This is a genomic window from Pseudoalteromonas obscura (assembly GCF_030135505.1).
Taxonomy (GTDB): domain Bacteria; phylum Pseudomonadota; class Gammaproteobacteria; order Enterobacterales; family Alteromonadaceae; genus Pseudoalteromonas; species Pseudoalteromonas obscura.
In genome coordinates this window covers 173015-227761 of the sequence record NZ_JASJUT010000002.1, presented here as the reverse complement: position 1 = coordinate 227761, position 54747 = coordinate 173015, and the positions used below count along the sequence as shown (strand labels likewise).

The following is a 54747-nucleotide window of genomic DNA, read 5'->3' as shown; positions in this document are numbered from 1 at the left end:
ATTCGCACCAAATAAAACACTTAAAAAACAAAGTGTTAAAGAAAAAGCCGTGCGCCTTATGGGTCCACGGTTTTTTGCTTTTTAAGGTACAAAAACACATAATGGTAGACACGGATGGTACTACTGACATACTCTAAAAATGCATGAGTATGGCGAAGGAATATGATTCATGGCTAAAATCAATTTATCCGTTAGCGCAATAGCTAATCTCAAAATCCCGAATAATAAAAATTATCTCACAGCAACATTTTCTGGCTTCCCAGGTCTTCAGCTTTATCTGAGGTGGGAGTCAAAACACGTCCAGCCCGAGGGCTTAGATTCTGTCGAGAGGCAATCAAAAACTGTCTACAACTGGCGATATCGTTATCAAAAACCAAACTCTACGCAACGTACGGCTGTTTCTCTAGGTTACTACCCAGAGGTGAGCATTGACAAGGCTAAAGCTGAGCATGGCCGTTTAATGGCCCTCGTCAAAGCGGGAACGGATCCGCAAATAGAAGTGTTACAAGACAAGTTGCGCCAAAAAATGTTAGCGTCCATGGTTGATGGTTTCACTAAAAAGTCCTCTGTAAATCATGTTTTTATGGAGTTTAAAAAAGACTGGGAGCTGACCGGCGGTACTGAACGTGCTTTAAGAAATTACGAGCTTTCGTATGAAAAGTACATCCTACCGCATTGGAATGGGCGTGATATGAAGTCGATTTCGCCACGAGAATGGGATGAGTTTGTTTTAAACATTGCTAATATTCAAGGTAAAAAAGGCGCTGCAGAGGCTGTGCATAAAGCTATGCGCAGGATCTTTAGCTATGCAGTTGAAAAAGATATCGTTGCGTCAAACCCTTTATTTGGCCGCAAAGCGGTTCTACCCAGCATTATGGGTACACCGGACGAAACGTACCTAGAAAGCCATGAGGTGCATAAGTTACTGACTGAGCTTGGCGACCAGCCATGTGAGCCAATGCTTAAAGTGTTGATCACTTTGATGTTAAGAGTTGGCGTGCGATCTGAAGAGTGGACGCGCGTAAAGCTAGGTTGGATCAACTTCCAAAAAATGCGAATTGAACACCCACCCGAGTCTATGAAAAATAGGAAAAAAGCTTGGACACATTTGCCAGAGAATGTGATCACTTTACTGATTGATTACATCGGTACATTGAAAGACAGGTATAGTGAACTAGATAAAGAGATGTATCTTTTTCACGAGTATGATCCTCACACCCAATTAGAAAGAGACTATTTTTCTCGGAAAGTTAGCGAGCTTAGTGGTTGGCTAAAATTTACGCCTAAAATCTTCCGTAAAACCGTATCTACTCATTTACAAGAAAGAGGCTGCCCTAGCGAAGTACTTAGGGCAATTCGAAACCAAACCCTTGCAAAAGGCACTGGCAAAAATTACGAGTTTGGTGATTTGTTTCAATTGAAAAAAGAATGGATTGACCGTTGGCAATTGATATTGGAAGAAGTAAAACATGATCCGGATGCGCTCGTAGGCGAAAAGGAATCTCAATTGAATGATGCGCTGACATCTAAAGTAAATGATTTGTTTAGCTAAGGAACTTGAATGACTGAAAGCGAGTTATATACATATTATACAGCCATAGCTGCCGCTATAGCAGCAGCTTTTAGCGCTGGCGCAGCTATTTATCAAGCGTATGCAAATAAGAAGCATCAGAACGCTTCTGTGATGCCTTTACTCGTTGATTATATAGACTTACATGGCTTAAGTACTGGGGGTAATTTAAAGTTATTAATTAAAAATCAAGGCTTAGGACCTGCGATTATTAGTCGTTATTCGTTCTTTTGGAAGGATAAGCAGGTGCTCCATAATGAGCTCTTGGATGTTTCTCATGAGCTTTTAGGAAGCCGCTTTGCTGTATCTTTATCTGAATATCAAGCTGGCTATGCATTTAGCGCAGGTGATGTAGTTACTATTTTTGAGATTGAATTTTTAAATCAAAAAGGCAAATTCAACGAAGATGACAGGCTTGTTATTGAAAACTTTGTTGCTGAAGCTGTGAAAAACTTTAGGTTAGAAGTAGATTATCACTCGTTATTGAGTAAAAAGAGGTATAAATACACGACGATGCCAAATTTAAAAATGCTTCAAGTGTATTGATAGGTTTCATTGTTAATAATATCGAGATCTGAAATTGAATTGGTAATTTTTACTAGCCCATACCCAATCTTTAAGATGAAAAGTAAGCTAACTCTTCGAACTGTAAGATTGGGCATGAAACACTCAAATTACATTATAGAAACTTTTCCGCTAGCGCGCGCTTTCCGTGTGGCTCATCAACTTGCAACTGTTTTGATTCGGTGTAGTACCAGCCTGACACGCAAAGGTCGTCCTTACCAATTGTTACGTTTATGCGCAACTCGTGGCCATCATCAAATGTATCCCTTATATGCGCTTTACACAGTTCATCCCTCAACTCAAACGTGAATGGCTCCGCATCTCCATCCCAAGAGGATATTGCTGCTTTAATGAGTGTTTCACTGATAGTGTTTCGTCTTTTTTGTGAAAACATCTCTAAAGACCATTCTTTTATAGGTCCATACATCCCGCTATTATTAAGCGTTTCAAGTATCTTTCTCATGTGTCCACCAGTATGTTGGTTTACAATTAGAGATGAGCGTGATCCGTGCGGTGAACCTAGAATTTCTGATTTCATATTCCACCAGGTTTCAGCTACCTGTGCATTTCTGGCATTCCTCACAAGCTCTTGGGCACACCATGCAAGAGCATCTCTGCTACGAATGGTTCCATCAGCCTCTAACTCTATGTCTACTGATTTTACTAAAACTGGGTAGGCACTGTCTGAATACAAAGGAAAGTCTAATTTCCAAGCAGCAAGGCCCTGTATGCTATTGACTCTTTCTATGAGATTTTTAGCCGTTTCTTCGCCGTAGGGGCATGTTATGAAGCCTTTGACAAACAAAACGGTGTGGTCCACGCCCTTGTAAGCCTTCAAGTCAGATATCAAGTGAAAAGGTTCTTCTTGCTCTCGTGCTGGATAAGTCAAGATAGGGTGCCATTCAGGGTAACTTTCAATTGAATTACCTAGCTCTTCAAAAACGTGGCGGCAATTGTCTTTTGCAGCTTCGGGATCTGCTAAATTTTTTGTTAAATACCTTAATGCAGCCGAATTTGTCTCTGCAGCTGCTGTGGGAAATCTAAATTCCATAGTTCACCTATTACAAAAAGCGATTACATAAAATAAATACTTTACGTATACAGCTCAATTTACGTAAAGTGTGTTGTTTACGTAAATTGTGCGTGTTGCGTATTGAGGTGTCAATGTTTTAGTGTGAAAAATGTACTTTTACTTAAGGCTTGGTTTGTTTTGCTTTTATATTTTTGCCTATATATTGCTCTTTCTAATAGATTTTTCACCAACATGTATGGTTAATTGCGGCTTAGGTAGAGAAACATTTTTTTGTGATATTATCTTCCTTGTGAATTGATTAGTATCAATTACAAATAAATAAAGTGCGTAACAGGTGAACTATGAGAAGATTTTATAAAAAAATAGGAGTTAGCTTATGGCTAATGAGACAACCTCGACAGAGGTTTCAAGCATCAACAGCTCTTCGAAGGAAGGTCTTGAGGTAAACGATAGCAAAAAACAGTGCCAATGTTGCTGGCAAAGTTTTAAGCTTTCGTTTTCGACTAATTTCGGGCAGTGCTTAGGTAAATATTTAGGTCAAAGCCTAGCAAAGCTTATAGTCGTGTGCATCGGCTTAATAGTATTAGCTCTGTGTGGTGTAGAGTACTTTTAGTCGATTATTGTACTTTTTAAGCGCTTGTGGCTTGCAATCACGCGCGCTTTTAAACAAATAGTGCACTTTTTTATCTTACAGCAATCAATATACTTGGTGGTCATACCAGTGGTTGTTTAAATTCCCTGGTTACCTTGGGGTATTCAGCACATTTTCGATCCCTTGCTGCACACCTTCAATGACCAACAACTTCATAAATCTAGCTAAGTTTGGTGGTATTTCATCAAACTTGAGTTCTTGACCCTGTGATTTGCCAACATATTTATATATGTCGGACTTTCTCCATTGTTTGGTTCTAGACTCACTGGGAATCGGTTTAGGTATTTCACCTCTGGCCATTTTGGTTTGCAGTGTGGCGTTCGTGTTTCCAGTAATCTTCATCACTTCTTGCGCTGTTAGTACTTCACATTCTACGTTCTCTTGAACATCTGATTTTTTCGCCATGTCAGCTTCCCTCATGCGTAGTAAGTGGAATTGCAAACCAAGCTACCGGCCCGCTATCTGTCTCATGAATTGAAATGAGAAAAGCGCTTTGTACATGACATTCCGGCTCCCAAGATGAAATGTTGTTTTCACCTTTGTTGTAATAGCTTTGATACAAATCACTACCTTCTTGCAAGTAATCTTTGTACAGCATTAGACCTTGGTTCATTAACCAACAATCAATTTCGTCCGCGGTTGAGCTTTCCCAAAATGGTAGGTCGTCATGTGTCCAATAGCCATTGCTGTCTTTTTCGACCTGTACTTGCTCGAGCTTGACGACACTAGGCAGGGCGCGTACCAAGATATCTTTTGCAGCCAGCGGATCATGATTTATCTTTTCTAATGCGCTTTTTATTAGCGTGTCCATGCTTGCAATTGTTGTTGCAAGTTGCCCTGTTGCCTGCATAACCCAATTGTGAGGTTTAAAATTCTCTGCCTCTTCTTTTGTTGTGGGTAGGTAGCTTTGCTCGCTTCGCATGCCTGCATTCAGCGCATGGTCTCTTAGTACTTTTTGAATATAATTTGGTGTCATGCTGCTTCTCCTTTAGCGTCAAACTTGCTTGTTTCATTACCCCAGACTGACCACCCAGATGACACGGTGCGTGCAAATAGCTCGATTGTCGGTTTGTCACCTGCAAGCTCTTTACACTTTTGTCTGAATTCGTCAGGCTTACGACTATGTTCAAGGATTTGGTAGTTACCAGTGAAGTTTATGAACTGAAATATTTCACTGGCGTCTAAAAGTTCGTGGTTTCCAACAGCTCTCACGGATCTTGATGCGACTTTTGGCTTTCCTTTTGTAGCAATAATTGCGCACTCTAAACCAGCTCTGGTATAAGCGCCCATACCGAAAGCAGGCTTTCCATTAACAGTTAACTTGTTCCAGTTAAAGCCATTCATGTTTTTGAGAGTGAACCCCCACGCTTTGACAACTGCAATAGCTTCCTCAGGCATCGCTCCCACGTACCACATTACCAATATGCAGTCATCTGCAGCGAGTCTTTCTACGGGCATTGCTTTCAACTCATCTACGCACATTGTGTCGTAATGTTGGGCTGCACCGGATTTCATAGAGCCGCCAGTTTTTTTACTGTTAAACTGCCATGCAGGATCTGCGTAAATCAGTCCGAATTTTTGGCCTTTAAATTCATCAAACATGCGCAACCTCGTAAGATGTAGTTGTTTCTATCAATACTGAAACATTTAACCTGGTGAATGCCCCCTCATGATGCCAGTCATCAAGAGTTTGCATTTCAGTTTTACCTTTGAAGAGGTATACACCAGCTGTCTCGGGCAGGTCGATCTTGTGGAAAAGATCTTCCATATCACAAGCGTACTCTTGCAAATCAGTATTAAATTGTATGTTAGTTTTAAATACCTCGGTTACCGCGCCGTCTATGCCAGTTGAGCCAATAGCAACAACCGCTTCAATGTCGCTCAATGTCAATTCTGCTTTTTCATAAAGTTCGTTACACATAATTGTCCTTAGTTATGCCAAAAGTTCTCTAAGACCATTGTTGCCAGGGGCAGATACGACACCTTTCTTCTCTAGCTCTGTCAGCAAGTGCGAAGCATTGCTGTATCCAATCCGCAACGACCTTTGTAAGTTGGAGATTGAGGTGTTTTTAGTTTCTATAATTATTTTCTCAGCAGCATCAATATTTGGGGTTGCTATATCACTCTTCTGCGTGCAGTCTTCGTAGCCTTGGTCGATTTTTTCCCTTATTGCTTGGTAAATGGAGTTAAACAATTCGGTTAGTTCAGCTACAACTAAGATAAAGTCAGCACCTAGTCTATGCGCTATTTCTTCTGATGCTATATCGTTGTTTGTCTCTTTGATGACGTCTGAATATTTGATTCGCTTGATGCTGCCATCGCTGTGAATCGTAAAGGTAAGGCGGTCCTTGTATTTCATTTCTAATTTACTTACCAGCATGCTTGTCATTAACTCAGGAATTTCATCACCGTAAAGATCCCTGTCTTTGAGCGTTATTTCAGATGTTTTTTCGGCTGAATCAACAAGTGTTGCCAAACCTCCAAAATCAAAGTTTTTAGGGGGAACTTGCTCGCTCACATATTCAGTTAAGGCAGTGTCAATAAAGAGGTCTGCAAAAGCTGGTGCGACTGGTAAAGTTCCAAGTGACTTTCTCAATAATGCTAGAGTTTCTTCTGCTTTAGTGTGGTTGGCTGACTCGACAAATATCAATTTGGAAATTGTGTCAATTAGCACGTAGTGAGTTGCCGCTTTCTCGAATGCCTGTGGTGTAATTGTTGTAAGGATATCGTCTTTAATTTGCTCCCTTTCTTTTTTCTTAACTGAACGATTCTCTTCTAGCTCAACCTTTTTAACTTGTTCATGGACCATGTCATTCAATACGCTTGCAGGGATTACACGTTCAAATCGTTTTGCGCAAAGTAAAATTTTACCTTGGCTGAAATAAGCAAGAGTATTCCCATGGTCACCAAGAGCGTTAGTCCAACCAAAAGTTGAAAGCTCTTGAGCGCCACAGTTGCGTGCTTTATCTTGTTGTAATGACTCTTCGAAGTCATCGAAATGATAAATTACGTCACTTTTGAATTTATATACTTGTACATTAGATAAATACATTTTCACTTTCCTTATTTGCGATTGAATCTTTGTAATCTAGCTCTAATGGCACCCATTCATATTTGATGCGTTTTGCTTTGGTAACAATTTGGTTGCCTGATTTGTCAAGGGCAGGGCGTCTTCTCATGGCTTTTAAATCCCGATATTCACCTTTATGCTTTTTAGCTTGCTCTATAAATTCAAACGCAGTGCTTGGTATCTGAAACTCGCCACTTACACTCGCCGGTTTGGACTTAAGAAACAATTGCATTTGCATTTCGGCTACTTTTGCCTCCCACTCTTCAGGTGTCTTTGGCGCATTGGTGCCAAAAAGCTCATTCACTTTTTTAACTGCGTTTGCTCGGCATTTACTTAAGCTAACTCCATGAACAGAAAACATAACCCTTCCCCTTATGCCTTTGGTTAAAATGGAATATCGTCATCAAAGTCGATAGGTGGCTCCATTGGGTTGTTCGGACCGCCTAAATTACTCTGCTCAGTAGGCAAGCTTGCCGCCTGACTATTATTTTGCTGGCCATGCCCTTGTTGCTGTTGCTGAGGGTTAAAGCCACCGCGCTGGCTTTGATTATTTTGACGCGCGTTGCCGTATTGCGCATTTTGCTGCGGGTAGTTTTGTGGTCCATAGTGCTGATCGTTGCGGCTACCCATCATTTGCATCTGGCCGGTCATATCGACAACTACTTCTGTTGTGTACTTGTCTTGTCCGCTTTGATCAGTCCATTTACGGGTTTGTAATTTACCCTCGATGTAAACTTGCGAACCTTTGCGCAAGTATTCGCCTGCAACTTCTGCCAACTTTCCGAAGATCACAACGCGATGCCATTCCGTGCGCTCTTGTTGTTGTCCGCTATTTCTATCTTTCCAAGACTCTGATGTGGCAATACTTAAGCTAGCAACGGCGTTACCATTTGGCATATAGCGAACTTCTGGATCTTGCCCAAGGTTCCCAACGATAATTACTTTGTTTACACCTCTAGCCATGCTTAACCCCTGCTTGTAATGTACTTAGATGGTTTTGGGAAATACGAACTACTTTTTTGCAGGTTTCCACGTCAAACATTCCGATGTGGCAATCTTTACCGTTAATCCCTAGTTTTTTAGCAAGCCATTTGTATGCGCCTTGGCGCTTCATGTGACCATTTCTCCATATCTTGTCAAAAGCACTGTGGGCGTTACTTTTTTCGGCTCTTAATTGAGCGTTTGCTAATCTTCCCATGGGCTTGTCAGTTCCTTTGTGGCATCCGACATATGCATCGCAACTTCGGCAGCTATAAAAAGTCTTTTTAAACAAATCGGGTCTATGAGGATAAATCTCTCGACCTGATACTTTTTTCGAAAACTGGCCGCAGTAACCGCAAATTGGTGTAATTCCTTCCATTCTGTTAATACCTTTTTTGACCGTAGAAGAGGGCGCTAGGCGCACCTCATTGGTTGGTTATGCTGCTTGTTGGCAAAGCATTTCTTCTAGAAATTCAATGTGCTTTTCTGCTTCTTCGAGCTTGCAGCAAACTGTTTCTAACTCGTGGCTTTGTGTCCTGCTTGCATGGCTCGGCCAACTAGTAAAACGTTCGTATTTAATATCAAAGCTTTCGCTTGTATCTTCATCAGCCGCCAGTTCCGGTTGGTCATCGTTTGCTGCTTTAGTCGTTGGAGGCTGTGCTGCTTCACGCGCTTTAGCCATGTCTAAAAGTTGGTTTAATTGAGATGTTGCGTTATGAACAGCCTGTTTTGCTGCACTAATATCGCCATATGTGTCTTCGTTAATAACAGTTGCATCTAGTGCGGCTATAGCTGCTTTAATTTCATCACTTGATGAATTAAACAAGGCCATAGGGGTGTTTGATATTCGACTTAGAGCATCTCGTTGATCTGCTTCTTTTTGCTGTTCAGCTAGGCGTTCACGTTTTAGAGCATCTTCACGTAAGTTGTATAGTGCTGTAGTCACATCGTCTTTTACTTTGAGAGCTTCATGTATTAGCTCAGGATCAAAGTGATCAACTTCGATAGTGCTGACAGCTTCTATACAGTCGGCGATAACGCCTGATGGCTTGTTGGCACAGTCAGGAACAAAGTTTCTAATTGCTTGTATTTCGTCCCTTTGTGAATTAAGAAAAGCTTCTCTTTCCGCAGCTACACGATCTGCTTCTTTTTTTCGAGCTGCGTCTTCTGCTTCAAAAGGTTTAACGATAACTGCGTATATCTTTTCTACTCTAGCAATTAAGTCATCACCTTTGCTTTTTACATCCTTACCAACTTCAATTCGACGCTTATTGATTGCTTCAGTAAGCTTGTTTCTTTCAGTCCTTATTTTCCTAGCTTCTTTGAACTGTTCGTCATCTTTCATGTTGTAGACAATGTCAGCAGGGTACTTTTCCTCAAGCTCTTTAAGTTTCTCTTCAGTGATCTGATTTTGAAAAATAATGCTTAAAACATCTGTATTTACTAGATTATTCGACGACATATTTACGCTCCTTGGATTTTTGCAATTGTTGCCGCTTTTTCGGCTTGTAATTGATTTTGATATTCAGACATTTCTACCCCTAACGACATGCATTGACCTTTAAGTTCTTGCAGTAACTGCGTGTAAGTCATGTCTAAAACGGCTTCGTTAGGCTCTTTTTTCAACTGCTCTAACTTCTTAGCGAACCATTTTTCAAACCTATCAAAAGACTCTTTTTGTGATTGTTGTTTGGCTTGTTTGATTTCAGACATGCGTTGCTCTTTAGTTGCTTTTATTTCATGTCTGAATACATCACTACTCTGTGCTTCGGCACATCTGATAGCTGTAGAGAATGCTTTCTTTAGTTCCGTTTCTGTTTTCGCTGCATTTATACTTTCAATAAATGGGCTAATATCTTTCACTGGTAAAGCCCATGCTGGCAATAAAGGAGAGGGCCACTGTGCGCTTAAAATTGTGTATTGATTGTCACTTTCTGCGTGTTTGAAAGTGACATAGTTTTCTGTGCATTCGTTTCTATCACTTATGCGTTGGCACTCGATAAAAACTGGCTTAACAAGGTGTAGATACCTTCCAATTCCAAATTGAACAGAAGCACGTTTCATGGAACTTGATAACGCTCCTTTCAATGGCTCAAAGTCTGTGTAGGATGCACCATCCCATTTTGTCACCCATGAGTCGCCCACTTTGATGCTCAATCCACAAATTTGACCTCCATGACCGTCTTTAAACTCGTTTTTCCAGCCATCTATGCCTAATACTTCATCAAGCCGATGTTGAACTGCTCGGTTTGTAATGAAAGGGACAACTTCAACCCAAAGAGCATCTTGATTCATGCCTTTTCTGTTTACCATCCATTCGACTTCGTGATCATGGAATGGGGCGGAGAGCTTTTCTTTTATTTGTTGTGCAGTCATTTTAAATTCCTTCACTACTAAGCCGCTGTTGCTGAAAGGTGACTATTTACATCAGCAATCAGTTTCTTAAGCTGGTTTTCTGCATCTAATGAATCTAAATACACGGTAGACATATCAATTACATTTGCATCGGGCTTTCCTTCATTGGTCGCCGTATGGTCATAAGTAACAACGTCGATCATGTGATTACGAGGGTATGTGTTGATTGAAATTGACACTTTCTCGTGGCGTTGGAAGCTTGCTAAAAGCAATTCAGCTAATTTGTGTATCAATACAGTATTCATGATGTACAATCCTATATCGCAAATTACCGCACAAAAATAATTGTGTAATTTGTTGTTAATTTGTTTTCGCTATTAATAATACAAATAAATTTGTTGTTTTCAAGTTTAAAATACAAATTTCTGTGATACATTGTTTGTAATTGAAAGGAGATGTTATGAAAACTAGTAAGAAAAAGCTTTGTAATGCATACGTATTAGAGGCTCAAGCTTCCATGTCTGTTGCAGGTGGTACCAATGGAAATGGATGGGAGCCAAAAGCTAAAGCTAGTAATAAATTTTACGATTTGAAAATAGTTAAACCCTAAAGGAATCAAATAGGTATTGGTATGGCGGATTTGTTATTCAAGATTGGTGAAATAGTTGTTTACGTAAACGGTTTTGCATTAGTGCTTTATGTATGCATAGGAGGAAGAAATCAAAGTTTGCTTTGGTCATTGGTTACTCTTTGTTTCTTTAATTTCTGCATGCAATCGATAGGTGTTTACTTAAAAGAAAATCACAACTCTTTCGACTCGGAAATCTTTAAGCATGTATGGTATTTAACATTTGTGTTTATTGATTTAGTAGCTGTGCTCTTTATCTTTCTCATACATAGAAATTATGATATAGATAGTAGCAAATTCGCTGTATTTATAGCCGCTAGCTTTGCGCTGCTTTCGGCCATAAACACCATTCGGTACATTTCATATGTTCTGTTTAACTTAGATTATTTATTGATCAAAGAAATCTACACCTACAGTATACCTTACATTAACATTTGTGTTGCCTTAACAACTTTATTTGTTACAATGAAAAGCGTTGTACATAAACGGAGTTTAGAATGACCACTACTATTTTGGCATTTGTTTCTTTAACAATGCTTTTTTGTAGCTTTTATGGAGTCTATAAACTTTATTATCTTACTGTAAGGAAATCTGAGAATAGCTTCGAATTAAAACAAAGCGAACAGGAGATAGTAAGCGCTAATGTGTATAGTGCACCTTTTGCAGAGCAGTCATTATTAAAAGATTGCTTAGCTGTTATTCAGGAGTCTCATGATATAGATGAGATGATCCTTAATGGCGAAGATGTAACTGCTAAAAGTGCAATTCACTTACATAAGCGGGATGGGCTTCTGGCAAGAGCTGGTAGGTGTTCTGGGTCAAACCAGCAGCGCCAATTTTATTAATTCATAGTTGCTAGTATTAATTTTTTAATAAGAAAAGGAGTTGTTAGATGAAAACAATACCTCTAAGCGTACTAAAGAAAGTCGCTGGTGGAGTAGGAGGCGGCGGTGGTGATGATGGAAATCCCCGCGTAAGTCGTTTTTATTTATCTGGAAGTGGGGGCGGTACAGAGCCACCTGTTAAGTAATCGAGAAGGATGGGCGCATTTGCGCTCGTTTTTTATTAGAAGAATTTCTTTTAGTTATTGCGGGAAAGGTAGTTCACTCACCTTGCGCCAAGTTCAACTCATTGTAAACAGCACTAATCAACTCATAATCACCTGACAGCTCCGAAAGCACTATAGATGTAAGCAACTTTGATATTGCAGTCCTGTCCTGTATCAGGTCTAGTTCACGTCCTTTCCTCGCTTTAACTTGTTTGTTAAGCGAAATTATCGTTCTATCTAGAGCTTTAGGGATAATGGCTTGCAGCTCCTCTAAGCTATAACTTTCAAGTTGAAGGCTATCATTTTTCTCAGTGCTTTTTTTGCATTCAGATATGCCAGTTCTAAGATAGTCGATACTAACACCGAGCGCCTCTGCAAATTCAACTATTTTTTTAGGTACGGAATCTTTCTTTTCAACAGAAGCCACGCCCTGCTGAGTCAAGCCTACAAGCTTACCAAGATCGCCTTGACTAAGGTTTTTTTCCTTCCTCAGGTTCTCAATTCGAGCCCCAACAGAATTAGCCATGACAACACCCCAAAAGTTTGTTTTAAACATCAAATCCACCCCGTTAATCTACAAGTTTTTTTGTATGGTAGCAAACAAATAAAGTTGTGGCAAAGTAACAAATAAACTTGTATTTTATTTGTTGTGGTTGTATTTTTGTTGTGGGAGGTGATTATGTCAGGAAAAGCACTAAAGGCAGCGATCAGTATCGCTGGTAGCCAATCAAAACTTGCTGGACAGTTGCCAGGAGTTGCACAGCAAAATATTTCGTACTGGCTCAAAAGGGGGGGTACTGTCCCCGCTGAACATGTGATTGAAATCGAAAAAGTCACAGGTGTTAGTAGGGCTGAGCTAAGGCCAGACCTTTTTGGAGATTTAGAAAGTGTTAGTTAAGGAAAATTTCATAAACGCGTTACTTAATAGAGATTTTATTTTGTTTTTCAAAAATCTGAATGGTGGATTCGATCCAACGGAATACCCAGTACTTTCAGAGGATAAGATCCACCATCTATGGGTTTGCTCTGACAATGAGTTCTTAGAGTTTCAGCTGGACCATTGTACAGAAGGTGAAAGAGCAGAAATGCTTCTTGAACAAAGAAACATGGCTCGAGTGAAGTTGTGGCGCTTTTTTATTGCTTACACAAATACAAAACAACCAGGCTCAATAGTAGCCCGAAGTCTTGCAGAACAAATTAAACCGTGGGCTGCTAGTTCGAAAGAACTGTCCCAAGTTTTTTATAAAGGCGTTGAATGTTTGGATCCTTCTTGCCTAGCAGTAGGGAGCAGCAATGAATAGCATTGTTTTTGAAAGCGCGCTTCGCAATGAGAGTTTTGTCAATTATTTCAAAAAAACAGGCGGAGGTTTTGAACCTCTTGACTGCGAGCATAATACATTGGAAGAGCGCATCGCATCATGGCTCATGTCAGACGATGAATACATGTCATCAAATCACTATTTCGCGCCTTTGGACGGTGAACAGCCAAAGCAACGACTTATTCCTAAAAACATTGTCGCTACATGCCTCAAATCAAGAAATATTGGGATCGCAAAAATGTGGCGATTTTTTATCGGTTTCACTCTTCAGAAGCCGCCTATGTGCAACGAGGTTAGCAAACTATATGAGGCTTTAGGGTCTCAGGATATTCAGTGGACTATGACCTGCGAACAAATTCAACAATATCAAAATAAAAGGACTAACGATGAACTCAGTATTTATTAACCCATTGAATTGGCGAACGCCAGATCCTAAAGCGGTAGTTGGCCTAGTGACTTACTTCGTTGAGGGCGGAGTTACAGTAACACAGTCATTAACACGTAATGAGTTAAAGCTGCTCAATGCTTCAAGAGAAGAAGAGTATCAAGCGGAGCAGTTGGAGAAAGAACGTTTAAAAAGTGAGTGTTCTGTCTACGGCTATGAAAGTCATAAAGCGCAGTCCCCATTGTGTGAAAACTGGGTTAGATCAATAGCAAGGTCTTTGAAGCGTGGTGATGAAGATATAGAGCAACTTATATCTGAGCTGGTGGCACCGATACAAATCCCTACAAAAAGCGGTGTACTGGAAGAAATCGACGACTGGTTGTGCTGGGCAAACAAGATAAAGGATCCTCAGCAAAGAATTGCTGTTATGAGATACATCGCAAGTGCTAAGGATTACATTCTCAAAGCTGAGCGTTTGATGCAAGGCGCGAGAATAACAGTTAGTTAAAGCGGTTTTTAATAAAAGAAACTTGTTAAGGAAAGAAACAATGCGGTACTTGAGTTTATTTTCGGGAGTGGAGGCGGCTACTCTAGCATGGGAAGAGCTAGGGTGGGAGGCAGTGGCATTTGCACAGTTCGATCCAGACCATGATTATTCAAGAGGGCCAGACTTTGCGTCTGCTGTTTTGGACTTCCATTGGCCAAATGTGCCAAATCTTGGTGATGTTACAAAAATTACAACTAGAACATTAAAACAGCTAGGTCAGATAGATTTGGTTGTTTTCGGAAGCCCTTGTCAGGGACTCTCAATTGCAGGTAAAGGAGATGGATTAAATGACGAACGAAGTGGCCTATTTAAAGAAGCAATCAGAATTGTCAATTTGTGCAAGAAACACAGCGGGACAAGATTTGCCTTGTGGGAAAATGTGCCCGGGTCATTTTCAACCAACGGAGGGAGTGATTTTTCAGAAGTTATCAAATTACTCTCAGGTTCTAAGTTTGATTGCGAAAAATGGCAAACCAGCGGTCTTGCAATCGGCGAAAAAGGGCTTGTCGAGTGGGCTACTCTTAATGCGCAACACTTCGGAGTCCCGCAACGCCGCAGGCGCGTGTTCGCTTTCGCAGATTTTGGAGACTGGGAAAATAGAAGAGAAGTACTTTTTAACAGCCAAAGCGTGCCAAGGGATCTTGAATCGAGCCGAGCGGCGCAACAAAAAACTTCCAGAGGAATTGCAAATGGCATTGGAAACCCAAGCCATTGGGACAATCGATTAGCACCGCACCCAACACTAAGCCAAAGTCATAGCACAGGCGGAATTGCACAAAGCAATCAGGAACTGTTTTCTCAAAGAGGGGCTGGCCTTGTTATGTCTCTTCACCAAAATAATCGAGGAGAAGTTCGGTTATCAAAAGTAGCTTCAACTCTCCAAACTTCAGGTGGGACAGTAGGACAAGGCTACCAAGCAGTTACTTTCAAAAAGCTGGATTCGGATAATAGCTCTATATACAACGAGAGCGGATTTGGACTGTGGAAGGAAGGAATAGGTCCGCTTCGCAGTAGTGGTGGGCTATGGGGGGGAGGAAGTGAAAATCTGACTATAAACAAGCCTGCTTGCTTTGGTGAGTTCGCATACTGCTTGCAAACCACCTGCAATGATTACTCCCGAGCTGACGGATTTAATATGGTAATTCATGGAACACAGGATCCCATCGTATCTAGTTCTGCACATTGCTTAGGTCGAAACTCGGGTCAGGAAAGTGCACTGCTCAATTTAAACGGGCGGGTTAGAAAGCTTACTCCTATTGAATGCGAGCGACTGCAAGGAATGCCAGATGATCACACCAAAGTTCCTTGGATGAATAAAAGTGCTCATAACTGTCCAGATGGACATAGATACAAAGCTATTGGCAATAGCATGGCTGTGCCTGTCATGAAGTGGATTGGACAGCAAATTCAGCTAGCAACCCAATAAATTGCTAAGTAAGCGATAGGAGTAACTATGTTTGAAAATTTATACGAACAACACCCCGAGCATAAGCCAGGTAAACGGAAATGCGAACGAAATAAAAGTGCAGACAACTTTAATAGTTGCAGGTACGGAATGGCTAAACAAGAAAGTAAAAAGCCTAGATAAAACAAAACCCGCAAACTTTGGCGAGCGCGCGGGTTTCGAATCAATAACAGGATTTATTATGACACACACAGCACAAAAATCAAACAGGGGTAACGTATGAGTAGGGCTGCAACCGACTGGGCTTGGAAACAGGACCTTAATGCATCGCAAAAACTTCTTTTACTTTCCCTTGCTGATAGAGCAGATGAAGATCATTGCTGCTGGCCAAGTATCACTAGGCTAGTTAAAGACACTAGATTGAATGAGAAGACTATCGGCGCAAACCTTAAAAAGCTCCAAGCACTTGGGCTTATACGTGATACCGGCAGAAGAAAAGGTGTCACGGGCAAAGTTAAAGTTTACCAATTGATAGGCGTTGAAGACGAGCGCTTTTCCAATAGCACCAAAACTGGGGTTATTAAAAATAATGTCTCTGAAAAGCCCATAGATAAAGGGTCTCAAGAAGCTAAAGAAACTAATAACCCCAAAAGCGGGGGTATTAGTGAAAACCCCCCCAAAAACGGTGGTTTGAATACCCCCAAAAACGGTGGTTTGAATACCCCCAAAAACGGGGGTCAGAACCAGTCATTAGAACCACCCATTGAACCTAACAAAAATAAAACAAAAAAATCTCTCGATTATTCGTGTTGGCCGTCAATGCCAACTCCTCAAGTCTTGAATGATTGGCTTGCTATGCGGAAGCGGAAAAAAGCGGATGTTACGCAAACGGTTATAAATCGCTTTGCTGATGAACTGAAAATAGCTGCAACACATGGTGTAAGCGTTGATGACTGTCTAGCTGAGTGTGTGGTTAGAAATTGGCAGGGCTTTAAATTCGAGTGGATGAATCGTGCAGGGCTTAATCAGGTTCGACAGGTTCAAGGTCGGCCATTAACTCAAGACTTCAATCAGAACGTAGAAGGGTGGTGATCATGAATAACGCTTTAATCAGACTTCAACAGCGCATGCCAAGTCATATCAAACCTGACGCCAAAATACAGTCATATGAAGACTTGCTGGCACTAAGGCGCGCTGACGAAAAGAAACAGTTAGAACATTTTTCACAGCAGCGCAGAGATTGGGTGGTTAGAAACAGTGGCATGAGTGACCGCTTTAAGAATTGCACATTTGATAACTATGTCGCTGAGACAGACTGCCAAAAGAAAGCCGTCCATTACGCACAGCGTTACGCTGACACGTTCCAAGGGCGTTTAACTGACGGCAAGGGGTTTATGTTCATCGGTGAGCCTGGTACTGGGAAAAACCACTTAGCTTCAGCAATTGCCAATCACATTGGTAGAAATTTTAAAACAACGCTAATTCTGACCGTTTCGGATCTCGTTGGCCTGATTCGCCAGTCATGGTCTAAGGACAATGATCTGACTGAGTCTCAAGTTATTAATCAAATAACTAGCGTTGACCTTCTAGTGATTGATGAAGTTGGATTGCAAAAGGGAAGTGAAGACGAGCACTTACAGCTAACTAAGATCATTGATAAGCGGCTATATAGCTTCAAGCCTACTTCGATTATTTCTAACTGTAAAAGCGTTGAGGAAATTAAGCATTACATCGGCTTTAGAGCTTATGACAGGCTTAAGGAGGGCGTGTTGTTTACTATGCATTTTAACTGGGATAGCTATAGGGGGAAGGACAATGCCAAAGCCTAAAAAGGTTCGTAAAAAATACAATGTTAGTTCTCGTATTCGTTCCCAGGGGGACGCATCACTAAAGGGCCTTTGTGTACTTTCACTTGTTAGTCTTGCTGGCAAGTGCTTGCTTGTAAACATGAAGACAGGTAAAGACCAAGCACCAAGCCTAACGTTAGCTACTGCTATCGAAAAGTATTCGTTTCAGTGGACCGTTCTATTAGCTGTTTTTGGGCGAGCTCCAAACGGTGACCAATACATGAAGTGTGAGCAAGTGAACTTTACTAGCAGGTACCGCCAATGTGACTTGGTTGACTACTTAAACGAAAAGCAAAACAACTTTTTGGATAAATCAATAAGCAAAGAACACGTTATCAACGCAGGCTGGATCGCTGTTCCTTACCAATTCGATATAGACGCATCATTCGCGGGTGACCTTTTCAGTCAATTTGGTGCTTTTGATGCTTTAGCAAAGTGGGAGTGTGCAGCATGACGCAAAGAGCAAGATTAAAGGAAATTATAACAGGTCCTGAATATTGGACTCTTGAAGAAATATGCAACGCAAGCGAAACGATTTTCCATAAAAAGGATACGCCAGCCGCTATGTCCGCACGATGGAGAGAGATTGTGGATAGTCCCAATTTAACAAAGCTAAAGCGTGTTAGAAAAGGCACTAAAAACCTTTGGGAATACAGAATACAAGCCGAGCCAGCTAACGACGATTAATCGGGGGATGCGATGAAATCATACGAGAAGGATCAAAAAGAGTTTGTCGCAGAAGTAAAGGCGATACTCGGTTGTGATTACAGCATTGCGCTGGTGGAAGCGCGAAAAGCAAAAGAGAATTATTTATCAGGGATAACTAATCCAACAGCGAGAGACCTAAACCTTGCGAAAGCCGCTGGTAATCGGGTTTTGTTAAAGCATGCAAAACACCATGGTGTACCAAGTGTTACGCAGCTGATTAAGGATAAAAAGCAAGCTCAAGCAGATAGAAAAAATAGGCCAAAAGTCCAAAAAGAGCGGTTTAAAAGCCTTAAAAGTGCTAACGATGTTGCAGCAAATGCAGGCAACTTTAAGCATTCTAGAAAAGTACCACAAAGCCAAGGGTTTTCTTTGAATGATTCACTCGAGCAGACCTATCAGCAAACTGCTAAACGACGAGCATAGATTTTATGACAACAAAGATTTTAACGACTAACAACTATGAACAGGCTATGCCTGTCATTGGCTCAATGATTAGAGCAATGATCAAGAATAATAAAAATGTGAAGGTTAAATTTGATGAACACAAGACAAGTCGTTCAACTGCCCAAAACCGATTAATGTGGATGTGGAATCAAGCAATAGCTGATCACATGAGAGAGCACTATGGACAAGAAAATAGCTCTCAAGATGTTCACGAAGTGTTTGTCAGGAAAAAGTTCGGTGTAAAAGTGCTAGAGGTTGGAACAGAAGAACCAATCATAGTTCGAAAGCGTACACGAAGTTTAAACACCAAGGAGTTTTCTGAGTATCTAAATTGGATGGATATGTATTGCGCAGACAATTTAGAGCTACTACTGCCAAAGCCGGAGGATCTATACATGCTTGCATTGTATGGGGAAGGGGAGACACATGTCAGTAATTAGCTATAAGCTGAGAGAAAGCGCTAAGGGCCAAGCTTGCCAAATTAGGTTACCAGGTATCTGCAATTGCGATCCTAGCACGGTCGTATTGGCTCATGTCGGTGGGGGATCTGGCATGGGTCAGAAATGCGATGATATTCATTCAGCTTATACATGTTCAGCGTGTCATGATGTTATAGACGGTCGATCCGGTCCCGTAATGTTGTCAGAGACGACAATTAGAATTTTTGTGTTTGAGGGTATGATAAGGACTCAAAGATTGTTTTTAAAACAAAACTTGGTAATGGTGGCCACATGATGACAGCAGGTAGAGTGTTAATTATTGCTCGCACATATAGAGGCCTTACACAAAGAGACGTAGCTAATGCGTACGGTGTTTGCGAGAGAACATATCAACGGTGGGAAAAAGATCAAACGCAGCTTAAGTTTGACACTGTAGTGTCTATTGTGGAGCAGATCTGTAACTTAAAACTGGTCCAAGTTTTACAATTAGGGGCCAACTCATGAGTGATTCACGACAAAACATTAAACAAGTACGCGGAGAGCTTAAAGTGTGGGGTCGATACTGGGCGTTGAAAGAAGAAACCCAAGGGTATGCAAGAAAGTCTAATGTTGAACGTATCAAAGAGTGCTGTTTGCTAGGTGGGATTTTTAGCTCTGATGCTCACTTGTACAGTCATGGTGCCGATAGCATTAGCCCACCAGATCACATTGCACAAATTACCCAGGATATAGAAGCGCTTTCATCTTCTTGTAGAAAAGCGTTAGTAGGTAAATACATTAAAGGCATGAGCCCCAAAGAAATAGCAGTCTGGGCAGATGAATTTAGCAACAAACATAGCGTTGAATTTTGGCTTGCGAGGGCTGAACGAGAGCTTTTGGTATAGGTTTACTGTCGATAATGGCTGAAATGTCGCTAAACCCGACACGGAATGTCGTTTTCTTCGGCGCTAAATATGCCATAATGTGACTAAGCTTGGAAAAGCTATAAATAAAAAACCTCGTAATTAAACCCCGCTTTTATGTGGGGTTTTTTGATGGTGATTATATGCAAGATGTGAGATGTACTTGCTGCGATAGACTACTATGCCGAGCAGTTGGAGTAGTAGAAATCAAATGCCCCCGTTGTAAAACAATCAATGTAGCAGAACGCCCAGAGCGTCACGAAGTTAAGGTGACGCATGACAGATATAAAGCTGATTAATGGCGACTGTGTAGAAGAAAGTCAAAACATTCCAGACAACTCAGTCGATTTAGTTCTAACAGATCCCCCATACCTTATTGGCGCCAGCAGTATTGGTAAGCCATCACGCGTAGGTTCGTGGGCCGACTGGATGAATGTAACGCACTTCTATAAGTCATGGTTTGAACAGGCAAAGCGCATACTGAAAGACACCGGCTATTTAGTCTCTTTCTGCAATTGGCGCTCTATGCCAGTAATAACCAAGGCACTTGCTGACTTAGGTTTATCGATAACCTCTGTTTTAGTTTGGGATAAGCAATGCTTAGGCACTGGGCCAAAGAAAGCCCTCAGGCCACGATACGAATTAGTTGTATTTGTGGGCATGAAAGATGCCGTTATTCCTAACCGCTCTCTTTCCGATATATGGGAATGCAAACGAGTAGCACCACAAAACAGAGCAACAGATCATCCAGCAGAAAAGCCAGTCGAGTTATTTAAAAAGCTGATATGCGAGACAACACTTGAGAATGCATTGGTTGTAGATATGTTCACAGGCAGTGGGACGGCAGCTATCGCTTGTCGTGAAACAGGACGTAACTTCATAGGGTTTGAACTTGATACCCACTGGTACAACGCAGCACTTAACAGATTAAAGCAAGAGCCAGAGTAAAAGAGCTTCCCTTGAAGTACTTGAGCGCGCATGGATGCGGCTCCTTTTTCTTTCATGAATAAAAACATACGCAGGAAAAAACATGTCTATGAATTTAGTAGAGCAGCTTAAAAAACATGAGGGCTACAGAAGATACCCCTATTACTGTACAGGCGGCAAATTAACTATTGGCTATGGGCGTAACTTGGATAGCAAGGGCATGAGTGAAGAAGAAGCCGAGCAGTTGCTAGCAAATGACATAATGAATGCAGAAGCAGGGGTTAAGCGCCGCATTAATACAAGTCATTGTAATAGGGCAAGGTTAGACGTACTGGTTAACATGGCTTTCAATATTGGCTTAGATGGACTAATGAAGTTCAAACGGATGATAGCAGCAGTTGAGGTAGGCAACTTTGCTGATGCAGCATACGAGATGAAGGACTCAAGGTGGTATAAGCAAGTACCCAACAGAGCGGACGAACTTATACAGCAAATGATTAAAGGCGAGTACTGATGTCTGATAGCAAGTGGAACAATAAACCGATTGATATCGCACACATACTTACAACTATCACAATGATAGTAGCAAGCATCGTTTACATAACCGGGTTGGACAAGCGAATCTCAATTAATGAACAGAATATTGAACATGTCAAAGTGCAGAGAGTAGAAGACCAGTCACGCATAGAGAAGCAGTTAGACACAATCAACGAAAAGCTGGACAAGCTAATCGAATCTAAGTGATTGATTTATCGAATATTCGAATGGGTCCTTTCTGGGTATCCCCCTTTGCAATGCGGGTAGAAAACACGCGGGCCTCCACGCGTTTTTAAAAATAAATTTTTTTTCCCTTTTTCCGTTTCCGCTTTCTTGAGCGTGTTTGGAGTGTATTTTTACTAGCGAAATTCAGGTTTCAAGATGGCGACACAAAAAGAAGTAGCAGCTTATTTTAGCGTCGAAGATCGTACAATCCGAAACTGGTCAAAAATAACTGGATTCCCCGCAAGTAAAGGGCGTGGCGGCTATTGCATACAATCAATTTCTAGGTGGTTGGCAACGGTTGCCATGTCAAAAGTTAGTAGTACACAAACCACAAGTTCTACACCTCTTGAAGATGAAGAAAAAAAGCTAAAACTTGCGGAAAAGAGGCTCAAAATCAGGCGTCAAGAGGTAGACATCAAGCACAAAGAGTTTGATCTATCAATTAAAGAGCAAAGATCAGCGCCAATAGAAATAATTACGCGCACCTTGGAGCTTTCCAGTGTTGCTGCATCTTCTAACTTAAAAGCCCTTCTTCCAAGAATAAAAAGGGCATGGCATGACATACCGCCAGAGGCAATAGAAGAAATCAATAAAGTCATAGCGACAACATGCAATGAGGTAGCCAATTTTGAACCAGATCTCTCTAGCTACACAGCAAGCGATTTGCTTAGCGGTGAAGAGGGGGCTGAGTCCGTTTAAAACTGAAGAACCCAAAACGTGTGTCGAGTGGTGTGATGAACATTTCTGGTTACCGGAAGAGTCGAGCCAGATCCCTGGTCGGTGGATCACACAGCCAGTTCAAAAAGCACTTTTGAATATGATGGGAAATGATGCGATTCAAGTTATTTCCATTCAAAAACCTACTCGCTTTGGCTTTACGAAAATGTTTAGCGGAGCAATGTGGTATTTAGGCATTCACAAAAAACGTAGCTCTGTCGTTTATCAGCCTAATGACCCACTGGCAAAACAGTTTGTTCTTGACGAAGTAAATCCTCTTTTATCAATCGTGCCTGCAATTCAAGATTCTTTTCCAGATTGGGCCGTAAATAACGAAAACAACTCTACCAAAAAGAAAACCTGCACAGGTTTTTCGATAGATTTTAAAGGAGCTGAAACACCGAATAACTTTCGCTTGATGACTAAACAAGTTGTTATTGCTGATGAGCTTGGGGCATTCGCAATCAACTCAGGCGAAGGTGACAATATGAAAGTCATCTTAAAGCGGATCCAAGGCGCAACTTTCGGTAAAGCCATTTTTGGTTCAACGGTTGTTTTTTCCGGTGATGTCATTGCGCGTCTTTTAGCTGAAGCAAATTCAGTCTTTTCGTTTCAAATCCCTTGTCCGCATTGCGGAACACTTCAAACATTGGAATGGGGTGACGCAAAATCAACGTTCGGTATGAAATGGGACAGAACGCTCGATGATGAAGAGGCGATGGCTGAAAGTGCTTATTACCTGTGCCGAAACGCCAAATGCCAAAAGTCAGAAAGTCATGGGCGTATAGAATATAGGCACCTTTCAGCTATGGAAGAGGCTGGCCGATGGGTTTGCGAAAAAACAGAGATCTGGACTGAGGACGGGATAACGTTCTTCAACAAAACGGGAAATAAAGTTAAAGCCCCGAAGCGTATTGGAATTAAATGCTCTGCACTTTACTCGCTGAACTTGCCCGAAGGTTGGATAGAGATTGTAAGGGAATGGCTAGATATAAAGGGCGACCCTGACAAGTTACAAGCATTTATCAATCTAACTCTCGGCCTACATTTCGATCCAAAAAACACTAAAAGGCTCGATCACGAGGTATTGCTCAATAAGCGAGAAAAATACAAAGCGCAAGTGCCTAAAGATGTCGTTTATATCACTATTGGCGGAGATACCCAAGACAACAGGATGGAGGGGTATGCGTGGGGATTTACTGCCGATGGCCGGAAATACCTTATAGATCGATTTGTTTATATGGGTGACCCACGTGATGATGATGTACAAGATGCTGTAGTTGATTTTTGTGCACGTACTTACGAACGTGAAGATGGAGAAATTTTAAATATATCTCGTATTTGTTGGGATTTGGCAGGTCACCGATCAGAGGTCGTGTATAAATTATCAAAAAGAATTGGGCTATTGCGCTTTATTCCTTGCAGAGGGGCGAGTAAGTATGGCGAACCTGTTCAATCAATGGCTATGCAGGTAAACAAGAAAACCGGTACTTACATTGTAATTGTCGGAACAGATACAGCCAAAGATGTATTTTACGCTGACATCGAAGTGCCCCTAGGTGAAAGAAGAGCAATTCACTTACCTTTAGATGATGGCATCTGTGATAAAGATGTTTGCAAGCAGCTCGTATCTGAAATCAGAAAACCAACAAAAACTAAACAAGGTATTTTGTTCATTTATGACAATGAAGGACGCCGAAATGAAGCGCTAGACTGCTTTGGTTACGCTTTATCTGCTCTGCACGTTTCAATAGAAAAGTTTTCTCTCAACCTTTCCGATTACAAATCACAACAACAAACGCAAAAAGCCGCCGCTGCGTCTTTTGCAGAACTTGGCAAGAAATTAGGTGCATAATGAATATTGATCAGCTGAAAGCGAACTTGATAGAAGCACAGCAAGCGTATCACGACTTACTGACTGGGCAAGCTGTCGTTTCGTTTGTTCGTAGTGGCCGAGAAACTAGATTTACTCAAGCTAATAAAGCGGATCTAAAAAACTATATCGACGAATTGGAGACTCTAATAAATGGCACATCGCAAAGACGTAGAGGGCCTGCGAGGTTGTCATTATGAATGGGTTAGTCGCGAGTGATGGAGTAACACCGCTTAACGAGTATTGCTCGGCGTACGCTGGTGGCGGTAATGGTTTTGGCGACCAGATGAAAAACTGGTTCCCTGCCAATAAAAGCGCTGATGCCGCACTTTTGCCTGTTCTAGAAACGGCCAATGCACGAGCGGATGACCTAGTAAGGAACAATGCCATTGCTCATGGCGGCGTTCAAATGCATATGGACAATGTTGTCGGGAGTTTATTTCGTCCAAGCTATCGATTGAACTATAAACTGCTTGGTATGGAAGAAAAAAGCGCACGCGATTTTATGAAAGAAGCGGAGTGCGCGTTTATTGAATATGCGGAATCGCCGTTTTGTTACATTGATGCTGAGCGCAAACGCACATTTACAATGTTGGTTCGAGCTATTGCCGCGGCCCATTGCCACCATGGAGAAGGCATGGCTGCCAGTGAATGGATCAATAGACCCGGCGCGCTATTTAAAACCGCTGTCAAATTGGTTTCACCCAAACGCGTTTCAAACCCAAACGGCAAAATGAGCAATAACCGGCTGCGCGGTGGCGTTGCTGTTGATAGGCATAATTGCGCGCTTGGCTATTGGGTTAAACAGGACGCTTATAATGAGTACGGTGCATTAGATAGCTACGGTGGAAAATGGAAATACGTTTCTAGAGAGGCTAAATGGGGGCGTACTAAGTTCATTCATGTTTTTGAGCCGCTAGAGGCAGGCCAGACGCGCGGTGCAAACTTGCTTTTGTCTATGATGCAGCAAATGCAGAGCTTAAGCACGTTACAAAACACAACACTACAAAATGCCATTATTAACGCGATGTACGCCGCAGTTATTGAGTCTGAGCTTGACTCAGAGCAAGCGTTTCAGCTTATAAGTGGTGAAAGTGGCGCAGATCAAATGCAAAAGTGGATGTCTTATATGGGCGAATACCACTCTGCAGCAAACATACGCATGAATGGGGCAAGGATCCCGCACTTAGTACCTGGCGAAAAGCTTAAATTTACTCAAAGTACAAATGCAAATAACGGTTTTACCGATTTGGAAGCTTCGATGCTTCGCTTTATAGCTTCAGGCTTTGGCATGAGCTATGAGCAAATCGCGAGAGACTATTCAAAAGTTAACTACAGCAGCGCAAGAGCGAGTTTTAACGAGTCATTCCGTTACACAATGGGCAAACGGAAAGTGATCGCGGCTCGATTCGCATCTTTAGTCTTTGCCAACTGGTTAGAAGAAGCGTTGCACAGGCGTATCCTTGTTGCCCCAAGATCTAGATACAACTTTTATGAACGCCGCGAAGCTTGGACGCGCTGCGAGTGGATAGGCGCAGGCCGCTTGTCGATTGATGGTCTAAAAGAAGTGAAAGAGGCAATCTTAAGGATTGAATCTGGCCTGTCTACATATGAAAAAGAGCTTGCTTTGATGGGTGAAGATTACATTGAAGTATTCGAACAACAAGCGCGAGAAATAGAAGAGCGAAAAGCAAAAGGCTTACCACCGCCTAGCTGGGTTCTGGCGATGGGCTTTGATGCCGCAAATCAGGATAACGGAGGGACACAGCAAAATGCTGCATAACAATTCATACGAGCACATATTAAGTCGTGCTTGCAATCAACCTCAATTTTTGGAACCGACCTATGCAGCTACATTTTTCGGTGCGTTGGCACTTAGATCAGGCGTTAACCAACTTGTAGACGTAAACGGAAATGTACTCAATCAGGATCAGCTCGTTGAAATGGCTAGTAGCTATGGCTCTAGCAGAGAGCGAGATCGCCCATATCAAGTCGTTGATGGTTTAGCGATACTGCCAGTTTCTGGCACGTTACTTCATAAATACGGCTATGTACAACCAAGGTCTGGTGCAACTGGCTACGATGGCATTGTTTCTAGGCTACATGATGCTATGGGCGATCCTGATGTGAAAGCTGTAATGCTTGATTTTGATTCGCCTGGTGGGGAGGCTGCTGGCTGTTTTGATTGCGCTGACCAAATTCGAAAATACAGAGATATAAAGCCAATTTATGGACTTTGTTATGACACCATGTGCAGCGCTGCGATGGCCCTTGGCTCTGCATGCACTGAGCGTTGGATAACTCGTTCTGGAAAAGCTGGCTCTGTTGGCGTTTTAGTCGCTCACACATCGTATGAAAAGCAGCTTGATGATGTAGGAGTTGATATAACTTTGATCCATTCTGGCGAGTTTAAAGTTGACGGTAATCCGTATCAAAAGCTGCCAAAAGAAGTTCAAGGTCGTATCAAATCAAGACTAGATAAATCTAGGGACGAGTTCGCCCAACTCGTTTCTGATGGTATCAGCATAAGTAAAAGCGCTGTTCTAGACACAGAGGCGCAAGTATTCACAGGTCAAGAAGCTATAGACATCGGCTTTGCTGACAAACTGGTAAATGGACAAGAAGCTGTTCCATTACTTCTCGACGTTATCAAATCAAATAATTCAATAGGAGTTTCAATGTCTACTGACAAAAATCCGCCTGAAACAGCAAAAACAGGTGCGGACAGCCAACTCACTCAATCAGATTTAGACGCTGCTAAGGCGGAAGGTGCAAAGATGGAGCGAGAACGTATCGGTGCCATTTTAAACAGTGATGAAGCAAAAAGCCGCATAACAATGGCAACTCATTTAGCACTATCAACTAGCATGTCATCAGACGAAGCTTTGGGACTTTTAAAAGTTTCAGCAAAAGAAGGTGGGCAGGCGGATGACAGTGCTAAAGGGGATAGCATAGGCGCAGCATTAGATGCAGCAATGTCAGACGAAGAGCAGCCGGACCTAGACACATCGGGTGATGCAGATGAACTTTCTGATACTGAAAAAGAAGAGCAAGCGCTGTTAGCCGCTCATGACAAAGTATTTGGTAAATAGGAGTAATAAATGGAACAGTTGATCCACGAACAGCTCACAGCGGGGGATCGTCCGCTGACTCAGAATACAGGCACTTTTGAGACTTCTCAAACCTTGCAAAAACTAACTCCAATTGGGAGAGTGACCGCAACCGGGCACCTGAAGAAATGGGAACCGGCTGCTAATGATGGCACTCAGTTTGCGAAATTTTTAACCGTTGGCACTGTTGATACCGCCACCGGAGCTAAGGCGGCTCCTTATTATGATGGAGGTCATTTCAATACAGACCTTATTAATTGGCCTGCAGGTGCAACAGACGCGCAAAAGTTAGGGGCGTTTGATGGTACACCGATTGCGATTGGAAAAGTTTTAGAATAAGGAATTAAAAATGTCAGACACATACACACCACGAGCGCTTTACGGCGTAGTTCAAAAAAAGAAAGCGAAGGTATCTTCGCTTTTTTTAGCTCTGTTTTTCCCCAATATGTACACTTTTTCTACCGAAGAAGTGGACATTGACAAAGTTGACGAAGCTGTCAACTCAGCCGTTTTTGTTGCACCAGAAGTAAACGGAAAAGTGATCAAAACTCGTGGTCACACGACTTCATCAATTAAGCCTGCCTCACTCAAACCAAAACATGATGTAGATGTCGCAAAGACACTGAAAAGACGCCCTGGTGAGGCCTTCTCCGGAGAGTTGTCTTTGCAACAGCGCAGGCAAGCGATCATCACGCAAAACTTGATTGATGAAGAGCTCGCAATTCAACAAACTGAGGAATGGATGGCTGTTAGAGCGGTAGTTGACGGGCATTACACTTGTGAAGGTGAAGGGCTACCAGAGCCAATTAATGTTAATTTTAACAGAAGCCCAGAAAATCAAATCACGTTAGCTGGCGCAGCTTCATGGATATCAAAAGATCGTAAAACATACGATCCAATGAAAGACATTGAAAAGTATGCAGTTGCATCAGAGCATGGTTTAAACATACTGATTTGTGATCAGCTTGGTTGGGGTCTTCTAAATGAGTTTGATGCCATAAGCAACAAGCTCGAAACAAGAAGGGGTTCAAACTCCCAGCTTGAAACAGCACTTAAAGACCTAGGAAAAGATGTGTCTTACAAAGGATATCTTGGCGATGTCCTAGTTGTCGTCTATACGGGCTATATGCGCGTGAATGGTGTTAAACAAAACTACCTAGATGACTACACATTTGTATTTGGGCATTCAGGCGTTGAACTGGCCCGACTCTATGGCGCAATACTTGATGATGATGCCATTGAAGCGGGGATGAGTGAGACTGACCGTTTCCCGAAAATTTATAAAGAAACGGGCGATGTTGCTAAGACCTTTACAGTTACCAAATCCGCGCCACTAATGGCAAATATAGATCCAGACGCCTTTGTCGTTATCAAATTAATCTAATCAACCTATAAGCCGCTGTCTGCGGCTTTTTTTGCGAGTAAAACAATGAGCAATAAAATTGAACAGTTAACAGAAGAAGTAACAGAGCTGTCTTTGCAGTTACAGCGAGAAGTTGTACCAGAAAAAACGGAAGCAAAGCTAAATCAACAAATTGAAGATTTAAAAGCTGAGCTATCAGATAAGTCAGAAGAAAGTACAATCAAAGCAGATCAACATAAACCTGAAAACGCAAAAGTGTTCAGTGAACGCAATGGTTTACTGATTCTACAAGTTGATAAGTCGAATGATGATACCAGCTTTACAGTTGCACCAGGCGTAAACACATTGACTTCTGAGCAAGCGCAAATAGCGCTCAAGTATGATCAAGTAAAGCACTATGAACCTGCTTAGAAACGCTCTAAAGAAGAGCTATTCGGTTGAGGAAAAGCTCTTCTTTGCTACTGCTGACAAAGCAATCTATGAAGGGCAATACATTGATGTTGAAGTCGTGGAGCGGGTCCGTGAGCGTGGCGAAGCATATACAGTTGTCTCTCGAGAAGAAATAAAGACAGTCAGAATTCTTCGTTCGCAGTGCGCCCCTGAAGTGCACGGTCAAATATCAATTAACAATGAAGTGTTTCATCTAACTGAGCTTTACTCAAAAGATGAGATCTCAATCACTTTTGTATTCTCATGACAAAACTATCACGACAAATACGCGACATACGCACAACTGCTCAAATCAAACTCAAGCAGACGATCACAGATAGCGGAGAGCAGGTAAAAGACGAGCTAGTAAACGCGATTTATGATCGCTATGGGTTCCAAGACAGAAGTTACATTGGTGAACGTTTACAGCTAAAGGTTCAACCAAGCCAGCTTGAATTGATTATCTCCGCGCGTCACCGAGTCAGTAGCGCAATAAATTTCTTACAGGATCCTGTATATCGTCGTAGCGTAAACCCTAAATCGCCGAACAAATTGGTTATTGCGGGCTATATGGGCGCATTTTTACGTGGGAAAACGAGTCACTGGAAAGGTGCATTTATTTTCCAAGGTAAGAATAGCAATATTTTGCTTGGTTACCGTGACAAAGGGCAAACAACTCGTGAGATACCAAGCGTACCTTATGGTCCGAGTGTTGCTGGTTCCTTAGCAGTGATCAAGGATGATGTTGAGCCTTTCGTTGTGCAAATGCTAACTAAAAAATTTGAGAGGTCATTATGAGCGATGCTCTTACCGTTTTAAACGCAGCAGTTGAATTCTTTCAGCAGTATGCGCCAACGGAAAGAGGGTTCTACAAAGCAAATTCGATAGAGAAAGATGAAGAGAAGCGCATCACAATCCAAGTGCTGGAAGTGGGTGTTGGAAAGCCACAACAAATAGAAGCGCTGGCAATTTTGTCGCATAGGGCAAATGCTCAATTTTATGAAGTTGCGGACGAACTTCTTCTTTCATTGGTAAATGAAATTAAGCTTGCAATAGAAGCCGAAAACAAGTCAGTAAACAACGCCCTTGACGGACATGCCATTGGGTTTTCACTCACAGAAGCAATCAAAATCATACCGCCTGAACCGCAAGATAGGGATGCTAAGGCTGTATTCAGTTTAAACATTAAATTCAAATAGGAATAATCATGTCAGAGTCACAAGGTTTTATACTTCGTGGTGAAGTATTTTTAACTAGAACTAATAGTAAAGGTGTTCCACTTCCTGGCACTGGCGCAGTTGGGCCGATAAATGCCGAAAACTTGGAAATAGAACCTGATATTGAGGCGATTATTCGCTCCTCAAAAAACAAAAGTACTTTTGGTAAGTCACTTGGAAGGGTGCAGACAGCAAACCCTACAAAACTGAAATTAAAGCTTGATGAAGTTGATTCAAAAATGATTGCTGACGCACTATCCGCAGAGCATAGCAATCTAAATCAACAAGCTGTTAATGCCACAGACAAAGATATAACACTCAATAGCGATGGTACGTGGTCCGAGCTAGGCTCTAGGCATATAACTGGCACAACTTGGGCTGTTAAATCTGGGGCGGATACTTTAGATGATGGTGTTGACTATGAAGTTAAATGGGCGGCAGGTCTTATTCGTCCGTTACCAGGGGGGCGTGTAGCAAATGGCGGTTTGGTAAAAGTAACCTATCAAGCTCTTGCATTGGAAGGTAGCCGCGTGAAAGGCGGTGAAGTCCAAGAAGTTAATTGGGCAATATCTCTCACTGGCGTCAATATAGATACTGGCGAAAAAGTACAACTAGACATTCCGCTTGCCCAAATGAGTTCAACGTCTTCACTTAATTTCCTTCAGAATGAATACATGTCACCAGAATTCGAAGGTGTTGCATCGATAGCTCAAGGCAAAGACTACGACTATCTGTTAGATGTCATTTAATTAAATAATCATGATGTGAGTTTAAGCCCCGGTCAGGGGCTTTTTTATTGGGAGTTCAAATGTCTTTCAAAAATAAAGTGGTTGAGTTCATTATTAGGGGACGAGACCTTCTTTCTAAACCGGCCCAAAATGCAGAAAAAGAAGCTGCGCGTTTAGAGCAGACAATTGAAATTCTCAACGCAGAACTCGCAAAAACGGATGCTCAGAAAAGTGCTATTGAACGATACAATGAGCTATCTGGTTCGTTGGGCAAAACTAAGCAGGAGTACACTGAAAATAGCGTTGCTCTTGATGAGCTTAAAAGGAAAAAGACCGAACTTAGCACTGAGTCTAAACAACTTCAAAAAGAATTAAACCAAGCATCAAAATCACTCAGTGAGCTAGAAAAGGAGTTGAAGGGGTCCAGTGGTAGCAGTGAAAAGCTAGAGCAAAGTATTTCGGACCAAAAAAAGAAAGTTGAGTCGCTTAAATCTAGTTATGACGATTCAATTCGAACATTGTCCAATCATGATTTAGCAATCAAAAAGCAGCGCAGTAGCGTGAATTCGTTAGCGACCTCAATAACAAAAGGGGGAAACGAATTTGAAAAACTCACCAAAAAACTCAAGCGCCAAGGGCGAGATCTAAACAATCTTTCAGAAGAATATCGAAAACTTGAAGTCAGCCAAAAAGGCACTCAAAAAGCTATTTCTGACACTTCAAATAAGCTATCAAGGCAGCAAAGGCTTTTAGAGCGTACAACTAAAAGCGCAGATAGTTATAGTGGAAGTGTATCAAGCGTAACGAAAGATGTTATTGCTTTGGGTGCCGCCTATATCGGGCTCGACCAAGTAGCGTCTACAATTGCTCAAATTTTTACTATTGGCGATAAGTTCGAGCGTTTAAACCTGCAAATTAATGGCTTGATGGGCGGTATTGCGGAGGGTCGAGAGGCGACAAAGTGGATTAAGGAATTCACCAAGAATACACCGCTTCAATTATCGCAAGTCAGTCAGGCTTTTGTGAAGCTTAAAGCTTTTGGCTTGGATCCGATGGACGGCTCAATGCAATCCATCGTTGATACCGTGTTCAAACTTGGTGGTGGATACGAAGAGTTGAAAGGGGTGAGCTTAGCTCTCGGGCAAGCTTGGACTAAGCAGAAGCTTCAAGGTGAAGAAATTCTACAGCTTACAGAGCGCGGGATCCCAATCTGGGAAATGTTAGAGCGTGCAACCGGTAAAAATGTTGTTGAGTTACAACGATTATCGACAGCTGGTAAGCTTGGACGAGATGTGATCGCCGCTCTTATTAAAGAGATGGGCGAATATGGGGCAGGTAGCGCCCAAGCACAAATGCAACTATTGAGCGGGCAAATCTCGAATGCTAAAGACAATTTAGATCAATTTTACAATCTGATTGCTACCAGCGGGGCAATGGATTGGCTTAAAGCTCAAGTAACAGAATTAAACAAGCAATTTGCTGCAATGTCGGCAGATGGGCGACTTAAGCAGTGGGCGCAATCAATAAGCGACACAATAGTATCAACAGGTGAAGCGGTAAAGGGAGCTATCAGCACCTTAGTTGAATACAAAGACACAATAATTGCTGTCACTAAAGTCTGGTTAGCACTAAAAGTTGGTAGCTATTTCTCGAATGTCATTGCGGGCGCTAGGTCGGCGGTAGCATCATTGACAGCCTATGTAACTTCATTGCGAGCTGTAGACACGCAAACCAAAGTAAATACGGCAAGCTCTCTAAAATTCAAAAATATTTTAACCTCACTAGGCGCTGTTAGCGCTTATACATTACTCATTGATCAACTAGCTATAGTTTATAGTGAGTATCAAAAGCTGCTGACCATGCAGCGCGAAGTAGCTGAAAGTAAGAAAAATGCCCAAGAGCAAGCTAATAAACTGCAACAAGCTTTTGCAGACATTAGTCGTGAAATGGGTGTGAACATTACGACAATGGCAGAATATGATGCAGCTTTAGCCAGCGGCCAAGTTGTCTGGAATGAGCAATTAGGTATTTATGAAAACGTAGCTAAGAAGCAACAAGAACTAGAACAAGCAACGGTTGCGGCAAAGCAAGCAGAAGCGGATCGACAAGCTTTCTTGCAAATGAGCATTCCCCAAGCACTAGAAGTAATAAAATCTCTTGATGCACAAAGCGTCAGTCTTAACGGTGTAAGGGATGGCGTTGACGGTTTTATTTTATCCCTTGACTCAGCCCGCGCTGCGCTATCGTTAGTTGGTGACCAATACGCTGAACAGATAGCGCACATAGACGATCTAAAGTTGAAATATGAAGCTCACAGCGAAAGTCTTGAGCGCCAGTCTTATTTAACGAATGATCTAAGTAAGGCATACGCTGAACTTGGTTTAAATAGCAGTGAGTCTTTAACAAAAACAGCTGAAAAGTTGCAAGGTGCGTTTGAACTAATTCAACAGCACAATGAGCCTATATCAGCTCAGCAACAAGCATTTTTAAAATGGGCCGATGCAGCAATCAGTGCTGCAGATGCGACAGACCAAACGGTCCCGTCAAGCGTAGAGGCTGCGGCTGCGGCACTTGGCCTCACAACTGAGCTAGATAAACTCATAGCGAAAGCTAATGAGCTGAAACCTGTCACTGATACAAATTCCGAGGCTGTGTCGAAGTACCAACGTGCAGTTAATGAAACAAACAAAGCTATTCGAACTAATCAGCAAGTCATCACGTCCAGTACAGCGACGTCTCAGCAGAAAGCCGAAGCTCAAAAAGCCCTAAACGCTCAACAGGTCAGGCTTGCACAACAAACGCTAGATCTAAACAAAGTACAAAACTTGGAGCTTGCCACACTTGGGCAGCTCCAAAGTGAACAAAGCGCACTACTTGGTCAGATAGATAGCCTCGGAGCTAAATATCAATCGGGCGCAATTAAAAGTCGAGAATACAACCAAGAAAAGAGCCGCCTTGAGGGTCTTTTACGAGTTGTTAATCAATTGCTTGGAGACTTTAAGGGCGCGCAAGACTCGGCAACTGAAGCTACCAGACGTGGTACACAGGCAACCAAAGAGTCTACAAAAGCTAATGAACTTCAATTAAAAAGCCTTAGAGACCAGAAAAGCGCTTTAGATAGCGTTAGCCGCAGTGCTTCAAGTGCATCAAATAGTGTTAACTCTTTAAACCAAGGGCCAAGACCAACCGTTAAAGCTATTGTTGATTATCAAGAACAGCATGAAAAAGATGGTGCTTACAGCTTTTCTAGTAGAGAAGTTAGAGCTGAGAAAGAGAGGCGCGCACGAGAGCAAGCTCAAGCTGCTCAATATGATAAGTTTGAATCTCAAATCAACAGCGCAACTTCTGCCAGTGATTTAAAAGATTTATACACTCGAATAGTCAAGCAATTGAACTACCTAGATCAAGAGCAAAGAGGCGCGCTCTCAGCTCTAATTAAACAAAGAAGAGATGCTTTAAAGCAATCGAACAATACAGTTAGCAGCTCCCAAAGAGCGGATCAGAGCTCTACATCTAGTGTTGAATACATACCTGCATATCAGCCACAACAAAGCTCGACTCAAGCTTTCCCAGCGACAGGCAAAACTATTCGATTGCAAGTTATAAGTTCAGATGAAGTTGTCGAGGATGCCCTTGTCGTAATGGAGGATAGGCTAATAGACAAATTAGAACAGTTAAGGTTAGTTCAATGATTTTAGACAGCATAGAGTACCCGCAGTTTGTTTGGAAAAATGAGTTTCAGGCATCGGGAATTGTTCAGCAAACAGAGTTCGCTTTAAATGGATCTTCGCATGTGGAAAAAAGTCAGATAGTCGCGGGACGGAGCGTTGTTCTAGAGAGTGAGCTCGAAGATATCACATCGTTTGAAACATTATTCAATCATTCACAAAGCACCTTAATTGAGTTTCAAATTACAATGCGGGGAGTCACGTTTAATGTTATTTGGGATCACTCTGAGGCGCCAATTAGCGCTGAACCACACCGGCTTTTTTCTGATGCCAAGCCCGACTTTTTTAGAAATGTAGTATTAAGATTCAGGACCGTGTAATGCAGAGAAGTGACTTAAAAATCTTCAAACCTGAAAGGCTTGGTAATGAAACAAATGCAGGTGGGCATCGCACAGCGAACGCTATAATCTCTGGAAAATTGAATGATGTTTTTAGTGCAATTTCCGATGTTGATCATGCGTCTAGTTCGCTAGACCTTGTGAAGTTGTACCCCACAGTTTTCACGCCCGATGCAACTAGGTTACTAAATGCGCATATTTTTGTCAGTGATCAACCCGACGATCCTTTGGTTAGCACTCTCATCGCCGATTCGTCGCATCTAAAAGATGAAAGTTTACTTTCAGATATGTCAGACATGCTTAAAACAGCAGTTTATCACGGTACAAGTAACATCACTAAAGAGGCGGGAGGTAAAGAGCTGGTTATAAAGAATACATCTCGCACGGTAGCGCCTACAGTAGTCAACCGTATCGCAAGAACTGGGTTAAAAATTGGCAATGACAGCTTGTTTCGTACTCAGAAGCTAACATCGTATGGAAACATGACGCAAATTAATCTTGAAGTGCCTGACTTATTGACTGACAGACCAAATTACCATGGCATATATAGCTACTGGTCAAGTGGTTGGCAGCGTTGGGCTACGAAACGTGTATTTTTTAACGAAGTGAACAGGAACGGCACGTCTATTTCAATCAATTTAAATTCTCAGTTTCCATTAGTTTCAGGGCAAACGTTTACCTTTTTCTATATGTCATCGAATGATTTTCGTTGGCATAGGTTTCCGGCTCAATTGACATTGGCACCAGGTGAACGAGTTTTGCCAGGATATAGCAGAATTAAAAAGACTGGAGTCAATGAGGTTTTCACAGATGATGGTGAGGGGCGATTTGTAGAAAATGGATATGTTATCGCAACGATTGACTATGACTCAGGAGTGATAACTGAAATTGAGACCATAGATTACAATGGCAGTGTTAGTGATGATTTAGGTGTGATGGTTGTTAAAAGACAGCAGGTAACCAAGAGCCTAAATTTCAACCTAGACATTCCATCCTTCGCGATGAGCAGTTTATACATTAAGTTTGCAACTTCTTCAGGTGTTAATCTGAGCGCCTCAGCTGACGATAATGGAAACATCAGCGGTGAGAATGTTTCTGGCACGGTTACTAGTTCAGGTGATGTAACTCTTACATTTTTGGTTGATGTTTTGCCTGACACGCTAACATATGATGTTGATCAGCTGGAAGAAGTCACGATGCCAACACCGCCTGGCAGTATTGACTATAACAAGTTGCCATCAGGCAGTGTGCCAATCTTTCATGAAGATCATTTGGTTTGCATTCAACATAGAGAGCGAACAGCTCACTCTTCGCTCTCAGTTGGTCAAACGCTAAATGTGCTGGCTGATGCAGATTGGCTAGACATAGTTGATAGCAATGGTAAGTCGTTATACTCATCAAATGACGAGAATTACTCGTATAACAAAGCTACCGGTGTGCTTACTATAAATGTTGGCATTTCGGCATTCTTAGCTCCTTTTGTGGTGACTACAATTCAAGCCGAATTGGTTCAAATCCAGAGCATTAGCGGGCAGACCGCTCAACTATTTACCGAGTTAAGTAGAAGCTACCCCCAAGGCTCGACAGTTTCTAGTGTACAAAGGTTAGGTGATTTGCAGGCCAGAACAGCTGATGAAAGAACGTTGTCCGGTTGGAATAATGATTTTTCAGCAAACGGAGCACAGGCATCAAACTCAGTTAACACAGTTCAATATCCTATTGAAATGAAAAACCAAGGTGCGATCAATCAACGCTGGGCAATTGTGTTCACTTCCAATAGTGAGTTTGAGGTTTTAGGGGAGTCCGTGGGCATTGTTGCAACAGGCAATACCTCGGTTGATTGCATGCCAATGAACCCACTAACTACAGCGCCGTTTTTCAAGTTACCAAAAGAGGCGTTTGGCTCCGGCTTAAATCCGGGAGAAGCGTTTTTGTTTACAACTTACGCTGGCAGTGCGCCAACGATGCTAATTCGCTCGGTTTCACCGGGTCACACAAATATAGAAACAGACAATTCGACAATTGCATTCAGAGGGAGCTTGTGATGCCAAAAGCGGTTACTTTGTATCGATGGGATGATGAAAGCGCGCCACAACTGACATCTGGCACATATAGTGAAATCATAGAGGTTATTGAGGCATGTTTAGTTACTGGTTATGGCTCAAAGCAGCCTTTGGGCTGGACAAAACTATTCACTGAAGCGACTGCATGCTGTTTTCAGAATAAAGGTGCAGGCTGTGTTGTTTTCAGCAGCAATTCAGGCGCAAATGATAACAAAGGCGTCTATTTGCAAGGGGCGCAAAGCGCGACAAGCTCAACTAATTTAGTGCGTGCTGGATGGAAGCAAAGTATCAAAGTCCACACAGGGCATAACGTGAATTGGATGGTGCTTGGCACTGATACAGCTGTATACGTAATTTTCGGTTACATTGCAGCTTACGCGATACAAACCCCTAAATATTTTGTGTCTTGTTTCTTTGGTGATTTGTCTAATGGAATTTCGCAAGACGCCGGTAAATTTGTGGCATTGAGTTCTTTTATGGACGAGGACTTTAGTTTAGAGACAGTGACAACCATTGGCACTCGAACTGGTCGAAACCTAGATTTTTTGAATGACATTGATGGAAATTCGAAAAAAGGCGTGAAGATTTTCGACTCTGATGCTGCTAATTCATTCTCACTTTATGTGCCAGAAGGCCCGCACTTACCAGTCAATACGACATCTGCAAACAGTTTAGGTTCTATATCAAGCAATTCTTTGGTTGCTATAACAATGATTTTCAAAAACTATGAGACTTCAAAAGATAGAGCCGGCGAATGGGTTGTTGCTAGCTCACTTTCGCCAGCCTGCCGGGGGACTTTGCCCGGTATGTACAACACTTTATGTGCTCATCCTAATGACGTTATATGGCCAGCATTTGTAAACTATGGAGGTCAGCAGCACCTAGTGTTGCGAGTCACACAAATTGCCAGAGCATCTAAACTTGTGATCAACACGGAGATGTGGGATGACTAACCTTTTCAAGGGAAACGTTGTTCCCTCAGGGTATCTGAACGTTTCAGGTAGCAGCGTTTCTTTCAATGAGCTCGCAGGTGTTGAGACATCTTTACCCATACCGGTCACGCCATTCGCTACTTATAACGTTCAGCCTGACGGCGGAACGGCTACTCGCTTTCGTATCAGAGAGTTTATGATTGACGGTACCGAGCGCGGGAATAGCTCATATTCTGATGGTGCGTGGACTGAGTATGCGTATATACCTGGTGCTGGCGTTGCGTCTGTTCAAATCTACTACAAGAATACAAGTGATACAGCGACTGGACTTATATTTAAAAAGGCCGGTGTAAAAACAATAGATACAAATGGAAACGTAAATAGTCTTGTTGTATCTAACCTCGTTCCTGTCCACGCGTCGAAACTTTCAATTGATGCTGATCCCAGTGCAGAGCGTCTAATGTTGATTGATAGAAATACGGGAGAGCTTTTACAGCACAGGTTGCTTGATACTCAGTTTTTAACCCTTACACTGCCCTTAAAATACTCTCAAGAGCAATCTATTTCATGTCTAGTTTTCGACAATGAGCTGGTTTATTCAGGTGGGATTATGGATGGTGTTCAGTGTGAATCGGCTGACTTGGCACAATGATATCGATAAAACTTGGCGGTTATTACTCTCGTGAAAAAGCTCATTCACCTATTAAGGTTCGATTTTTAACTGGTGATGTTGAGCGTGTTTTAATGTCGAATTATTTTGATTGCGCTTGGAATGAATCTCAATTAAGCGCGCAGCATATCGATATGCAAACAGATAAGCCCATTAAATTTGAGTCACATAGCGACTTATCACATACATATACAGATGAAATTAGGGGCGGCTGGGAACAGGTATGGCGCGTATCAAGCGTAAATAGCGAAGTGTTTACACTCACTTTTGATAGTAGTAAACCAAGGCTTTCGCTTATAAAATTTGGTTGGAATGAACCTCAAACCAAGCTAAACCAGTATAGAATAGACTATGCTCCTATTTTGCCCACATATGTTTGTAGGTTTATCGATCATCCTGTAAATGGGCATGTAAAGCTTCGTTTAAATGGCAATTTCAACGCCCAATCTGCGAATGTAAAGCTCCGTTTTTCAGTGCCAGAAAAAGTTTGTTTTTGGACTCTTGGTGGCGGGCTTATTCGCTCTGATGATGACATACCAACACTTGATAGAAAAATTCCAATTGAACCGCAATTACAGAGCTCGTATATCATGCAACCGAAAATCACATGCAAAAGAATGTCTGACAATACGGACATCATAATCAGCAGCTTTAGCTATTCGATTGGAAGAGGGCAGTTTTCGGCAACTGGCTCTATCAAGTTTGGTTCAAAAACAGACATGGACCGGGCATTGAATAATGAGTTGCTGGTCTCTATAAATGGATATCAATTCGTGGTGATATGTGAGCAGCCAAACGTATCTTTAAAGTTTGGCAGTAATAGCTATAGTGCTTCAATTCGCAGTCGCTTTGCGCTCTTGTCGGCGCCATACGCAAGACAGTCAAACTATACAAATAGTGTAGATAAAACCTTTGCTGGTTTGTTATCTGACTCATTGGCTAACACCGGATGGTCTTTGAAAAACAAAATGATTGACTTTCCGGTGCCCAAAAATGCATTCAGTTATCGCGAATTGACACCTGCCGGAGCCTTTCTTCGAATCGCACAAAGTGTAGGTGGGATCCTAGATTTTGATGATGTTAAAAAAGAGGTGTCCGTCGTTCCTGAGTGGCCTGTTAACCCATGGAATACTGAAACTGCAGTATGTGATGTTATTTTGAATGAGTCATTGATTCTAGAGCACTCGACTCGTGAAACGATTAATCAAGAAAATAATGCGGTGTTTGTTCGGGGCGAGCAGCAGGGCGTTGCATGCAAAATAAAGCGCCGTGACACTCTGGGTGATCAATATGCCCCTGACATTGTTGATAGTCTAATAACTGACAATCAAGCTGCTAGACAGCGCGGAACATGTGAACTTGCTCGAAGTGGAAACAAAAAAGAATCGACTATTAGAACGAAGCTTCTAACTAATTTACCGCCAATTCGCCCTGGTATGCTTGTTGGCATTCGGTATACGGATTCACTGTACAAAGCTACGTGCGACAGTCTTTCTATTACTGCGTCAGTAAATGCATCCGGCGCAATTACAGTTAATCAAACTATTAAAACGGTGAGTAATGTCTAATGCATTAAATAGATTGAGCGCTGTGTTAAGTAGTAAACAGCGTTCAATAGTTAAAGTTGTTACTGTTAATACTGACGGTACAACTAAAGTTGAACATAGTGATGGTTCACAAAGTACTGTTTTAGGTGACTCGGTTACTAGTGGAAGTGCGTATATTGAGGACGGGCGCATTGTAGGGGCGGCGCCCGATCTGCCTTACTCTGAATTAGAGGTTTAAATAAAAACCGATTCTGAAATATTGTAAACCTTCACGTTATCATTGGTTTTAATGTCAAATTCTGCGGCCTTAATCACTGCCTCTTTAGCGCTTGTATCGAAGCTCAAAGCAACCATTGCACTTTTTCCACCTGAACCGATTCCATATGAATGAAATAGGGGTTCTTCTCTGACCACCTTCGTATTATCTTTCGTTTCATGTACGTAACCATAGATGACATGATCATAAGTCTCATGAGTTCGAAAGTAGCTCACTTCGCCGATATTTTGGGAAAGGTCTCCCCCATTTAGATGGAGCTGCAACTCATGAATATCAACGGTATCTCCAGTTGCAAAAATAAGAGAATCATCGCTCAGCTCACACCACTTATTTGCATCAGAGTTAATGATAATTCCATTTTCAGTAGTTTGAGAGTCGCAAGCGATATGTTCATTTTCGTGGTCATAAAGTATTGTAGTCATTAGCAAGTCTTACTTAACATGTTCGATAGCTTGGTTTTCTGGCGCTGTTTGCCAATCTGGCCAGTCACGTTGCTTATTCAATTGCAATTTTTGCTTTGCAGCGTCTATGACTTGCTCAATCGTGAAGTTTCGGTTTATTGCAGCAATTAGAAACTTGAAAAAAATCATTGCCCATGACTTCCAAATTTCAAGATGATTACAGGTTTTTAAATGGCCTAAGTCCCTTCTAAGTTCATGCCACTGACCTCGATAGTGGTATTTATCATTGTGTATGTTTTCTAGTTTAAGAAACTGGTTAAGCTCAACAGGTGTTGCACCGGCTCTCATTGCCCCATCTAGTGAAAGTAAAACACAGTCAGCCCACTCCGAAAGATCTTCGGGGCTATTCTTTAACTCCTGCAATTCTTTTGTTAAATGGTCGTGCACACCTTTTAATCTTGGGTGAGGACCAAAGGCTTTTAGGCTAAAATCTCTTTGCTCGATTAGTAAGTCTAATAACATGTCTTTTCCTTAAATTTGGCTTTGAACAAAGTTGTACATAGCTCTTGGAGTGCTAACAGTTACTATTGTTTCGCAAACCCCTGTACCACAACTAGTCAGCTCTACTAAGCTGTGACAGCCTGAGCCGTCAATCAGTACACCGTGTCCGTTTCTTGTGTTTTCATGATGTGAGTCCATCGCTTCACACATCTCCTGAAATTCATCAGCGGCAACAAAGTCGCTGTTGTGCACACGTATGTAAGTTTCTGCTAAAGCTATATCTGTAGTTGTGATGTACGATCTGTAGCCTTGGTCATCTTCTTGTTTTTCTTTGTAATCACTAAGCGCTTTGTTAGCTTGCACCAGATGTTCTAGAGAATACCCTTTGAACTCTTCTACATCTTCATTTGTGATAGAACCTATACCCTGCAAAAAAAATGCTATTTTCATTATGCTGGCGTGAATAGGTTTAGCTTGTTCAACTTCCATAATTTAGGTCCTTGTATTTAAATTTATTTTTCAAAACAGTGGCTGTAACGTCTAGATAAATGCTCACGTGAGACACCAATCAATTTAGCGACTTGGGTCTTATTTGCCTTTTCACCAGAATTTGTTAGCGTTGTGATTGCACTCATGATTTTGTTTTCAGTTTTATCTGATCTAACGTGATGTGTGATATATGCGGCTCGTGAAGTGTGATGTATGCCGACATTTCCTTTCTTTAGCTTTTCCGCGCAGGTGGGGTTAATCCATATACACTCAGTCCTTAAACCAGTTCCGCTCCCTGCAGAAATTCTTGATTGCTTGCTTTCTATACGCCACTTAGATAACAAGTCGCTGTACAGCTCGCTAGGGTAGCCACTAAGGACAACAGAGCCGCTTAATTGACTAAGCTTGACCAGGAGGGATTCGTGTTCTGATGCCGTCATTTCATGACGATATACGCCCCCACTACTATTTATTTTTCTAGTGTCTAACATGTAAGGTGGATCGATATAATGCAAAGTGTCAGGTGAATCATGTTTCAGAATGCAATCTATAGCTGGTCGATTTTCTATGTTTACTCCCTGCAAGCGTTCATGTACGAAACGTAATACAGGAGGATATCTTTGCCAACAATGCGATGGCGTGGAGTACTTTCTAGAAGTGCCACATCTAAAACCAGTAGGATGGCCAGACGCCGCCCCAGAACCAAAACCCATAGCTGATCGCACAATCGTCCGCCTGGCGCGCTCGATAGGATCTTCTACGAACTCATAAGCCAACTTAAATTCATCTCGGCTATAAGGTGTTAAGGTGCAGAGGTTTATTAATTGAGCTGCATCTTCCTTGTTTCTCAAAACCTGAAACAGATTAAAAATATCTTGGTCTAGGTCGTTGTATACTTCGCCATGACTTCTCTTTTTTCTTAGCAATACAGATGCTGCTCCACCAAATGGTTCAACATAAGTTTTATGTTCTGGGAAAAAGCTATACAACCACTTGGACAATCGATACTTGCCGCCGTGATATCTAAGTAACGGAGTGTGCATTTTAAATTTTCCAACTAATTCAATTGATTCATATAGCGTGTTATTTCGCTACCAATCCATTGACCTACTGGTCTAGGTACACCGTTCCCGATCTGCTTATAAGCAGAGGTGTTAGAGACTGGAAACCTGAAACCATCATCAAGGCCTTGCAATCGCGCCCACTCACGCACAGAATAGGGCCTCACTCCCATTGGGTAGCGTTTATCTACTACAAGGCGCGTTGATTTATCCTTGGCGTAATGTGCTACGCATGTTGGTGCTATGTCGCCTTTAGCTGGATCGCTAATGATTGGTAAATCGCGGTACTCGCCATTCATGCGTGCAGTAATGGCTTTTGGTAATGTGACTTGAGGATCACTTTCAAGTACAGCTGACAGTGGTAATGGTCTTGTATTTTTTGGTGGGCGAATTGAAAAGCTACGCCTGGTGCCGACTATAATTAACCGATCTCGTCTTTGTGGTAGCCACGTAGTCGCTTGAATTGGGCAAAACACTTGTACATAGTAATCTGGCATTTTCGTCATTGCTTCCATTACTAGCGGAAAAGCTTTCATGCCAGGCACATTTTCAACTACATAAAACTCTGGTCTAGCTATGGCTAGGTGCCGCAATGCGTGTAAGAAAAGCTCATCGCCTGTGCGCGTGCCGTGAATGTCGGCAATGGTTGAGTATTTAGTACATGGATAGGTGAATACCATGCCGTGGCAAGTGTCTTGTTCTAGTACCAGCTCTTCAGCTATATCACAGTGCTTAATGTGATCACCAAAGTTGTGCTCGTAGGTTTTTACTGCGTCTTTGTCTAACTCAAATGCTTGATTGATACTAATACCTGCATCTAATAAGCCGCTATCAAATAGCCCCGCACCACAAAAATAACTATTGATACTTATCTGCATTGAATCATTTCCTTGAATGTTTACCGTGTAAACAAATTTAGCAAAACAAGTTTACCGTGTAAACATTTTATCTATTATTTTGTTTACACGGTAAATTGATATAGGATTAAGTCAGTTTGAATATAGAGTTAGAAGCAATGGCGCAGAGTAAAGATGAGCGAAAAGCCTCAATTGCAGCAGCTAGAAAAGCACATCATGAAGCACAGAAAAAAGAAAAGAAGCGTCTTGATGCGTATGTAGAGCCAACTACCAAAGATGGGCTTAAAGAGATCAAGGCTAGCTTTAGTGAGGTAAAAAACGAAGGTCAGGCGATAGATAAGGCAGTGCAGTTAGCTCTTACATTAGTTGATAAGGATTAATGATGAAATATTTACTAGCAATCGCATTACTATTAAGTGCCGCTGCATTAGCAAGGGGTACTGTTAACACAACAATGTTAAAGAGCGAGGCTGATTTTGTGGAGTTTCACTGCCGTGGTGAGATTGAACATCGGCTACCTGACAAAACACGCATTGATTGTCTAAACGATGAATATGCTATTGAGTATGATTTTGCTAAAAAGTGGGCCGAGGCAATAGGGCAATCATTGTATTATTCGGCAATGACGGGTAAAAAGGCAGGTATTGTTTTAATCGTAAACTCAAAAACAAAAGAACGTTATCTACGACGCATTGAAAAAACCATTGAAGACAAGGAGCTAAATGTTACAGTATGGACAGTTAATCAGGGCGATCACAACCCGCCTAAAAAGTTTATGTAAAGGAGTTTGAATTGAAAAAAGTAGCTATTACCGCAATCCTATTTGCAATGAGTATTTGTCAAGCACACGCAAACAGCGGTGGCATCATCATTTACCCTGTTTAAGGGGATTGGTATTTATTAAAGGATTAACTATGAAATATGTTTTTTTAGCTATCTTGGCGTTATTGTTTGCAGCATCCGCTAGTGCAGCCGGCGGTGGCGCAGGGGTTTGGCCTAAGCACATAACAAGTTTATGTGGCTCTGGACCAGGTAACATTCCCGATCCGCCTAAAGCAGCTTAAAGAAAGGCGCAGAGGGTTATCAATTCTCTGCGCTAACCGCTGGCATATGCGCAACGGAGAAACACTTTAGAACCTAACCGCCAAATCAGGCTCATGTCTATATTATCAAAATGCCACTTGCGTTTGAAGTGTACTAGAGTGCCAATTTCTAACTGCCTTTTTTCGATTGGCCCGCTTTCCAATGTTTACCTCGTCAAATCCAGTAATTGATATGGTTTCAAACTCGGCGCATTAAAATTTACAGTGAAATTTTACCTTCAACCAAATTAAAGGCTGACGTCATGTGACCATCTAACTCACCAGACATATCGCCAAAGAAACAGATTTTTGTATTGGCTCTGTTCTTTTTTAATACTTTTTTTATTTTAGATCGAAGAGGGGTCTGCCCTATTTTCAATTCCTGCAACTTGATTGAATCATTATTACCTAGAGGTAGGTTTATTAACCCTTCTAAAGCTGCTTGCCCCAAAAGAGTAAATGCGGGTTCATTGTTTACTATAGAGCCTCCAGACCAACAGCAGTAATACTTTTTATTATTGTAATTCACCTCAAAAACCATTGGGTTAATAGCAACATCTATATCTATTCCCATTGTTTTTCTAAGCTCTGCTTCTGTATCAGGATTTGAGATAGCGCCTTCAATTAGTTTTGTTTCTATTTTTAACACTGTGCACTCCTTACATTAATCTGTATGTTATTTGTCCATTTTCATTTGGCGGAATTTAAAATAGTACATAACGGAAAAATCGTCAAGTCTCTGTTTTTAAAGAGGTAAAATATACAAAAGTACAAATATACATTTGTACTTTTGTATATTTATAATTTTTATAAAAATGTTGTACACCGAGCAATCGTCTAGCGCTATCTTGGTTCTGAAACTAATGATGAAAAGAGGAATCAAATGAAAGAATCATATGAATTTAGAGCTAGAAAAGCACTACACAAAGAGTTCGGTTCAAATTACGTAGACCGTAAAGTAACCCCAATGCAAATTTCACAGCTATGGTCTTTCTTAGCTGGTATTGGACCTACCCCGAATCAACTAGCGCAGTTGGTAAATAATGGTCCAGTTAGCAAAGAGCTACTGCAAACGATATTCGACAAACTGAATATTTGTGATGTTGTCTAAATGCCAAAAACATAGTTTGTGGAGGTGTCGCCACTTTGCATTGAGCTACCCGAAGCCGCGCTTAACTGCTGCTATTTAATGAGCAATGAACGATTCATTGAAGCAAAAATGTAAACCTAATAACTTTGTTTGCAATGTAGCAAAAGGTGAAGAAATTCTTAGAAAATAAAATTTAATGGTGGTTGTAGTACCATTTGTGTTTTGGGTAACTTAAACAATAACAATACCTTGCGAAAAAAATAGCAACATTGAGGGGGTGGTGAGCTATGCTCGTGGGGGTTCAAGTCCCCCCATTCGCACCAAATATTAAACCCGTAGCTATTTAGTTACGGGTTTTTTCATGTTTGGATCTGTATGTGTTGTAATCGAGTTCCTCAAATATCGTATTTTAGAATGTCACCCACGTTGTGAATAAAACCCTTTATACACTGTCATAAAATTTATCAACTCTTATCAAAATTGACATTAAGCACCTCAATCGCAGCTCTTAGGTCGAGTGCTGTAGCTAGTAGCAAGCCTTTTGTCGATCCAGTAAACACAGCTCAGCCCCACATAGCTAGTGTCCGGTGAATATAAGTAAAGTACTATGTATTGGTTTGCGCACTTAGAGCACGTAATTAGAGATGAAGCGCTTAGTCGCATTGCGTTGGCAATAGGTTTAATACGAGGGTCGCGAAGTGGCACTATTAGCTTTTAGCGGGGGTCTGTGATTAGTCAAAAAAAGGTTGCCTGCTTCATGTATGGCTAACATGGCGCAGGCAGCCAGCAGTATGCAAATTGAATCGTTTAAGTCGCGTTGTTATTCAAAAGCACCTTAGCAATCCACTTTGCGTTGTCACCTCTTAGTATACTGAAGTGATCGCCCTGTAGTTTAGTGGTGGCAATATTGGACGCATGCCTGTCCAAGTAAGCGATATATTTGTTTTGGTCAGCGGGGCTTTGCGTCGCTAAAATGAGCTGCGTACGACCCAACTCCCAATTTGGCTGGTACTCAATATGTAACCGTGATTGCAAATTATACAGCGACTTCAAATGTTCCGCGACTTCAATCGAGTCGATATTTTCATTCAATGTGGCAGCATCAACAAACCTAGCAGGATGAATATAGGTATCTAACATGATGAGTTCAACTTGGTATCCCGAGTCAATTAACCTAGCAGCTAATTCTAATGCGAGTACACCACCATAAGAGTGGCCAACAAGTTTAACTTTATTTAAATCACGTTCAGCGATTGCGTTAGCAAACGCTTCCACATTCTCTGTAATACTTGTGAATGGCTTTTCACCTGAAATAAGACCCTTATGCCTAAAGACTCCAATTTCGCCTTCAAAATCCTTCATGTGCTGCATAATGTCGATAAAATCTTTATCTGTACTGGCAACACCTGGAATGAAGTAACACCCCATTGTTGGAGAGCCCTCTTTATCCGTTAGCTGAAGAAGTGGTTGATCCAAAAGGTGTGTTGAACAGAGAGAGTCAATTAGCTCGGCTTGAGTCTTGATAGTATTAAACTCAAATACTTGAGACAAGCTCACTGGTTTTTGCAATACCGTGTGAATTTTAGAAATGAGTTTAACAGCAAGTAATGAGTGCCCACCAATTGCAAAAAAGCTTGAGCCAATACTTAACGCATCAATATGGGTGTCTAGTACCTCAGCCCAAATTTTTGTGAGGGTAATTTCAGCTTCGGTGCTCGGTGCTTCGCACTGCTCAGCGCTTGTTTCAAAGGTAATGGTTGGCAATGCATTTTTATCTATTTTACCGTTCGCAGTTAAAGGCCATTCAGATACGATCACAACCTTATGCGGCAGCATGTAATCTGGTAGCGCAGCTTTTAAACTTTGCTGAATTGTTTGTTCTAGTTCGGACGAGTTGGTAGTAACCAGCTGGCTTTCTGCTTTGACATAAGCGACTAAATACTGATTGTGGTTAAGTTCAGTGATGGTCACAAGTGCAGAGTCAATCACTGGAACTTGCGCAATTTGCGACTCTATTTCGCCAAGCTCTACCCTAAAGCCGCGAATTTTGACTTGGCTGTCTTGTCGGCCGACAAAATGCACGGTGCCATCTTCTAAAAAGTATCCAAGATCTCCGGTTCTATACAGCAACTCAGAGCTTTGCTTATTTTGAGGGTCATGATAAGGGTTTGGTACAAACTTCTCTTTGGTTAAGTCTAAGCGCTGCCAATACCCTTTTGCTAATCCAGGACCACCAATGTAAAGTTCACCAATACTGCCAATAGGAGTAGGCAAGAGATAGGGGTCTAAAACTAACAACTGATAGTTCGGGTTTGCTTTTCCAATAGGAATGTTGAGCGCTTGGGCATCTTTAGGTGAGGTTACATAGCTTGATGCAGTGACGGTTGCTTCTGTCGGTCCATAGGTATTGATAAGAGCAGTGTTATTCCCTAATTTTTGATAGTGATTTTTAACCGTTGTTGCAGTGAGCGCTTCACCACCGACAATAACTTTTTGCAAACTATGTACAGGTACAGCAAGCTCATCTGAGGTGGTTTGCGCCCAAAAAGCGGTGGGTAAGCTAGCGATGGTGATACTATGCTGATTACAAAATTGTATGAAGTGGTCAAAGCTATAAGCTGATTGCTCATTCCTTAATACCAGCTGTGCACCAATACACAAGCTAGCACACAATTCTTCAATGAAGATATCAAATGAGATGTTTGAAAATTGTAAAACAACGTCATTGTCACTGACTTGATATACCGTTTTGATATGCTCTTGGTAATTGAGCAAGGCACTGTGTGCTACCATTACGCCTTTTGGTTGACCTGTTGAACCAGAGGTATAGATGATGTAAGCCGTGCTTGATGCGCACAGCGCAAGCTGATCTTTCGCTATGTTTTCGGTTGCATAGCGGCTCAGTACGCCAGTTTGATTAATAAGGTGGTCTAAGTCTATTTTATCGACAGGATTTTGTTCTAATGTCTTGTTGCCACTGCCTTGAGTGAGTACCAGTTTTAACAGGGCATCATCAAGCATATACTCAATTCGGGACAAAGGGTATGCAGGATCTATTGGCACAAACCCGCCGCCAGTTTTTAAGATTGCAATTACACCGATCACCATTTCAATGCTGCGATCTGCACAAAGGCCAACCAGAGTCTCGGCAGACACGTCGAATTTATCTCTGATGTATCGAGCAAGTTGATTTGCTTGTGCATTGATCTGCGCATAGGTTAGCTCAGTGTCACTGCTTACAAGCGCGACTTTGTCAGGCTTTTCATGGGCCATTTTCTCAATGAGTTCGTGGATACATTGACTGTCGTTAAATGATCGGCCTATACCGTAAGAGAGATGCAACAGCTGATTTTTTTCTTCGTTGCTGTAAGCTGGCAATGTCAGAGGTGGAGCCCCTTTGATGTCGGCAAAGCTTTCAGATAAATTCTCCATAAGCGTACACAGGTGATCACTCATCTTTTGAACTCTTTGTTGAGTAAATAGACTTGAGTTATATTGCCAATGCACCTTGATACCAGTTTCACAAATGGCAAAGTCGACTTCCAGATCAAATTTGGCTAGCCCTTGTTGCGCAGTTAACAGTTCAAAGTGCGTATCGCCGTGTTCCTCTGTGGGCTGCAGCGCATTATTCATTTGCCCAAACTCTGAATTTATGGTGACCATAATTTGAAAGATTGGGGTGACTTGCGTAGAGCGTGACTCTGATAAGTGTTCAACCAATTGTTCAAAAGGTATATCTTGGTGTTTTTGTGAATTTAGGTGGACTTCACGTAGATGGTTAAAAAAGTCCTGCCAGTTTGCTTGTTCAGTATTCACTCTTAGTACGAGTGTATTGACAAATAGTCCGACAAGTGGTGCCAGCTCTGCTTTCAATCTATTCGCGGTTGGTGTGCCGACGATGATGTCATGAGAGTTACTGTGTTTGGTGATGATAAGTGAGAGTAAACCATGCATCAACATGAATGGTGTTAACTTGGCATCCTTCGCGATGGCTAACAATTGAGCTGATGGCTTTTCACCAAGCGCTAACTCAACCACCGCCGCAGGGTTTGTCTGGTTTTGAGATCTCGGTTGGCAAAGTGGCAACGCGTGTGTAGCAGGCGCATCTTGTAAGTTATCCAGCCAGTAGTGAAGTTGCTGCTTTAGCCTTGAATCATCCAAATGTGCTCTTTGCCAAAGTGCAAAGTCGGCATATTGAATAGACAAATCTTCGAGCGGAGATGGCTGAGCTTGTTTATATGCAGAGTATAGGGCTGTAAATTCTCTAGTGATAACCTCCATCGACCAGCCATCAGACGCAATATGGTGCATGTTGTAAATCAGTATACTTTTGCTTTCGGTGAGCTTTACGATATGCGCGCGTAGCATCAAATCTGAGGCTAAATCAAAAGGTCTCGAAAATTCAGCATCGAGTTTCTCATTTAGTTTCTGTGTTTGAAGCGCCGTGGAAGAGGTTGTTAGATCTGTAACCTCAATTTTAAAGTCAACCTGCTCTGCCGGTCGCACTTTTTGCTTAATTTCGCCGTCTTGTTCATGGTACGTTGTCCGAATAATTTCGTGGCGTCTGACAATTTCGCTAAAGGCGTGCTGGAGAGCCCCCAAATCTACCCCACCTTCGATATTAAAGGCGACAGGCATGTTATATTCTGCAGAGCCGCTTTGCAGCTTATCCATAAACCACATACGTTGTTGTGCATAGGAGACGGGGAGCAGCTCTGAGGAATGCTCTCTGGGCACTAGAGGAACTGTGTTGCTTGCTTCGGCGTTACTGGCGTCAATTTGCAGTGCTAAATGCTCTAAATTTTGAGCATTGAACACTTGCTCTACAGAGATGTCGATACCAAAGGCTTGAGATATTTCAGCGACGAGCCGAATACAAAGCAGTGAATGTCCGCCCAGCTCAAAGAAATTGGCATCAATGCCAATAGTTGTAGCGTCAACGCCTAATAATTCGGCCCATATCTTTGCAATGCCTTTTTCTGTTGCTGTGCGCGCTGGTATGGTCGCGGCTGGTGTGTGCGTATCTGGGGCAGGGAGTGCGCGTTTGTCTATTTTTCCATTCGCCGTCATAGGCCAATTGTCGACAACGATAAACGTACTAGGCACCATGTAGCTTGGTAACTTATCGACAAGACCTTTCTTAATGTCGGCCAATTCGGTATCAGAGCATTCACTTTGCACTGTATCGCACAGCTGCATATAAGCCGCAAGTTTCACTGTTTTGCCACTATTGAAAGTGATGACTAACGCAGATGTTACTTTGTGATGCTCTACCAGTTTGCTTTCTATTTCGCCCAGTTCAATGCGAAAGCCGCGAATTTTAACTTGGTCATCTGTTCTACCAACATATTCAAGTGTGTGGTCAGGCAGGTATCGAACTAGGTCTCCTGTTTTATATAAGCGGTCCGATGCACTTGATGTTCTCGATGATATAAAAGGGTTTACAATAAATTTTTGTGCGGTCAACTCTGGTTTGTTGATATACCCTGTGGCAAGTCCATCACCACCTACACATAGTTCGCCAATAGCGCCATGAGGCGTTAAATTGTTATACTTATCAAGTATATAAATTTCATCGCAATGTAGCCGTTTGCCAATTGGGATGACTTTAGAACGCAGCGGAAACTCAAATTTGTGGGATGTTGTAAACGTCGTATTTTCCGTTGGGCCATATGCGTTGGTAAGCTGTAAGTGCGCGAGCTTTTTCTGAGCAAGCTTTACTGTCGCCAGATCTAACGCCTCGCCTCCTACAATTAGCTGTTGTAGGGAGTCGAGCCTATCATCGAGCAATAACCACTCTTTAAAAAATGCAGTGGTTAGGAACATGGAGTTGACCTGATGTTTATCTATGGTGGCGTTGAGCTGTTGTGGAGTGAGGATATTATCTGGGTATAATATAACCTTACCGCCGTTGAGTAATGGTCCCCAAACTTCTAGTGTCGCCGCATCGAAAGCGATATTTGCGGTATGTATCATCACTGTACTGCTATCCAATTGCATAAAGTTTGGATTGGTGATCAGTCTAATGATGCCGAGGTGTGGTACTTCAACCCCTTTGGGTTTGCCCGTGGAGCCTGATGTGTAAATAATGTAGGCTGGAGTTTGTGCATCTGGCGCAATGGGCGAGAGAAGCTCGTTATCTTGGTCTATCTCGGTATTATCGAGTGAGCTGATTGCTTCTGATAGATTGCATATTGCACCATGCCAGTTGGCAATATCGAGGTCGTTTTTGGTGTGCTTTAGAATAAGCTGGGGCGACGCATCTTGGAGAATGTGTGCTAACCGCGTGGCAGGAGAGTTAATTTCCATGGGCACATAAGAGCAACCTGCTTTTAAAATCGCCAGCATACCAATGACCATTTCTATTGAGCGTTCAGCAAACAATCCTATTGGGCTATTATCCTCGAGTTTATGATTTTTAATTAGTAGTTTAGCTAAGCCGGTTGCCTTGTCGTTGAGCGCTTTGTAGGTAATGGAGTGCGCTTCAAATACGACAGCGACGCGATTCGGATTTAAGTTTGCCTGCTGGTCAAGGAGTGTACATACACTGTGTGATTGTGTGTATTCAATCTCTCTGACATTCAAAGCGTTAATTAATAGTGCTTGTTCGCTTTGTGGTAAGAGCGCCAGATCTGATATCTTGGTTGTAGCTGGGTGAGTGATATTAGAAAAACTTTCGAGCAGCACTTGCAAGTGGGTATGAAGTTTTTCAATGTACGACTGTTTGTAGATGCTTGGGTCATACTGCCAGCTTATATCAACGCCATTGTCGCTGATATTTAGCGAGATATGCAGCTCGAATTGAGCGGGGGTACCTTCAGACTCAAAAACGGTTGCGTCGACATCTGCCAATGCAGAGTGGTTAAGCGTTTGCTGATCGTTTAATCCGTACTCAGTATTACTGGTAAACATGATCTGAAAAAGCGGGTTGTACCCGCCATCTCTTGGCACTTTTAGTCGGTCAACCAGCTGGTCATAGGGCATTTCCTGATATTGTTGAGCTGATAGGTGAACCTTTCTCAGTGCAGCAAAGTAGTCACCTAACATGTTGATGCTTGTGTCCACTCGCAAAATGAGAGTATTGACAAAAAAGCCAATGAGCGGTTGCAGTTGTGCTTGTGAGCGGTTGGCGATTGGCGTGCCTACGACAATATCATCACTGTTAGAGTGTTTTGACATGGCAATGGAGAAAATGCCATGCATTAGCATAAATGGTGTGACATTTAGGTCTTTCGCAAGCTTTAAAAGCTTACTGGCGCAATCGGCATGGAGCGAACCTGAAACGGTTTGTGCTTGACGTGCATTATCTTCTACGGTCACAGGTTCACGGTGCAAGCCATGTATTAATGGAATATCGCTTAATTGCTGTTGCCAGTATTTAAATTGTTGATCAAGGCTAGGTGCATGCTCATGTTGCCATACTGCATAGTCGCTATACTGAATATCCAATGGAGGAAGCGGATTTGAGAGTCCAGTTTTAAATGCATCGTATAGTGCAAAAAACTCTTTGATAAGCACTTCGATAGACCAACCATCCGATGAAATATGATGCATATTTAAGATGAGAATACCGCTGGCTTGGCTGGTATGTATGTAACTTACACGCAGCATTAGGTCTTTGCTTAAGTCAAATGGTGTGTACATATTTCGCTGCACAATATCGGCCAGATCAGTGTCCGTTTGCGCTGAGCTTAATGTCGTTTCGTCAATGGCAAAATTGAATTCAGATAAAGGTTTAACCTGCTGATAAGCGGTGCCGTTATCATTGATATAGTTGGTTCTCAATATCTCATGTCGGCTTACAATGCAGGAAAAAGCACGTTTAACCAGAGCTAAGTCGAGTACGCCTGAAATTTCAAAGGCAATGGGCATGTTGTACTCAGGAGAGCCTTGTTTAAGCTGATCGATAAACCAAAGTCGTTGTTGTGCGAAAGACAAAGGCAGTTTATTTCCTTTGTCCTTTACTGCCTCAATTTGTTCTTGAGCGTCCTGCGAAGCCGTCATGGCGGCTAATTTTTGCAGGTAGGCTGTCAGATCAACTTTGTTTTCTTTAATTGTTTTCGATAACTCAGGTGTAATGGCACCCTTGGGTGCCTTTGCGCGTAGTTTTGTCTCTTCATCTAAATACAAAGTGATGTCGAGTGATGCCAGCTTTTGCAGCAGTGCAGGAATATTTTTTTTAGAATTCGACATCTTCAAACTCCGTTTCTTCTAATTCATTGAGCTTGTTTTGTGCATCCAAGTTCAGTTTTAAAGAGTCGCAAATTTGTGCGAGTTCCCTAAGCTCTGAGACTTCATAAAGACCTTGCAGCTCCAGCTTGAGACCGAGTTCCTGCTCTATACGACTCAGTAGACGGATCACAAGTATTGAGTGTCCACCTAACTCAAAGAAACCGTTATGAATACTGATTTTTTGCGCTTCAATTTTGAGTAGCTCAGCCCAAATATTGACTAGTGTATGCTCTGTGTCTGTTTGAGGTGCGACGTATTCTACTTCGATACTTTGCTGTGGCTGAGCTAATGCCTTTCTATCCAATTTACCATTAGGGGTCAAAGGCCACTCATCGACTATCATCAAGACACTTGGCACCATATAATCAGGCAGTACACTATTAAGTGTTGATTTCAATCCACTGAGATAGTTGCTTTGATCTCCCTCGTTTAACGCATTGGTTGGTTTTACATAC

Annotated in this window: 69 protein-coding genes and 1 tRNA gene (2 of these 70 only partly in view); 49 read left to right on the top strand and 21 right to left on the bottom strand. The window is 42.0% G+C overall.

Annotated features, from left to right (window positions below):
- From QNM18_RS05095 to QNM18_RS05085, 3 genes are all read left to right on the top strand, one after another.
- Window positions 1-10 (top strand) — tRNA-Leu (locus QNM18_RS05095) (it extends 76 nt beyond the left edge of the window).
- A 159-nt stretch (window positions 11-169) separates the two neighbouring features.
- Window positions 170-1552 (top strand): tyrosine-type recombinase/integrase, encoded by a 1383-nt coding sequence (locus QNM18_RS05090; protein WP_284136584.1) that lies wholly within the window; start codon window positions 170-172, stop codon window positions 1550-1552.
- Between the two features lie 9 nt (window positions 1553-1561).
- The gene (locus QNM18_RS05085) at window positions 1562-2116 is read left to right on the top strand and encodes a hypothetical protein (RefSeq protein WP_284136583.1); all 555 of its coding nucleotides are present in this window, start codon (window positions 1562-1564) and stop codon (window positions 2114-2116) included.
- Between the two features lie 133 nt (window positions 2117-2249).
- Here the strand turns inward: QNM18_RS05085 and QNM18_RS05080 are convergent, their stop codons facing one another.
- Window positions 2250-3185, bottom strand: coding sequence for a hypothetical protein (locus tag QNM18_RS05080; protein WP_284136582.1), 936 nt, complete (start codon window positions 3183-3185; stop codon window positions 2250-2252).
- A gap of 358 nt (window positions 3186-3543) precedes the next feature.
- Between QNM18_RS05080 and QNM18_RS05075 the strand changes: the two genes are divergently transcribed.
- A complete protein-coding gene (locus tag QNM18_RS05075; protein WP_284136581.1) occupies window positions 3544-3780 on the top strand; it encodes a hypothetical protein in 237 nt (78 codons plus the stop codon).
- 129 nt (window positions 3781-3909) lie between these two features.
- Here the strand turns inward: QNM18_RS05075 and QNM18_RS05070 are convergent, their stop codons facing one another.
- From QNM18_RS05070 to QNM18_RS05020, 11 genes are read right to left on the bottom strand one after another with little or no spacing between them, the layout of a single operon-like run.
- Window positions 3910-4224 (bottom strand): helix-turn-helix transcriptional regulator, encoded by a 315-nt coding sequence (locus QNM18_RS05070; RefSeq protein WP_211009597.1) that lies wholly within the window; start codon window positions 4222-4224, stop codon window positions 3910-3912.
- Window position 4225: 1 nt separating this feature from the next.
- Window positions 4226-4795, bottom strand: coding sequence for a hypothetical protein (locus QNM18_RS05065; protein ID WP_284136580.1), 570 nt, complete (start codon window positions 4793-4795; stop codon window positions 4226-4228).
- Window positions 4792-5421 (bottom strand): MT-A70 family methyltransferase, encoded by a 630-nt coding sequence (locus tag QNM18_RS05060; protein ID WP_284136579.1) that lies wholly within the window; start codon window positions 5419-5421, stop codon window positions 4792-4794. Before QNM18_RS05060 ends, QNM18_RS05065 begins: the two co-directional genes overlap by 4 nt.
- A complete protein-coding gene (locus QNM18_RS05055; RefSeq protein ID WP_284136578.1) occupies window positions 5414-5740 on the bottom strand; it encodes a hypothetical protein in 327 nt (108 codons plus the stop codon). The genes QNM18_RS05060 and QNM18_RS05055 overlap by 8 nt, the downstream gene beginning before the upstream one ends.
- A gap of 12 nt (window positions 5741-5752) precedes the next feature.
- A complete protein-coding gene (rdgC, locus tag QNM18_RS05050; protein ID WP_284136824.1) occupies window positions 5753-6871 on the bottom strand; it encodes a recombination-associated protein RdgC in 1119 nt (372 codons plus the stop codon).
- Window positions 6858-7250, bottom strand: coding sequence for a hypothetical protein (locus tag QNM18_RS05045; RefSeq protein ID WP_284136577.1), 393 nt, complete (start codon window positions 7248-7250; stop codon window positions 6858-6860). Before QNM18_RS05045 ends, rdgC begins: the two co-directional genes overlap by 14 nt.
- A gap of 23 nt (window positions 7251-7273) precedes the next feature.
- Complete coding sequence (gene ssb / locus QNM18_RS05040; RefSeq protein ID WP_284136576.1) at window positions 7274-7852, bottom strand: single-stranded DNA-binding protein; 579 nt, start codon at window positions 7850-7852, stop codon at window positions 7274-7276.
- Window positions 7845-8249 carry a zinc-finger-containing protein gene (locus QNM18_RS05035; RefSeq protein WP_284136575.1) on the bottom strand — a complete coding sequence of 135 codons (405 nt, stop codon included), beginning with the start codon at window positions 8247-8249 and terminating at the stop codon, window positions 7845-7847. Before QNM18_RS05035 ends, ssb begins: the two co-directional genes overlap by 8 nt.
- A gap of 57 nt (window positions 8250-8306) precedes the next feature.
- Window positions 8307-9332 (bottom strand): hypothetical protein, encoded by a 1026-nt coding sequence (locus QNM18_RS05030; protein WP_284136574.1) that lies wholly within the window; start codon window positions 9330-9332, stop codon window positions 8307-8309.
- A 2-nt stretch (window positions 9333-9334) separates the two neighbouring features.
- Complete coding sequence (locus QNM18_RS05025) at window positions 9335-10246, bottom strand: Rad52/Rad22 family DNA repair protein (RefSeq protein WP_284136573.1); 912 nt, start codon at window positions 10244-10246, stop codon at window positions 9335-9337.
- A 17-nt stretch (window positions 10247-10263) separates the two neighbouring features.
- Window positions 10264-10530, bottom strand: a complete 267-nt coding sequence (locus QNM18_RS05020; RefSeq protein ID WP_284136572.1) for a hypothetical protein — start codon at window positions 10528-10530, stop codon at window positions 10264-10266.
- A gap of 155 nt (window positions 10531-10685) precedes the next feature.
- Between QNM18_RS05020 and QNM18_RS05015 the strand changes: the two genes are divergently transcribed.
- From QNM18_RS05015 to QNM18_RS05005, 3 genes are all read left to right on the top strand, one after another.
- Entirely contained in the window at window positions 10686-10835 is a 150-nt protein-coding gene (locus tag QNM18_RS05015; RefSeq protein WP_284136571.1) for a hypothetical protein, read from the top strand.
- A 515-nt stretch (window positions 10836-11350) separates the two neighbouring features.
- The gene (locus QNM18_RS05010) at window positions 11351-11698 is read left to right on the top strand and encodes a hypothetical protein (protein ID WP_284136570.1); all 348 of its coding nucleotides are present in this window, start codon (window positions 11351-11353) and stop codon (window positions 11696-11698) included.
- Window positions 11699-11745: 47 nt separating this feature from the next.
- Window positions 11746-11883, top strand: a complete 138-nt coding sequence (locus QNM18_RS05005; RefSeq protein ID WP_284136569.1) for a hypothetical protein — start codon at window positions 11746-11748, stop codon at window positions 11881-11883.
- A 73-nt stretch (window positions 11884-11956) separates the two neighbouring features.
- Here the strand turns inward: QNM18_RS05005 and QNM18_RS05000 are convergent, their stop codons facing one another.
- A complete protein-coding gene (locus QNM18_RS05000) occupies window positions 11957-12427 on the bottom strand; it encodes a helix-turn-helix domain-containing protein (protein WP_284136568.1) in 471 nt (156 codons plus the stop codon).
- Between the two features lie 153 nt (window positions 12428-12580).
- On the opposite strand from QNM18_RS05000, the gene QNM18_RS04995 reads away from it, so the two are divergent.
- From QNM18_RS04995 to QNM18_RS04815, 38 genes are all read left to right on the top strand, one after another.
- A complete protein-coding gene (locus QNM18_RS04995; protein ID WP_284136567.1) occupies window positions 12581-12799 on the top strand; it encodes a transcriptional regulator in 219 nt (72 codons plus the stop codon).
- Window positions 12789-13202, top strand: a complete 414-nt coding sequence (locus QNM18_RS04990; protein WP_284136566.1) for a hypothetical protein — start codon at window positions 12789-12791, stop codon at window positions 13200-13202. The genes QNM18_RS04995 and QNM18_RS04990 overlap by 11 nt, the downstream gene beginning before the upstream one ends.
- A complete protein-coding gene (locus QNM18_RS04985) occupies window positions 13195-13626 on the top strand; it encodes a hypothetical protein (RefSeq protein ID WP_284136565.1) in 432 nt (143 codons plus the stop codon). The genes QNM18_RS04990 and QNM18_RS04985 overlap by 8 nt, the downstream gene beginning before the upstream one ends.
- Window positions 13607-14113 carry a hypothetical protein gene (locus QNM18_RS04980; protein WP_284136564.1) on the top strand — a complete coding sequence of 169 codons (507 nt, stop codon included), beginning with the start codon at window positions 13607-13609 and terminating at the stop codon, window positions 14111-14113. Before QNM18_RS04985 ends, QNM18_RS04980 begins: the two co-directional genes overlap by 20 nt.
- Before the next feature lie 40 nt (window positions 14114-14153).
- The gene (locus tag QNM18_RS04975) at window positions 14154-15578 is read left to right on the top strand and encodes a DNA cytosine methyltransferase (RefSeq protein WP_284136563.1); all 1425 of its coding nucleotides are present in this window, start codon (window positions 14154-14156) and stop codon (window positions 15576-15578) included.
- Between the two features lie 27 nt (window positions 15579-15605).
- On the top strand, window positions 15606-15740 hold the full coding sequence (locus QNM18_RS04970; RefSeq protein WP_284136562.1) for a hypothetical protein: 135 nt from the start codon (window positions 15606-15608) through the stop codon (window positions 15738-15740).
- Window positions 15741-15836: 96 nt separating this feature from the next.
- Window positions 15837-16649, top strand: a complete 813-nt coding sequence (locus QNM18_RS04965; RefSeq protein WP_284136561.1) for a helix-turn-helix domain-containing protein — start codon at window positions 15837-15839, stop codon at window positions 16647-16649.
- Window positions 16650-16651: 2 nt separating this feature from the next.
- Window positions 16652-17386: an ATP-binding protein gene (locus QNM18_RS04960; protein ID WP_284136560.1), complete on the top strand. Its 735-nt coding sequence runs from the start codon at window positions 16652-16654 to the stop codon at window positions 17384-17386.
- A gap of 118 nt (window positions 17387-17504) precedes the next feature.
- A complete protein-coding gene (locus tag QNM18_RS04955; RefSeq protein ID WP_284136559.1) occupies window positions 17505-17858 on the top strand; it encodes a hypothetical protein in 354 nt (117 codons plus the stop codon).
- Window positions 17855-18091 carry a hypothetical protein gene (locus tag QNM18_RS04950; RefSeq protein ID WP_284136558.1) on the top strand — a complete coding sequence of 79 codons (237 nt, stop codon included), beginning with the start codon at window positions 17855-17857 and terminating at the stop codon, window positions 18089-18091. The genes QNM18_RS04955 and QNM18_RS04950 overlap by 4 nt, the downstream gene beginning before the upstream one ends.
- 12 nt (window positions 18092-18103) lie before the next feature.
- On the top strand, window positions 18104-18535 hold the full coding sequence (locus QNM18_RS04945; protein WP_284136557.1) for a hypothetical protein: 432 nt from the start codon (window positions 18104-18106) through the stop codon (window positions 18533-18535).
- Between the two features lie 5 nt (window positions 18536-18540).
- Window positions 18541-18996, top strand: coding sequence for a NinB/YbcN family protein (locus QNM18_RS04940; protein ID WP_211009572.1), 456 nt, complete (start codon window positions 18541-18543; stop codon window positions 18994-18996).
- Window positions 18983-19291 carry a nuclease domain-containing protein gene (locus QNM18_RS04935; protein ID WP_284136556.1) on the top strand — a complete coding sequence of 103 codons (309 nt, stop codon included), beginning with the start codon at window positions 18983-18985 and terminating at the stop codon, window positions 19289-19291. The genes QNM18_RS04940 and QNM18_RS04935 overlap by 14 nt, the downstream gene beginning before the upstream one ends.
- Window positions 19288-19500 carry a helix-turn-helix domain-containing protein gene (locus QNM18_RS04930; RefSeq protein WP_284136555.1) on the top strand — a complete coding sequence of 71 codons (213 nt, stop codon included), beginning with the start codon at window positions 19288-19290 and terminating at the stop codon, window positions 19498-19500. The genes QNM18_RS04935 and QNM18_RS04930 overlap by 4 nt, the downstream gene beginning before the upstream one ends.
- Window positions 19497-19880 carry a hypothetical protein gene (locus QNM18_RS04925; protein ID WP_284136554.1) on the top strand — a complete coding sequence of 128 codons (384 nt, stop codon included), beginning with the start codon at window positions 19497-19499 and terminating at the stop codon, window positions 19878-19880. The genes QNM18_RS04930 and QNM18_RS04925 overlap by 4 nt, the downstream gene beginning before the upstream one ends.
- Window positions 19881-20041: 161 nt before the next feature.
- Window positions 20042-20197 (top strand): Com family DNA-binding transcriptional regulator, encoded by a 156-nt coding sequence (locus QNM18_RS27305; RefSeq protein ID WP_417714772.1) that lies wholly within the window; start codon window positions 20042-20044, stop codon window positions 20195-20197.
- Window positions 20175-20846 (top strand): DNA-methyltransferase, encoded by a 672-nt coding sequence (locus QNM18_RS04920; protein ID WP_284136553.1) that lies wholly within the window; start codon window positions 20175-20177, stop codon window positions 20844-20846. The genes QNM18_RS27305 and QNM18_RS04920 overlap by 23 nt, the downstream gene beginning before the upstream one ends.
- An 82-nt stretch (window positions 20847-20928) precedes the next feature.
- Window positions 20929-21339 carry a glycoside hydrolase family protein gene (locus tag QNM18_RS04915; protein ID WP_284136552.1) on the top strand — a complete coding sequence of 137 codons (411 nt, stop codon included), beginning with the start codon at window positions 20929-20931 and terminating at the stop codon, window positions 21337-21339.
- On the top strand, window positions 21339-21569 hold the full coding sequence (locus QNM18_RS04910) for a hypothetical protein (protein WP_284136551.1): 231 nt from the start codon (window positions 21339-21341) through the stop codon (window positions 21567-21569). Before QNM18_RS04915 ends, QNM18_RS04910 begins: the two co-directional genes overlap by 1 nt.
- Window positions 21570-21743: 174 nt before the next feature.
- Window positions 21744-22286, top strand: coding sequence for a hypothetical protein (locus QNM18_RS04905; protein WP_284136550.1), 543 nt, complete (start codon window positions 21744-21746; stop codon window positions 22284-22286).
- Entirely contained in the window at window positions 22216-24159 is a 1944-nt protein-coding gene (locus tag QNM18_RS04900; protein ID WP_284136549.1) for a terminase gpA endonuclease subunit, read from the top strand. Before QNM18_RS04905 ends, QNM18_RS04900 begins: the two co-directional genes overlap by 71 nt.
- Window positions 24159-24377 carry a gpW family head-tail joining protein gene (gene gpW, locus QNM18_RS04895; RefSeq protein ID WP_284136548.1) on the top strand — a complete coding sequence of 73 codons (219 nt, stop codon included), beginning with the start codon at window positions 24159-24161 and terminating at the stop codon, window positions 24375-24377. Before QNM18_RS04900 ends, gpW begins: the two co-directional genes overlap by 1 nt.
- Window positions 24374-25960: a phage portal protein gene (locus QNM18_RS04890; protein WP_284136547.1), complete on the top strand. Its 1587-nt coding sequence runs from the start codon at window positions 24374-24376 to the stop codon at window positions 25958-25960. The genes gpW and QNM18_RS04890 overlap by 4 nt, the downstream gene beginning before the upstream one ends.
- A complete protein-coding gene (locus QNM18_RS04885; RefSeq protein ID WP_284136546.1) occupies window positions 25950-27269 on the top strand; it encodes a S49 family peptidase in 1320 nt (439 codons plus the stop codon). Before QNM18_RS04890 ends, QNM18_RS04885 begins: the two co-directional genes overlap by 11 nt.
- 9 nt (window positions 27270-27278) lie before the next feature.
- The gene (locus QNM18_RS04880) at window positions 27279-27626 is read left to right on the top strand and encodes a head decoration protein (RefSeq protein ID WP_284136545.1); all 348 of its coding nucleotides are present in this window, start codon (window positions 27279-27281) and stop codon (window positions 27624-27626) included.
- Between the two features lie 10 nt (window positions 27627-27636).
- Window positions 27637-28671: a major capsid protein gene (locus QNM18_RS04875; protein WP_284136544.1), complete on the top strand. Its 1035-nt coding sequence runs from the start codon at window positions 27637-27639 to the stop codon at window positions 28669-28671.
- Between the two features lie 45 nt (window positions 28672-28716).
- Window positions 28717-29061: a hypothetical protein gene (locus QNM18_RS04870; RefSeq protein WP_284136543.1), complete on the top strand. Its 345-nt coding sequence runs from the start codon at window positions 28717-28719 to the stop codon at window positions 29059-29061.
- Window positions 29048-29347, top strand: a complete 300-nt coding sequence (locus tag QNM18_RS04865) for a hypothetical protein (RefSeq protein WP_284136542.1) — start codon at window positions 29048-29050, stop codon at window positions 29345-29347. The genes QNM18_RS04870 and QNM18_RS04865 overlap by 14 nt, the downstream gene beginning before the upstream one ends.
- A complete protein-coding gene (locus QNM18_RS04860) occupies window positions 29344-29877 on the top strand; it encodes a hypothetical protein (protein WP_284136541.1) in 534 nt (177 codons plus the stop codon). Before QNM18_RS04865 ends, QNM18_RS04860 begins: the two co-directional genes overlap by 4 nt.
- Entirely contained in the window at window positions 29874-30278 is a 405-nt protein-coding gene (locus QNM18_RS04855; protein WP_284136540.1) for a hypothetical protein, read from the top strand. The genes QNM18_RS04860 and QNM18_RS04855 overlap by 4 nt, the downstream gene beginning before the upstream one ends.
- 8 nt (window positions 30279-30286) lie before the next feature.
- Window positions 30287-31045: a phage tail tube protein gene (locus QNM18_RS04850; protein WP_284136539.1), complete on the top strand. Its 759-nt coding sequence runs from the start codon at window positions 30287-30289 to the stop codon at window positions 31043-31045.
- Window positions 31046-31104: 59 nt separating this feature from the next.
- Window positions 31105-34716 carry a tape measure protein gene (locus tag QNM18_RS04845; protein WP_284136538.1) on the top strand — a complete coding sequence of 1204 codons (3612 nt, stop codon included), beginning with the start codon at window positions 31105-31107 and terminating at the stop codon, window positions 34714-34716.
- A complete protein-coding gene (locus tag QNM18_RS04840) occupies window positions 34713-35072 on the top strand; it encodes a hypothetical protein (protein WP_284136537.1) in 360 nt (119 codons plus the stop codon). The genes QNM18_RS04845 and QNM18_RS04840 overlap by 4 nt, the downstream gene beginning before the upstream one ends.
- Window positions 35072-37135, top strand: a complete 2064-nt coding sequence (locus QNM18_RS04835) for a hypothetical protein (RefSeq protein WP_284136536.1) — start codon at window positions 35072-35074, stop codon at window positions 37133-37135. The genes QNM18_RS04840 and QNM18_RS04835 overlap by 1 nt, the downstream gene beginning before the upstream one ends.
- The gene (locus QNM18_RS04830; RefSeq protein ID WP_284136535.1) at window positions 37135-38106 is read left to right on the top strand and encodes a hypothetical protein; all 972 of its coding nucleotides are present in this window, start codon (window positions 37135-37137) and stop codon (window positions 38104-38106) included. Before QNM18_RS04835 ends, QNM18_RS04830 begins: the two co-directional genes overlap by 1 nt.
- A complete protein-coding gene (locus QNM18_RS04825; RefSeq protein WP_284136534.1) occupies window positions 38099-38737 on the top strand; it encodes a hypothetical protein in 639 nt (212 codons plus the stop codon). Before QNM18_RS04830 ends, QNM18_RS04825 begins: the two co-directional genes overlap by 8 nt.
- Window positions 38734-40323, top strand: a complete 1590-nt coding sequence (locus tag QNM18_RS04820; protein WP_284136533.1) for a hypothetical protein — start codon at window positions 38734-38736, stop codon at window positions 40321-40323. The genes QNM18_RS04825 and QNM18_RS04820 overlap by 4 nt, the downstream gene beginning before the upstream one ends.
- On the top strand, window positions 40316-40540 hold the full coding sequence (locus QNM18_RS04815) for a hypothetical protein (RefSeq protein ID WP_284136532.1): 225 nt from the start codon (window positions 40316-40318) through the stop codon (window positions 40538-40540). The genes QNM18_RS04820 and QNM18_RS04815 overlap by 8 nt, the downstream gene beginning before the upstream one ends.
- On the opposite strand, the gene QNM18_RS04810 is transcribed toward QNM18_RS04815, so the two are convergent.
- The 5 genes from QNM18_RS04810 to QNM18_RS04790 are packed head-to-tail and all read right to left on the bottom strand — an operon-like array spanning window position 40537 to window position 43909.
- Window positions 40537-41001 (bottom strand): hypothetical protein, encoded by a 465-nt coding sequence (locus tag QNM18_RS04810; RefSeq protein ID WP_284136531.1) that lies wholly within the window; start codon window positions 40999-41001, stop codon window positions 40537-40539. The two genes, QNM18_RS04815 and QNM18_RS04810, sit on opposite strands and share 4 nt — an antisense overlap.
- 9 nt (window positions 41002-41010) lie before the next feature.
- Window positions 41011-41502, bottom strand: coding sequence for a dATP/dGTP pyrophosphohydrolase domain-containing protein (locus QNM18_RS04805; RefSeq protein ID WP_284136530.1), 492 nt, complete (start codon window positions 41500-41502; stop codon window positions 41011-41013).
- A gap of 9 nt (window positions 41503-41511) precedes the next feature.
- Entirely contained in the window at window positions 41512-41970 is a 459-nt protein-coding gene (locus QNM18_RS04800; protein ID WP_284136529.1) for a hypothetical protein, read from the bottom strand.
- A 23-nt stretch (window positions 41971-41993) separates the two neighbouring features.
- Complete coding sequence (locus tag QNM18_RS04795; protein ID WP_284136528.1) at window positions 41994-43013, bottom strand: DNA adenine methylase; 1020 nt, start codon at window positions 43011-43013, stop codon at window positions 41994-41996.
- Between the two features lie 14 nt (window positions 43014-43027).
- Entirely contained in the window at window positions 43028-43909 is an 882-nt protein-coding gene (locus tag QNM18_RS04790) for a DNA cytosine methyltransferase (protein WP_284136527.1), read from the bottom strand.
- A gap of 116 nt (window positions 43910-44025) precedes the next feature.
- Between QNM18_RS04790 and QNM18_RS04785 the strand changes: the two genes are divergently transcribed.
- From QNM18_RS04785 to QNM18_RS04775, 3 genes are all read left to right on the top strand, one after another.
- Window positions 44026-44268: a hypothetical protein gene (locus QNM18_RS04785; RefSeq protein WP_284136526.1), complete on the top strand. Its 243-nt coding sequence runs from the start codon at window positions 44026-44028 to the stop codon at window positions 44266-44268.
- A 2-nt stretch (window positions 44269-44270) separates the two neighbouring features.
- Window positions 44271-44669, top strand: coding sequence for a hypothetical protein (locus QNM18_RS04780; protein ID WP_284136525.1), 399 nt, complete (start codon window positions 44271-44273; stop codon window positions 44667-44669).
- A 133-nt stretch (window positions 44670-44802) separates the two neighbouring features.
- On the top strand, window positions 44803-44952 hold the full coding sequence (locus QNM18_RS04775) for a hypothetical protein (RefSeq protein WP_284136524.1): 150 nt from the start codon (window positions 44803-44805) through the stop codon (window positions 44950-44952).
- A 238-nt stretch (window positions 44953-45190) separates the two neighbouring features.
- On the opposite strand, the gene QNM18_RS04770 is transcribed toward QNM18_RS04775, so the two are convergent.
- Window positions 45191-45619, bottom strand: a complete 429-nt coding sequence (locus QNM18_RS04770; RefSeq protein ID WP_284136523.1) for a hypothetical protein — start codon at window positions 45617-45619, stop codon at window positions 45191-45193.
- Between the two features lie 234 nt (window positions 45620-45853).
- Here QNM18_RS04770 and QNM18_RS04765 point away from each other — a divergent pair, with 234 nt between their 5' ends.
- Entirely contained in the window at window positions 45854-46081 is a 228-nt protein-coding gene (locus QNM18_RS04765; protein WP_284136522.1) for a hypothetical protein, read from the top strand.
- 786 nt (window positions 46082-46867) lie between these two features.
- Here the strand turns inward: QNM18_RS04765 and QNM18_RS04760 are convergent.
- Both QNM18_RS04760 and QNM18_RS04755 read right to left on the bottom strand, forming a co-directional pair.
- Entirely contained in the window at window positions 46868-54253 is a 7386-nt protein-coding gene (locus QNM18_RS04760) for a non-ribosomal peptide synthetase (protein WP_284136521.1), read from the bottom strand.
- On the bottom strand, window positions 54240-54747 hold the 3' portion of the coding sequence (locus tag QNM18_RS04755) for a non-ribosomal peptide synthetase (protein ID WP_284136520.1). It continues 6215 nt past the right edge of the window; only the last 508 of its 6723 coding nucleotides appear in the window; its start codon lies beyond the right edge, outside the window — the gene reads right to left on this strand; it ends in the stop codon at window positions 54240-54242. Before QNM18_RS04755 ends, QNM18_RS04760 begins: the two co-directional genes overlap by 14 nt.

Bases quoted from the DNA above. Each gene is read 5' to 3' on its own strand.
- QNM18_RS04920 (WP_284136553.1), top strand. From the start codon at position 20,175: ATGACAGATATAAAGCTGATTAATGGCGACTGTGTAGAAGAAAGTCAA.
- QNM18_RS04810 (WP_284136531.1), bottom strand. From the start codon at position 41,001: ATGACTACAATACTTTATGACCACGAAAATGAACATATCGCTTGCGAC.
- QNM18_RS04845 (WP_284136538.1), top strand. From the start codon at position 31,105: ATGTCTTTCAAAAATAAAGTGGTTGAGTTCATTATTAGGGGACGAGAC.
- QNM18_RS04940 (WP_211009572.1), top strand. From the start codon at position 18,541: ATGACAACAAAGATTTTAACGACTAACAACTATGAACAGGCTATGCCT.
- QNM18_RS05055 (WP_284136578.1), bottom strand. From the start codon at position 5,740: ATGTGTAACGAACTTTATGAAAAAGCAGAATTGACATTGAGCGACATT.
- QNM18_RS04790 (WP_284136527.1), bottom strand. From the start codon at position 43,909: ATGCAGATAAGTATCAATAGTTATTTTTGTGGTGCGGGGCTATTTGAT.
- QNM18_RS04855 (WP_284136540.1), top strand. From the start codon at position 29,874: ATGAGCGATGCTCTTACCGTTTTAAACGCAGCAGTTGAATTCTTTCAG.
- QNM18_RS04905 (WP_284136550.1), top strand. From the start codon at position 21,744: ATGGCGACACAAAAAGAAGTAGCAGCTTATTTTAGCGTCGAAGATCGT.
- QNM18_RS04915 (WP_284136552.1), top strand. From the start codon at position 20,929: ATGTCTATGAATTTAGTAGAGCAGCTTAAAAAACATGAGGGCTACAGA.
- QNM18_RS04890 (WP_284136547.1), top strand. From the start codon at position 24,374: ATGAATGGGTTAGTCGCGAGTGATGGAGTAACACCGCTTAACGAGTAT.
- QNM18_RS04970 (WP_284136562.1), top strand. From the start codon at position 15,606: ATGTTTGAAAATTTATACGAACAACACCCCGAGCATAAGCCAGGTAAA.
- QNM18_RS04960 (WP_284136560.1), top strand. From the start codon at position 16,652: ATGAATAACGCTTTAATCAGACTTCAACAGCGCATGCCAAGTCATATC.
- QNM18_RS04875 (WP_284136544.1), top strand. From the start codon at position 27,637: ATGTCAGACACATACACACCACGAGCGCTTTACGGCGTAGTTCAAAAA.
- QNM18_RS04975 (WP_284136563.1), top strand. From the start codon at position 14,154: ATGCGGTACTTGAGTTTATTTTCGGGAGTGGAGGCGGCTACTCTAGCA.
- QNM18_RS05020 (WP_284136572.1), bottom strand. From the start codon at position 10,530: ATGAATACTGTATTGATACACAAATTAGCTGAATTGCTTTTAGCAAGC.
- ssb (WP_284136576.1), bottom strand. From the start codon at position 7,852: ATGGCTAGAGGTGTAAACAAAGTAATTATCGTTGGGAACCTTGGGCAA.
- QNM18_RS04995 (WP_284136567.1), top strand. From the start codon at position 12,581: ATGTCAGGAAAAGCACTAAAGGCAGCGATCAGTATCGCTGGTAGCCAA.
- QNM18_RS05000 (WP_284136568.1), bottom strand. From the start codon at position 12,427: ATGGCTAATTCTGTTGGGGCTCGAATTGAGAACCTGAGGAAGGAAAAA.
- QNM18_RS04795 (WP_284136528.1), bottom strand. From the start codon at position 43,013: ATGCACACTCCGTTACTTAGATATCACGGCGGCAAGTATCGATTGTCC.
- QNM18_RS04925 (WP_284136554.1), top strand. From the start codon at position 19,497: ATGAGTGATTCACGACAAAACATTAAACAAGTACGCGGAGAGCTTAAA.
- QNM18_RS04820 (WP_284136533.1), top strand. From the start codon at position 38,734: ATGATATCGATAAAACTTGGCGGTTATTACTCTCGTGAAAAAGCTCAT.
- QNM18_RS04930 (WP_284136555.1), top strand. From the start codon at position 19,288: ATGATGACAGCAGGTAGAGTGTTAATTATTGCTCGCACATATAGAGGC.
- QNM18_RS04805 (WP_284136530.1), bottom strand. From the start codon at position 41,502: ATGTTATTAGACTTACTAATCGAGCAAAGAGATTTTAGCCTAAAAGCC.
- QNM18_RS27305 (WP_417714772.1), top strand. From the start codon at position 20,042: ATGCAAGATGTGAGATGTACTTGCTGCGATAGACTACTATGCCGAGCA.
- QNM18_RS05080 (WP_284136582.1), bottom strand. From the start codon at position 3,185: ATGGAATTTAGATTTCCCACAGCAGCTGCAGAGACAAATTCGGCTGCA.
- QNM18_RS04780 (WP_284136525.1), top strand. From the start codon at position 44,271: ATGAAATATTTACTAGCAATCGCATTACTATTAAGTGCCGCTGCATTA.
- QNM18_RS05075 (WP_284136581.1), top strand. From the start codon at position 3,544: ATGGCTAATGAGACAACCTCGACAGAGGTTTCAAGCATCAACAGCTCT.
- QNM18_RS05025 (WP_284136573.1), bottom strand. From the start codon at position 10,246: ATGACTGCACAACAAATAAAAGAAAAGCTCTCCGCCCCATTCCATGAT.
- QNM18_RS04985 (WP_284136565.1), top strand. From the start codon at position 13,195: ATGAATAGCATTGTTTTTGAAAGCGCGCTTCGCAATGAGAGTTTTGTC.
- gpW (WP_284136548.1), top strand. From the start codon at position 24,159: ATGAATATTGATCAGCTGAAAGCGAACTTGATAGAAGCACAGCAAGCG.
- QNM18_RS05005 (WP_284136569.1), top strand. From the start codon at position 11,746: ATGAAAACAATACCTCTAAGCGTACTAAAGAAAGTCGCTGGTGGAGTA.
- QNM18_RS04955 (WP_284136559.1), top strand. From the start codon at position 17,505: ATGAAGACAGGTAAAGACCAAGCACCAAGCCTAACGTTAGCTACTGCT.
- QNM18_RS05015 (WP_284136571.1), top strand. From the start codon at position 10,686: ATGAAAACTAGTAAGAAAAAGCTTTGTAATGCATACGTATTAGAGGCT.
- QNM18_RS04950 (WP_284136558.1), top strand. From the start codon at position 17,855: ATGACGCAAAGAGCAAGATTAAAGGAAATTATAACAGGTCCTGAATAT.
- QNM18_RS04885 (WP_284136546.1), top strand. From the start codon at position 25,950: ATGCTGCATAACAATTCATACGAGCACATATTAAGTCGTGCTTGCAAT.
- QNM18_RS04865 (WP_284136542.1), top strand. From the start codon at position 29,048: ATGAACCTGCTTAGAAACGCTCTAAAGAAGAGCTATTCGGTTGAGGAA.
- QNM18_RS04935 (WP_284136556.1), top strand. From the start codon at position 18,983: ATGTCAGTAATTAGCTATAAGCTGAGAGAAAGCGCTAAGGGCCAAGCT.
- QNM18_RS05085 (WP_284136583.1), top strand. From the start codon at position 1,562: ATGACTGAAAGCGAGTTATATACATATTATACAGCCATAGCTGCCGCT.
- QNM18_RS05030 (WP_284136574.1), bottom strand. From the start codon at position 9,332: ATGTCGTCGAATAATCTAGTAAATACAGATGTTTTAAGCATTATTTTT.
- QNM18_RS05060 (WP_284136579.1), bottom strand. From the start codon at position 5,421: ATGTTTGATGAATTTAAAGGCCAAAAATTCGGACTGATTTACGCAGAT.
- QNM18_RS04870 (WP_284136543.1), top strand. From the start codon at position 28,717: ATGAGCAATAAAATTGAACAGTTAACAGAAGAAGTAACAGAGCTGTCT.
- QNM18_RS04800 (WP_284136529.1), bottom strand. From the start codon at position 41,970: ATGGAAGTTGAACAAGCTAAACCTATTCACGCCAGCATAATGAAAATA.
- QNM18_RS04835 (WP_284136536.1), top strand. From the start codon at position 35,072: ATGCAGAGAAGTGACTTAAAAATCTTCAAACCTGAAAGGCTTGGTAAT.
- QNM18_RS04815 (WP_284136532.1), top strand. From the start codon at position 40,316: ATGTCTAATGCATTAAATAGATTGAGCGCTGTGTTAAGTAGTAAACAG.
- QNM18_RS05035 (WP_284136575.1), bottom strand. From the start codon at position 8,249: ATGGAAGGAATTACACCAATTTGCGGTTACTGCGGCCAGTTTTCGAAA.
- QNM18_RS05065 (WP_284136580.1), bottom strand. From the start codon at position 4,795: ATGACACCAAATTATATTCAAAAAGTACTAAGAGACCATGCGCTGAAT.
- QNM18_RS04945 (WP_284136557.1), top strand. From the start codon at position 18,104: ATGAAATCATACGAGAAGGATCAAAAAGAGTTTGTCGCAGAAGTAAAG.
- QNM18_RS04910 (WP_284136551.1), top strand. From the start codon at position 21,339: ATGTCTGATAGCAAGTGGAACAATAAACCGATTGATATCGCACACATA.
- QNM18_RS04830 (WP_284136535.1), top strand. From the start codon at position 37,135: ATGCCAAAAGCGGTTACTTTGTATCGATGGGATGATGAAAGCGCGCCA.
- QNM18_RS04765 (WP_284136522.1), top strand. From the start codon at position 45,854: ATGAAAGAATCATATGAATTTAGAGCTAGAAAAGCACTACACAAAGAG.
- QNM18_RS04980 (WP_284136564.1), top strand. From the start codon at position 13,607: ATGAACTCAGTATTTATTAACCCATTGAATTGGCGAACGCCAGATCCT.
- QNM18_RS04825 (WP_284136534.1), top strand. From the start codon at position 38,099: ATGACTAACCTTTTCAAGGGAAACGTTGTTCCCTCAGGGTATCTGAAC.
- QNM18_RS04860 (WP_284136541.1), top strand. From the start codon at position 29,344: ATGACAAAACTATCACGACAAATACGCGACATACGCACAACTGCTCAA.
- QNM18_RS04840 (WP_284136537.1), top strand. From the start codon at position 34,713: ATGATTTTAGACAGCATAGAGTACCCGCAGTTTGTTTGGAAAAATGAG.
- QNM18_RS04760 (WP_284136521.1), bottom strand. From the start codon at position 54,253: ATGTCGAATTCTAAAAAAAATATTCCTGCACTGCTGCAAAAGCTGGCA.
- QNM18_RS04880 (WP_284136545.1), top strand. From the start codon at position 27,279: ATGGAACAGTTGATCCACGAACAGCTCACAGCGGGGGATCGTCCGCTG.
- QNM18_RS04775 (WP_284136524.1), top strand. From the start codon at position 44,803: ATGAAATATGTTTTTTTAGCTATCTTGGCGTTATTGTTTGCAGCATCC.
- QNM18_RS05090 (WP_284136584.1), top strand. From the start codon at position 170: ATGGCTAAAATCAATTTATCCGTTAGCGCAATAGCTAATCTCAAAATC.
- QNM18_RS04965 (WP_284136561.1), top strand. From the start codon at position 15,837: ATGAGTAGGGCTGCAACCGACTGGGCTTGGAAACAGGACCTTAATGCA.
- rdgC (WP_284136824.1), bottom strand. From the start codon at position 6,871: ATGTATTTATCTAATGTACAAGTATATAAATTCAAAAGTGACGTAATT.
- QNM18_RS05010 (WP_284136570.1), top strand. From the start codon at position 11,351: ATGACCACTACTATTTTGGCATTTGTTTCTTTAACAATGCTTTTTTGT.
- QNM18_RS05070 (WP_211009597.1), bottom strand. From the start codon at position 4,224: ATGGCGAAAAAATCAGATGTTCAAGAGAACGTAGAATGTGAAGTACTA.
- QNM18_RS04850 (WP_284136539.1), top strand. From the start codon at position 30,287: ATGTCAGAGTCACAAGGTTTTATACTTCGTGGTGAAGTATTTTTAACT.
- QNM18_RS05045 (WP_284136577.1), bottom strand. From the start codon at position 7,250: ATGTTTTCTGTTCATGGAGTTAGCTTAAGTAAATGCCGAGCAAACGCA.